Annotated in this window: 48 protein-coding genes, 1 tRNA gene and 2 pseudogenes (1 of these 51 running past the window's edge); 30 read left to right on the forward strand and 21 right to left on the reverse strand. The window is 70.2% G+C overall.

The window, feature by feature from the left end; translation table 11 throughout:
• Positions 1-191: ATP-binding cassette domain-containing protein (locus ACFWUY_RS13790; RefSeq protein WP_384106878.1), on the reverse strand; the 191-nt coding region annotated here is incomplete at its 3' end.
• A 62-nt stretch (positions 192-253) separates the two neighbouring features.
• Positions 254-925 (reverse strand): DUF4097 family beta strand repeat-containing protein, encoded by a 672-nt coding sequence (locus ACFWUY_RS13795; protein ID WP_384106880.1) that lies wholly within the window; start codon positions 923-925, stop codon positions 254-256.
• A 229-nt stretch (positions 926-1154) separates the two neighbouring features.
• Between ACFWUY_RS13795 and ACFWUY_RS13800 the strand changes: the two genes are divergently transcribed.
• Positions 1155-1682 carry a DUF6584 family protein gene (locus ACFWUY_RS13800; protein WP_384106882.1) on the forward strand — a complete coding sequence of 176 codons (528 nt, stop codon included), beginning with the start codon at positions 1155-1157 and terminating at the stop codon, positions 1680-1682.
• Between the two features lie 92 nt (positions 1683-1774).
• Here the strand turns inward: ACFWUY_RS13800 and ACFWUY_RS13805 are convergent, their stop codons facing one another.
• The 4 genes from ACFWUY_RS13805 to ACFWUY_RS13820 form a co-directional block, all read right to left on the reverse strand.
• Entirely contained in the window at positions 1775-3268 is a 1494-nt protein-coding gene (locus ACFWUY_RS13805) for an NlpC/P60 family protein (RefSeq protein WP_384106884.1), read from the reverse strand.
• A gap of 74 nt (positions 3269-3342) precedes the next feature.
• Positions 3343-3651 (reverse strand): hypothetical protein, encoded by a 309-nt coding sequence (locus ACFWUY_RS13810; RefSeq protein ID WP_384106886.1) that lies wholly within the window; start codon positions 3649-3651, stop codon positions 3343-3345.
• Between the two features lie 25 nt (positions 3652-3676).
• Complete coding sequence (locus ACFWUY_RS13815; protein ID WP_384106888.1) at positions 3677-4399, reverse strand: TetR/AcrR family transcriptional regulator; 723 nt, start codon at positions 4397-4399, stop codon at positions 3677-3679.
• Positions 4400-4472: 73 nt separating this feature from the next.
• Complete coding sequence (locus ACFWUY_RS13820) at positions 4473-5408, reverse strand: diiron oxygenase (RefSeq protein ID WP_384106892.1); 936 nt, start codon at positions 5406-5408, stop codon at positions 4473-4475.
• Between the two features lie 249 nt (positions 5409-5657).
• On the opposite strand from ACFWUY_RS13820, the gene ACFWUY_RS13825 reads away from it, so the two are divergent.
• Complete coding sequence (locus tag ACFWUY_RS13825) at positions 5658-6767, forward strand: ferritin-like domain-containing protein (RefSeq protein WP_384106896.1); 1110 nt, start codon at positions 5658-5660, stop codon at positions 6765-6767.
• A gap of 113 nt (positions 6768-6880) precedes the next feature.
• Here ACFWUY_RS13825 and ACFWUY_RS13830 read toward each other — a convergent pair whose 3' ends face one another.
• The 4 genes from ACFWUY_RS13830 to ACFWUY_RS13845 all read right to left on the reverse strand — a co-directional run bounded on the left by ACFWUY_RS13830 (position 6881) and on the right by ACFWUY_RS13845 (position 13132).
• Entirely contained in the window at positions 6881-8359 is a 1479-nt protein-coding gene (locus ACFWUY_RS13830) for a penicillin-binding transpeptidase domain-containing protein (RefSeq protein ID WP_384106901.1), read from the reverse strand.
• Between the two features lie 61 nt (positions 8360-8420).
• Entirely contained in the window at positions 8421-9800 is a 1380-nt protein-coding gene (locus ACFWUY_RS13835; protein ID WP_384106905.1) for an FtsW/RodA/SpoVE family cell cycle protein, read from the reverse strand.
• A gap of 328 nt (positions 9801-10128) precedes the next feature.
• On the reverse strand, positions 10129-12267 hold the full coding sequence (locus tag ACFWUY_RS13840; protein ID WP_384106909.1) for a PBS lyase: 2139 nt from the start codon (positions 12265-12267) through the stop codon (positions 10129-10131).
• Positions 12268-12616: 349 nt separating this feature from the next.
• Positions 12617-13132: a hypothetical protein gene (locus tag ACFWUY_RS13845; protein WP_384106912.1), complete on the reverse strand. Its 516-nt coding sequence runs from the start codon at positions 13130-13132 to the stop codon at positions 12617-12619.
• 206 nt (positions 13133-13338) lie between these two features.
• On the opposite strand from ACFWUY_RS13845, the gene ACFWUY_RS13850 reads away from it, so the two are divergent.
• The 3 genes from ACFWUY_RS13850 to ACFWUY_RS13860 all read left to right on the forward strand — a co-directional run bounded on the left by ACFWUY_RS13850 (position 13339) and on the right by ACFWUY_RS13860 (position 16024).
• Positions 13339-13542: a hypothetical protein gene (locus ACFWUY_RS13850; RefSeq protein ID WP_384106916.1), complete on the forward strand. Its 204-nt coding sequence runs from the start codon at positions 13339-13341 to the stop codon at positions 13540-13542.
• Between the two features lie 356 nt (positions 13543-13898).
• Positions 13899-15440 (forward strand): M4 family metallopeptidase, encoded by a 1542-nt coding sequence (locus ACFWUY_RS13855; protein WP_384107125.1) that lies wholly within the window; start codon positions 13899-13901, stop codon positions 15438-15440.
• Positions 15441-15601: 161 nt separating this feature from the next.
• Positions 15602-16024: a hypothetical protein gene (locus ACFWUY_RS13860; protein ID WP_384106919.1), complete on the forward strand. Its 423-nt coding sequence runs from the start codon at positions 15602-15604 to the stop codon at positions 16022-16024.
• Between the two features lie 73 nt (positions 16025-16097).
• On the opposite strand, the gene ACFWUY_RS13865 is transcribed toward ACFWUY_RS13860, so the two are convergent.
• From ACFWUY_RS13865 to ACFWUY_RS13905, 9 genes are all read right to left on the reverse strand, one after another.
• Positions 16098-16868 (reverse strand): hypothetical protein, encoded by a 771-nt coding sequence (locus ACFWUY_RS13865; protein ID WP_384106923.1) that lies wholly within the window; start codon positions 16866-16868, stop codon positions 16098-16100.
• Complete coding sequence (locus ACFWUY_RS13870) at positions 16865-17410, reverse strand: RNA polymerase sigma factor (RefSeq protein WP_384106924.1); 546 nt, start codon at positions 17408-17410, stop codon at positions 16865-16867. The genes ACFWUY_RS13865 and ACFWUY_RS13870 overlap by 4 nt, the downstream gene beginning before the upstream one ends.
• A 42-nt stretch (positions 17411-17452) precedes the next feature.
• Positions 17453-17923, reverse strand: a complete 471-nt coding sequence (locus ACFWUY_RS13875) for a hypothetical protein (RefSeq protein ID WP_384106926.1) — start codon at positions 17921-17923, stop codon at positions 17453-17455.
• A 234-nt stretch (positions 17924-18157) separates the two neighbouring features.
• On the reverse strand, positions 18158-18634 hold the full coding sequence (locus tag ACFWUY_RS13880) for a hypothetical protein (RefSeq protein ID WP_384106928.1): 477 nt from the start codon (positions 18632-18634) through the stop codon (positions 18158-18160).
• Positions 18635-18702: 68 nt separating this feature from the next.
• Complete coding sequence (locus ACFWUY_RS13885; protein WP_384106929.1) at positions 18703-18834, reverse strand: hypothetical protein; 132 nt, start codon at positions 18832-18834, stop codon at positions 18703-18705.
• 78 nt (positions 18835-18912) lie between these two features.
• Entirely contained in the window at positions 18913-19365 is a 453-nt protein-coding gene (locus tag ACFWUY_RS13890) for a hypothetical protein (protein WP_384106931.1), read from the reverse strand.
• 554 nt (positions 19366-19919) lie between these two features.
• Positions 19920-20516: a signal peptidase I gene (gene lepB, locus ACFWUY_RS13895; RefSeq protein ID WP_384106933.1), complete on the reverse strand. Its 597-nt coding sequence runs from the start codon at positions 20514-20516 to the stop codon at positions 19920-19922.
• A 66-nt stretch (positions 20517-20582) separates the two neighbouring features.
• Complete coding sequence (locus ACFWUY_RS13900) at positions 20583-21089, reverse strand: hypothetical protein (protein WP_384106935.1); 507 nt, start codon at positions 21087-21089, stop codon at positions 20583-20585.
• A gap of 91 nt (positions 21090-21180) precedes the next feature.
• On the reverse strand, positions 21181-29742 hold the full coding sequence (locus ACFWUY_RS13905) for a DNRLRE domain-containing protein (RefSeq protein WP_384106937.1): 8562 nt from the start codon (positions 29740-29742) through the stop codon (positions 21181-21183).
• A gap of 438 nt (positions 29743-30180) precedes the next feature.
• Here ACFWUY_RS13905 and ACFWUY_RS13910 point away from each other — a divergent pair, with 438 nt between their 5' ends.
• Both ACFWUY_RS13910 and ACFWUY_RS13915 read left to right on the forward strand, forming a co-directional pair.
• Entirely contained in the window at positions 30181-30657 is a 477-nt protein-coding gene (locus ACFWUY_RS13910; RefSeq protein ID WP_384106939.1) for an MmpS family transport accessory protein, read from the forward strand.
• 244 nt (positions 30658-30901) lie between these two features.
• Positions 30902-32392 (forward strand): N-acetylmuramoyl-L-alanine amidase, encoded by a 1491-nt coding sequence (locus ACFWUY_RS13915; protein WP_384106943.1) that lies wholly within the window; start codon positions 30902-30904, stop codon positions 32390-32392.
• 129 nt (positions 32393-32521) lie between these two features.
• Here the strand turns inward: ACFWUY_RS13915 and ACFWUY_RS13920 are convergent, their stop codons facing one another.
• Entirely contained in the window at positions 32522-33193 is a 672-nt protein-coding gene (locus ACFWUY_RS13920; RefSeq protein ID WP_384106947.1) for a hypothetical protein, read from the reverse strand.
• A gap of 232 nt (positions 33194-33425) precedes the next feature.
• Between ACFWUY_RS13920 and ACFWUY_RS13925 the strand changes: the two are divergent.
• From ACFWUY_RS13925 to ACFWUY_RS13935, 3 genes and pseudogenes are all read left to right on the forward strand, one after another.
• Positions 33426-34312: pseudogene (locus tag ACFWUY_RS13925) on the forward strand (SWIM zinc finger domain-containing protein); the annotation flags it as partial.
• 593 nt (positions 34313-34905) lie between these two features.
• Positions 34906-35397 carry a hypothetical protein gene (locus tag ACFWUY_RS13930; RefSeq protein WP_384106949.1) on the forward strand — a complete coding sequence of 164 codons (492 nt, stop codon included), beginning with the start codon at positions 34906-34908 and terminating at the stop codon, positions 35395-35397.
• Between the two features lie 311 nt (positions 35398-35708).
• Positions 35709-36878: pseudogene (locus ACFWUY_RS13935) on the forward strand (tyrosine-type recombinase/integrase); the annotation flags it as partial.
• Positions 36879-37092: 214 nt separating this feature from the next.
• On the opposite strand, the gene ACFWUY_RS13940 reads toward ACFWUY_RS13935, so the two are convergent.
• Positions 37093-37164: transfer RNA gene (locus ACFWUY_RS13940), tRNA-Arg, on the reverse strand.
• Positions 37165-37322: 158 nt separating this feature from the next.
• On the opposite strand from ACFWUY_RS13940, the gene ACFWUY_RS13945 reads away from it, so the two are divergent.
• The 20 genes from ACFWUY_RS13945 to ACFWUY_RS14040 form a co-directional block, all read left to right on the forward strand.
• Complete coding sequence (locus ACFWUY_RS13945) at positions 37323-37850, forward strand: response regulator (protein WP_384106952.1); 528 nt, start codon at positions 37323-37325, stop codon at positions 37848-37850.
• Positions 37851-38069: 219 nt separating this feature from the next.
• Complete coding sequence (nrtL, locus tag ACFWUY_RS13950; protein ID WP_384106956.1) at positions 38070-39038, forward strand: ArgS-related anticodon-binding protein NrtL; 969 nt, start codon at positions 38070-38072, stop codon at positions 39036-39038.
• A gap of 18 nt (positions 39039-39056) precedes the next feature.
• On the forward strand, positions 39057-40448 hold the full coding sequence (lysA, locus tag ACFWUY_RS13955; protein ID WP_384106958.1) for a diaminopimelate decarboxylase: 1392 nt from the start codon (positions 39057-39059) through the stop codon (positions 40446-40448).
• Positions 40449-40601: 153 nt separating this feature from the next.
• The gene (locus tag ACFWUY_RS13960) at positions 40602-41900 is read left to right on the forward strand and encodes a homoserine dehydrogenase (RefSeq protein ID WP_384107127.1); all 1299 of its coding nucleotides are present in this window, start codon (positions 40602-40604) and stop codon (positions 41898-41900) included.
• A 6-nt stretch (positions 41901-41906) separates the two neighbouring features.
• Positions 41907-42977, forward strand: coding sequence for a threonine synthase (thrC, locus tag ACFWUY_RS13965; protein WP_384106960.1), 1071 nt, complete (start codon positions 41907-41909; stop codon positions 42975-42977).
• A 295-nt stretch (positions 42978-43272) separates the two neighbouring features.
• Positions 43273-44190, forward strand: coding sequence for a homoserine kinase (thrB, locus tag ACFWUY_RS13970; RefSeq protein WP_015036193.1), 918 nt, complete (start codon positions 43273-43275; stop codon positions 44188-44190).
• Between the two features lie 413 nt (positions 44191-44603).
• On the forward strand, positions 44604-46673 hold the full coding sequence (gene rho, locus ACFWUY_RS13975; protein WP_384106962.1) for a transcription termination factor Rho: 2070 nt from the start codon (positions 44604-44606) through the stop codon (positions 46671-46673).
• Between the two features lie 204 nt (positions 46674-46877).
• Positions 46878-47990 carry an LCP family protein gene (locus tag ACFWUY_RS13980; RefSeq protein ID WP_384106964.1) on the forward strand — a complete coding sequence of 371 codons (1113 nt, stop codon included), beginning with the start codon at positions 46878-46880 and terminating at the stop codon, positions 47988-47990.
• Positions 47991-48153: 163 nt separating this feature from the next.
• Positions 48154-48375: a 50S ribosomal protein L31 gene (rpmE, locus tag ACFWUY_RS13985; RefSeq protein ID WP_030210647.1), complete on the forward strand. Its 222-nt coding sequence runs from the start codon at positions 48154-48156 to the stop codon at positions 48373-48375.
• Positions 48376-48473: 98 nt separating this feature from the next.
• Positions 48474-49550, forward strand: coding sequence for a peptide chain release factor 1 (gene prfA, locus ACFWUY_RS13990; protein WP_384106966.1), 1077 nt, complete (start codon positions 48474-48476; stop codon positions 49548-49550).
• A gap of 53 nt (positions 49551-49603) precedes the next feature.
• Positions 49604-50485 (forward strand): peptide chain release factor N(5)-glutamine methyltransferase, encoded by an 882-nt coding sequence (prmC, locus tag ACFWUY_RS13995; protein ID WP_384106968.1) that lies wholly within the window; start codon positions 49604-49606, stop codon positions 50483-50485.
• Between the two features lie 40 nt (positions 50486-50525).
• A complete protein-coding gene (locus ACFWUY_RS14000) occupies positions 50526-51173 on the forward strand; it encodes an L-threonylcarbamoyladenylate synthase (RefSeq protein WP_158990490.1) in 648 nt (215 codons plus the stop codon).
• Positions 51170-51817, forward strand: a complete 648-nt coding sequence (locus ACFWUY_RS14005) for a protein-tyrosine-phosphatase (protein WP_384106971.1) — start codon at positions 51170-51172, stop codon at positions 51815-51817. Before ACFWUY_RS14000 ends, ACFWUY_RS14005 begins: the two co-directional genes overlap by 4 nt.
• Positions 51818-51926: 109 nt before the next feature.
• Positions 51927-53174, forward strand: coding sequence for a serine hydroxymethyltransferase (glyA, locus tag ACFWUY_RS14010; RefSeq protein WP_384106973.1), 1248 nt, complete (start codon positions 51927-51929; stop codon positions 53172-53174).
• A gap of 129 nt (positions 53175-53303) precedes the next feature.
• Entirely contained in the window at positions 53304-54617 is a 1314-nt protein-coding gene (locus tag ACFWUY_RS14015; RefSeq protein ID WP_384106975.1) for an MraY family glycosyltransferase, read from the forward strand.
• 262 nt (positions 54618-54879) lie between these two features.
• Positions 54880-55293 carry a hypothetical protein gene (locus ACFWUY_RS14020; protein WP_384106977.1) on the forward strand — a complete coding sequence of 138 codons (414 nt, stop codon included), beginning with the start codon at positions 54880-54882 and terminating at the stop codon, positions 55291-55293.
• A 225-nt stretch (positions 55294-55518) separates the two neighbouring features.
• Positions 55519-56328: a F0F1 ATP synthase subunit A gene (gene atpB, locus ACFWUY_RS14025; RefSeq protein WP_384106979.1), complete on the forward strand. Its 810-nt coding sequence runs from the start codon at positions 55519-55521 to the stop codon at positions 56326-56328.
• 94 nt (positions 56329-56422) lie between these two features.
• The gene (gene atpE / locus ACFWUY_RS14030; protein WP_055599282.1) at positions 56423-56689 is read left to right on the forward strand and encodes an ATP synthase F0 subunit C; all 267 of its coding nucleotides are present in this window, start codon (positions 56423-56425) and stop codon (positions 56687-56689) included.
• Between the two features lie 41 nt (positions 56690-56730).
• Entirely contained in the window at positions 56731-57276 is a 546-nt protein-coding gene (locus tag ACFWUY_RS14035; protein ID WP_328488864.1) for a F0F1 ATP synthase subunit B, read from the forward strand.
• On the forward strand, positions 57273-57671 hold the start of the coding sequence (locus tag ACFWUY_RS14040) for a F0F1 ATP synthase subunit delta (protein ID WP_384106982.1). It continues 417 nt past the right edge of the window; the window shows 399 of its 816 coding nt (coding positions 1-399); its start codon is at positions 57273-57275; its stop codon lies beyond the right edge, outside the window. The genes ACFWUY_RS14035 and ACFWUY_RS14040 overlap by 4 nt, the downstream gene beginning before the upstream one ends.

Genomic DNA, 57671 nt, shown 5'->3' on the forward strand with positions numbered 1-57671 from the left:
ATGTGGGCCTGGCCGGCGTCGGGGGTGATGAGGGTGGAGAGGATCTTGACGGCGGTGGTCTTGCCGGCGCCGTTCGGACCGAGCAGGGCGAAGACGGTTCCTTCGGGGACGGTCAGGTCGAGGCCGTCGAGGACGGTCTTGTCGCCGTAGGACTTGCGCAGCCCGTGTGCCGCGATGGCCGGGTCGGACATGGGTGGGTGCTCCTTGGCTTGCGGGTCGGATGCCGTGCGGGTGGGGCGCCGTGCGGTGCGGGTCAGAGGCTGCGGGCGGTGATGTCGCCGTAGGCGGTGGTGGCGTGGATGTCGAGCGGAGCGGCGGCGCCCTCCGTGTTCCGGAGGGAGTTGTGCACCCGGCCGTAGGAGGTGCCGGCGTCCAGGGAGGCGGAGACCCCGCGGGCGGCGCCGACCTGGATCCCGCCCGCCTCGGTGCGCAGGGTGACCGTGCCGCGTACCGCCTCGGTGATGGTGAGGTCGCCCTTGAGGGTGCTGATCCGCGCGGGGCCGCCCAGCCGGCCGACGGTGATGTCTCCGGCGGCGAGGGCGAGATGGGCGCTGTCGGTCTCGTCGAGCTTGACGGTGCCCTGCGCGCTCTCGAAGGTGACGTCGCCGAGGCGCCCGACGCCCCGGAGTTCGGCGCTGGCCGTCTTCGCCTCGACGCGGGAGCCGGCGGGCAGCTGGACGGTGATCTCGACGGACCCGGAGTTGCCGAGGATCCGGTTCTTCGCCTCCGCCGCCGCGATCCGCAGGACACCGTCGGCGTACTCGACCGTGACCCGCTCGGCCGCCTTCACGTCGCGGCTCTTCGAGGCGTCCGCGGGGAGGACCTCGACGGTGGTGTCGGTGCGGTCGGCGGCGATGAACCGGATGTGTCCGGCGGGGACGTCGAGGACGGCGGCGATCGGGGCGGTGGTGTCGAACTTCTGCATGGCCTTTTCCTTCGGCTCGCTGTTTCTGATGAATGAAACGCTACGTTGCGTTCATAAACTCAGCAACAGGCTTGTTGCGTAGGAATGCCATAAATGCAGGTCAGGGCAAGGATTTCGTTGCAACGCCCCTGAGGGGTAATGCAACGTCAGGTGTGCGGACGTTGCAATGAAATGAGAGTGAACGCTATGCCTCGCGAAGTGACCGCCTCCGGCGCCCGATGATGTGGGCATGCCCTTGTCGAACACCCTGGCCCGCGTGGACGCGGACCTGGCCGCCGGTCGTGTGCCGATGGCGCGTCAGCGCCTGCGCGACCTCGTCTCGTCCTTCCCGCACGACCTCACCCTCCGCCGCCGCCTGGCCGGGGTGTACCGGCTCTACGGCGACGCCGCGGAGGCGGGACGCTGGATGTACCTCGAAGAGGACCGGAGCGCCGACGAGACCGCCGCCTTCGAGGAGCGGTACGGGTCTCCCGGGCGGCGGATGAAGGCCCTCGCCTGGCGCGGCCCCGAGGCGCTGGCCGGCACCGCCTTCGCGGAGGGGCGGCTCGTGGCGGTGAGGACGGCCTGTGCCGAGGAACTCGGGCACCCGGTCGACTGGGACGACCCCGCCACCTACGAGGACGACCCGGACGAGGAGCACGAGGCGCCCTCCGAACCGTGGACGGTCGGCGGTGTGCTGCTGGGCGCCGGCTGCCTGGTCGGGGTCGTCGCCTTCCTGACGGTCTGGGTGATCGGCGTCATCGCCCTCTTCGACTGAGCCCCGCCGAGTTCCGTCGGACTCCGCCGAGTTCCGCCTCCGCCGAGTTCCGCTGGGCTCCGCTGAACCCCGCCGGCTCCGCTCCGCCGGGTTCAGCCGCGGTCGTACCCCGTGTCCTCGCCGTCCCGGGCCCCCGCGGGAAGCTCCGGCGGGGTGTACGAGGCCAGGACCTCCCCGTCCGGGTCGGGGCGTACGGCCCCGAGCAGCGGGTTCGCCGCGATCGGGGAGACCTTCACCTTCCCGCCCGGACGCGGTGCCTGCACCACCAGACCCCCGCCGAGGTAGACCGCCACGTGCGTGGCGCCGGGGAAGTAGACCACCAGGTCCCCGGGGCGCAGCTCCGAAAGCGGCACCCGGGGCAGCGTCGCCCACTGCTCCTGGCTGGTACGCGGAACCTTCCGGCCCGCCGCCGCCCACGCCTGCTGGGTGAGCCCCGAGCAGTCGTACGTCTCCGGGCCCTCCGCACCCCACTCGTACGGCTTGCCGATCTGGCCCACCGCGAACCGCAGTGCTTCCGCGCCCGCCCGGGTCGGGGTGCGGCGGCCGTCCAGGACGCCGGAGTCGAGCAGTTCGCGCTGCGCGCCCGCCGTCTGGACGCGCTCCAGTTCGGTCAGCCGGGCCAGCTGCCCGGGCGAGAGCGTGGCGAGCAGCTTCTCGACCTCCGCGAGCCGGGCCCGCACCTCGTCGCGCCGGGTGCGCTGCGCGGCGGCGAGGGTCTGCTGCCGGTCGAGTGCCTTGCGGGAGGCGCTCGCCAGCGCGTCCGCCTGCCGTTCGGCTTTCTCGAGCCGCGGGACGGCCGTGGCGCGGTCGCGTGCGGCCCGGGCCATCAGCTGCCCCTGGTCCATGGCCGAACGGGAGTCCGGGGCGAAGAGCAGCCGCAGGTAGGAGGAGAGCTCGGACCGGCCCCGGTACTGGTCGCGGGCGATCCGCCCGGCCGCGGCGCGACCCTGTGCCAGGGCGGTCCGGGCGGCGGTGAGCCGGGCGGTGACCTTCTTGGTGTCGGCGGTCTGGAGCTTGAGTGCCTCCTCGGCCGCGTTGTACCGCTCGGTGGCCTCCTCGGCCTGCTGGTAGAGCGTGCGCAACCGGGTGAGCAGGGCGGTGACGGAGTCGCCGCCCGGGGGAGGGAGGGCGGCGCCGTCGTCGAGGGGGTCGGGGGCCACGGCCGCCGGGGACGCTCCGGGGTCACGGGCGGCCTCGGGGGCTCCGGGGACGACGGGGTCCTCGGCGTCGCCTGCCGGGCCACCGGGGTCGGTGGGGTCCGCCGCGCCGGCCGGGGCCTCGGGATCGGCCGGGTCCGCCGGGCCGGTCACGGCACTCGGGCCTGCCGGCTCGCCCGGGCCCGCCGGCCTGCTCGGGTTCTCCGGCTCGGGCGGGTCCTCCCGCGTGGCCGCCGTGGAACCCCCCGCCTCCGGGTCGACGGGTTCCACCGGCTCCGCCGCCGGGTCGGCCCAGGCGATCGGGGCCTCCACGGCGGGGTCGGCCGGCGGGTCGGGCGCGGTGGCACCCGCCGGGACCGCCACCCCGGTGAACGCCGTCGCCGCGGCCAGCGCCCCCGTGCAGACCGTGCGGAGCAGCCTTCGTGACACGTCACCACCTCCACGGGGATGATGGCGTGTCACTTCATCTGATTACCGCACGAATCGGGGCGCGTCCGGCGGCCTCACCCGTTCGGCTCAGCGTCCTTCGCGGGCGGGGCCGCACCGCCGCCCGGCTTCGACCACGGCCACTTCAGCTCCCGCCGCTCGCGGCCCCCGGGCACGTACTGGTAGACCCAGCCGCGCTGGAGCCCGAGCCGCTTCGTGTGGCCCGCGGGCTCGCGCCGGTACGCGTACACGGTCGGCGGACGTCCGTCGTGGGCCGGGACCGGGACCTCGTACCACTTCGGCGGGTGGCCGGTCGGGCCGAGCAGGATCGGCAGGACCCGGCCGTCGAGGGGACCGTCACGGAAGGGGGTGTTCTCGCTTCTCACCCCTCCAGTCTCCCCCGCCGCCGGCTCACAGCAGGTGGGCCGCCTCACCCACCACCGGGATCACCCGCCGGGCCAGCCGCGCCACCGGCCCCTCGGGCGTCTCCTGGGCGAGGAGACGCCCGACGACCCGTGCCGTCTCCTCGTCGCTCGCCGCGGTCGCCGCGAGCAGGGCGACGAGATGGTCGACGAGCCAGTCCCGCAGCTCCCGGGCCGGAGGCCGCTTGTCCTCGTCGAGCCAGATCAGCGAGGCGGCCTCCACGGCGGCGATCCACGTCCTCACCAGCATGCCGAGCCGGGGCCCCGGGTGCTCCACCCCCAGGTGGACGAGGATCTGCTCGGCGGCGGCCCGCCGCACCTCGTCGACGATCGCGGTGGTCCGGGAGGTCTCGGCGACGCTGCCGCCCCGCAGCAGGGCGCTGAACCCGGCGTCGTGCCCGTCGACGAAGGCCAGATAGCGGTCGAGCACCCGGCCGAGCCGCTCCGTGGGCGGCCCGTCCGGCGGTTCGGCGAAGCACCGGTTCAGGGCGTCGGCGGAGGAGCGCAGGGCCGCCTCGTACAGCTGCTGCTTGCCGCCGGGGAAGTAGCGGTAGACGAGGGGCCGCGAGACGCCGGCCGCCTCGGCGACGTCGTCGAGCGAGACGTCCTCGGGCGGCCGGTGGGCGAAGAGCTCCTGGGTCGCGTCGAGCAGCTGCCCGCGCCGCTCCTCGACACTGAGCCTGCGGTACGCGGGAGTGGCGGCACTCGTCATGCTCCGCAGCGTAGCCGCGCGCCACCCGGGCCAGGCGGCGGGAGCCCCGGACGGAGCGCCCGAGCCGCGCACCTCAGGCGAGCAGCCCCGAGGACTTCCAGAGCCGGCGTCCCGGCCCGCGCAGTACGCCGATGTCGTCGAGGAAGTCCGTGAGCCGCAGGGCGCCGGACCGCATGACCTCACGCCGGTGTCCGCTCGCCCTCACCTGGGCGACGGCCTCGCGCCGGTCCAGGCCCACGGCCTCGTACACCCGGGGGTTGACGAAGCAGGTGGAGAAGACCCGGGCCGCCTCGCCACAGCTGAGCCGGGTGAACTCCTGCTCCCAGCGCGGGGCGGTCACCATCTGGCGCCGCAGCTCCTCGCGGGCGTACCGCACATGGCGGGCCTCCTCGACCACATGGATGCGGGTCACTCCGCGGACGAGGGTCTGCACCCGCTCGTCCGGGAACGTCAGCCGCTGCATCCAGTCGAGGATCTCCTCGCCGAGCAGGGTGGAGGCGAAGGAGCCCGGGGTGGTGGAGACGGTCTTCAGGATCCGGGCGAGGTTGTGGTAGATCCTCGGCACCGGGTACGCGGGGGTGCCGCCCTGCCGGATCAACCGGGCGAACATCATCGAGTGCCGGCACTCGTCCGCGATCTCCGTGAGCGCGTACCGTACGTGATGGCTGGTCAGCGACTTGTCGTAGATGTGCCGGACGAGCAGCTGCATCAGGATGATCTCGAACCAGATGCCGAGGGAGGCGAGCGAGGCCGCCTCGTGCCGGGAGAGGTCGATCCGCTGCTCCTCGGACATCCGGCGCCACAGCGGGGTGTCGTAGAGGGAGACCAGCTCGGGCGGCCAGAACCACTTGCCGTCCTCGAACGGCGCGTCCCAGTCGAGCTCGGCGTCCGGGTCGTAGGAGTGCCTGCGGGAGGACTCCAGGAGGCGCTCGGCGACCTGCTCTCGGTCGCGCAACGGCCCCAGGGCGTCCCGGAGGAGGCTGAAGTCGGGCTCGGTGAAGGGGGGCATGGTGGAGACACCTCGCTGCGCTCGCCGTCGCGTTACCGGTGGTCACTCCGTATGAGACTGCCCGTCAGCAACAACGTCAATCCCTTTGGGTGCGACTTGTTGACGATCCGTCTACCACCGTGTGAGCCTGACCGAAGGCCTCTCGCAGGACCGCACGACCGCACGACCGGACTTGCACCACCGGACCACCGCACTCGCACCACCGCAACGCACCCCGGGAACGGCCCGATCCCCCCGAAGGAGGCGTCAGTGTCGACGCGCGACCTCTACACCACGGCCCCCGCCACCCCCACCTGGCAGGTCCCGGCCACCGGCGCCGCCCGGTTCTCCTGGGAGTACGAGGACGGCCGCGAGCGCCTCCTCGCCCTCTACCAGAAGGGCAAGGACAAGCAGTGGGACGGCGCCACCAGGATCGACTGGGGCCTGGAGGTCGACCCGTACGACCCGCTCGGCACCCCCGACGAGGTCCTCACCCTCCACGGCACCCGCCACTGGGCGAAGATGACCGAGAAGGACAAGGGCGACCTGCGCCGGCACTACGCCTCCTGGCAGTTCAGCCAGTTCCTCCACGGCGAGCAGGGCGCCATGATCTGCGCCGCCCGGATCGTCGAGTCCGTCCCCGACCTGGACGCCAAGTTCTACTCGGCGACCCAGACCATGGACGAGGCCCGGCACGCCGAGATCTACGGCCGCTTCCTCCACGACAAGATCGGCATGCTCTACCCGATCAACGACAACCTCAGGGGCCTCCTCGACGACACCCTGCGGGACTCCCGCTGGGACATGCCCTACCTCGGCATGCAGGTCCTCATCGAAGGGCTCGCCCTCGCCGCCTTCGGCATGATCCGCGACACCACCGACAAGCCGCTGCCCAAGCAGATCCTCGCGTACGTGATGCAGGACGAGGCGCGGCACGTGGCCTTCGGCCGGATGGCCCTGCGCGACTACTACCGGCAGCTGACGGACGCCGAACTCCGGGAGCGCGAGGAGTTCGTCATCGAGGGCTGCCACCTCATGCGGGACCGGCTGCGCGGCGTCGAGGTCCTGGAGAACTTCGGCATCCCGAGGAAGGAGGCGGAGGAGCTCAGCGAGCAGAGCGAGTTCCTGCACCTCTTCCGGAAACTCCTCTTCAGCCGGATCGTGCCCTGTGTCAAGGACATCGGACTCTGGGGCGAACGCCTCCAGAAGGCCTATCTCGACATGGGCGTCTTCGACCTCGGCGACTCCAACCTCGACCTGCTGATGACCCAGGACGAGGAGATCGCGGAGGCGTTGGACCGCGAGCGGTTCGCGGCGGAGGAGCGGGAGCGGATCGCGGAGGTGGCCGAGGCCGTCGCGGAGGGGGAAGCGGCGTCGTGACCGGAGATTGGATCCAGGAGACTGGATCCAATCTCCGATATCCCTGATCCGAATATTGGATCCAATATTCGGATCAGGGATATCGGATCGGGATATTGGATCCAAGATCCAGGCTACGGATTCCGCCTCTCCGCCTCCAACCGGAGCGCCTCCTCCATCACCGCCCGGGCGATCGGCGCCGCGCTGCCGCCCCCGCTGATGTCCGTACGGGCCGCCTCCGCGTCCTCGACGACCACCGCCACGGCGACGGCCGGCTGGGCCGCGTCCCGGGCCTGTGCCCAGGCGATGAACCAGGCGTACGGGGTCCCCGTGTTGCCGAAGCCGTGCTGGGCGGTGCCCGTCTTGCCGCCGACCTTGGCCCCGGGGATCGCCGCGTTCGCCCCCGTACCCTCCTCGACCGCCTTCACCATCAGCCGCTGGAGCTGCATCGCCGTCGAGGGGTTCATCGCCTGCCGGTAGCCGCGGCGGCCGGTGCGGTCGACCGTCGTGCCGCCCGAGGTCGTCGTGCGGTCGACGACGTACGGGTGGGCGATCTCCCCGTTGTTGGCGACCGCCGCCGCCACCATGGCCATCTGGAGCGGGGTCGCCGTCGTGTCGAACTGCCCGATCGACGAGAGCGCCAGCTGGTCCGGGCTCATCTCCCGGTCGAAATTGGACTTCGCCACCCAGGACGGCACCCGGAGCCCCGTGTCGTTGAAGCCGAACCGCTCCACCGCCTCGACCATCCCGGTCAGGCCGACCTCCACCCCGAGCCCGGCCATCACGGTGTTGCAGGACCACTGGATCGCGTACGCCAGGGACGCGTCCGCGCACCCCCGCGCCTCGTTCGGCAGCACTTGCCGGGTGCCGGGCAGGACGAAGGGGTCCGGGGTGTCCGTCGGCGCGTCCACGTCCCGTACGACACCGGCGTCGAGGGCCGCCGCGGCCGTCACGATCTTGAACGTGGAGCCCGGCGGGTACGTCTGCCGCAGCGCCCGGTTCAGCATGGGCTGGTTCGGCGAGGTGTTCAGCCGCTTCCAGGCGTCCTTGACGCCCCGGCCCGTACCGGAGAGGACGCCCGGGTCGTACGAGGGCGAGCTGACGAGCGCCAGGACGCGACCGCTGGACGGTTCGACCGCCACGACCGCGCCGCGCTTCCCGCCGAGACCCCGGTAGGCGGCCTCCTGCATCGAGGAGCGGATCGTCGTCACGACGTCACCGCCGGGCTGCCGGCCGCGCGTGAGGTCGTTCCAGAGCGGCAGCGGCGCCAGCATCGGTTCGGTGCCGCCGAGGACCGCGTCCTCGGCGTGCTCGACGAGGGTGGTGCCGTACGTCTGCGAGGAGTACCCGGTCAGCGGGGCGTACAAGGGCCCTTGACGGTAGGTCCGTTCCCAGCGCAGCTGCTGTCCGCTGTCCCGGGAGCCGGTCACCGGCTTGCCGTCGACGACGATCTCGCCGCGGGGCTGCGCGTACCGGTCGATCGCGATCCGCCGGTTGGCCGGGTTGTCGTCGAGCGATTCGGCCTCGAAGATCATCACGCGGGCGGAGTTGACGAGGAGCGCGGCGAGAAGCACGAGACAGAGCGCGGCGGCCCGCCGGGCGTACCGGATCACGAGGCGCCTCCCGTCCGGCACGACCGACTCGCACGGCGCTGTCCCACCCCGCCCGACCGGCTCACGCGGCGCCCTCCTTCACCGGGGCGAGCGTCCCGGTGTCGGCGGAGTCCGGCTGCGGGGCGCGCGCCGAGTCGCTCACGCGGATGAGCAGCGCCACGATCATCCAGTTGGTGACCACCGACGAACCTCCCTGGGCGAGGAACGGCATGGCCATGCCGGTCAGCGGGATGAGTCCCATCACCCCGCCCGCGATCACGAAGACCTGGAGCGCCACGATCGACGCGAGCCCGATGGCGAGGAGCCGCCCGAAGGGGTCGCGCAGCGACAGGCCGGCGCGGTATCCACGGGCGACGAGCAGCGCGTACAGGAGGAAGAGCGCGGTCAGGCCGACGAGCCCCAGCTCCTCGCCCGCCGTGGCCAGGATGAAGTCGGACTTGGTGGCGAAGCCGATGAGAACGGAATGTCCGAGCCCGAGCCCGCTGCCGAGCATGCCCCCTGCGGCGAACGAGAACAGCGACTGGGCGAGCTGCCCCGGCCCCTCGCCCGCGCGGATCGAGGCGAAGGGATCGAGCCAGTCCTGCACCCTGCTGTGCACGTGCGGTTCGAGGGAGCCGACCAGGAAGGCGCCGGCGGAGGCGAGCACGAGACCGACGGCGATCCAGCCGATCCGGCCGGTCGCCACGTACAGCATGATCACGAAGAGCCCGAAGAAGAGCAGCGACGTACCCAGGTCCCGTTCCAGGACGAGCACGCCGACGCTCAGCAGCCAGATCGCCACGATGGGCCCGAGGACCCGCCCGGCCGGGAACTGGAACTTCCAGATCCGGCGGCCGGTGTACGCGAGCGCGTTGCGGTTGGCGGCGAGGTACGCGGCGAAGAAGACCGCGAGCAGGATCTTGGCGAACTCGCCCGGCTGGAAGGAGAGACCGCCGAGCCGGATCCAGATCTTGGCGCCGTTCACGGCGGGGAAGAAGATCGGCAGGATCATCAGGGCGAGCGCGGCGGCCACCGACACGTACGCGTACCCCTGGAGCACCCGATGGTCGCGGAGCAGCAGGACGACCACGATGAAGAGCGCGACCCCGAGCGTCGACCAGACCAGCTGCGTCGCGGCCGCCTGTTCGCGCGGCGTCTCCAGGTCGAGCCGGTAGATCAGGACGAGCCCGAGCCCGTTGAGCAGCACGGCGATCGGCAGCAGCAGCGGATCGGCGTACGGGGCGCGGAACCGGACCGCGAGGTGGGCGACGAGCGCGAGCAGGCCGAGCCCGGCCCCGTAGCGGGCGGCGTCCGGCGGCACGGCGCCGCTGCGGGCGAGGCCGACCTCGGCGTAGCCGTAGACGGAGATGAGGACGGCGCAGACGAGGAGGGAGAGTTCCACGCCGCGGCGCTTCGGGACGCGTACCCCGGGCGGGGGTGCGTCCGTTCGCGGTGCGGTCATGGCCGCAACGTAGCAAGCGGTATGCCCTATGTCCCTTTTGTGTGACGGTGTGCCGTGCGGTCAGTCCTCCGGCGTGCCGTCCGGAGGGTCCACAGGGCGAGGTCGACCGACGGGCAGGAGCGGGGGACGTGGAGGGGGTCGTCTTCGGGACGTAAAGCGTGATGTGTGGCGCATCAGAGCCCCGCACCTCACAAGGACCGCAGGCGCCGTAAATCATGCAGTCCCGAATGCGACCCCCGGAACGGCCCCCACGCGGACCCACCGGGCAGAGGCTGACCCACCGGCAGGCACCCGCCAAGGGCACACCCGCACCACCCCGCCGCGCCCCCTAGAACGCCCCCTGCTCCATCCGGGCCAACGCGGCCTGGCACAGGATCAGCAGCTTCTCGTCGAGATGGACGTCATGGCTGCCCGAGGCGCCCTCGCGGGCGTTGTGCCGCCGCCGCCGGGTCAGCTCCGTGAGGATCGCCGGCTGTGCCTGCGACGCCGCCGGACCCATCTCCGCCAGGCACTCGGCGACGTCCACGCGCGCGTGCCGGTTCTCCTCCCAGGCCGCGAGCAGTACGGGCAGGGCCGTCGCCGCGTCCCCGGACACCCGCCACAGGGCCGCGGCGCTGCGGACCCGTACCCACAGGTCCCGGGAGGTCAGACCGGGCAGGAGGGCGGGGGCCGCCGAGACCGCGGCCGGGCCGATCTCGCCGAGGGCCTGTGCGGCGGAACACCGGTCGGCGCCCGAGGCGCCCGGCCGCAGCCACCGCTCCAGGGCCGCCAGGGCCTCCTCCGGATCGCCCTCGGCCGCCCACAGGGCACGTGCCGCGGTCGTGGCGACCGCGGCGGACTCGGCGTGCAGGAGCTCCTGGATGTCCGGTACGGCCTCCCGGGCGGCGGGGCCGAAGGCCGCCAGGGTCCGCAGGGCGGCCTCCCGGACCCAGTCGCGCCGGTTCGGCGGCGCCCCGCGCAGGACCCGCAGGACTTCCGGTACGGCCTGGCCGCCGCGTACGGCCGCGAGGGCGTACAGCAGGGGCGTGGCCCGGTCGTAGAGCCGCTCGTCGAGCTCGACCGCGGCGAGCCGGCGCCGCAGCGGCGGCGCGAGCATCGCAGCCGAGGGCCCGAGCCCGTCCATGGCGTACAGCAGGTCCCGCCGCACCTCGCCCTCCTCGAGGGCTCGGGCGAGCAGCGGGACGGCCCGGATGTCCCCGGCGCGGGCCAGCGCGAGGAGCGCGCCGTCCCGCCAGGACCGTCCGACGAAGCCGCTCGGACAGCCACCGCCACCGCCGCCACCGTTGCCGTCACGGCCGTGCCCGGGTCCGTACGGGTCGTCGGTGAGGCGGGCGACGAGCGCGTCGGCGGCGGGCGCGCCCAGTTCGAAGAGCCGCTCGAGGAACGAGGTGGCGGCCTCCCGGAGCCGTGGCTCGGGGTCCTGGAGCTGCGCGCCGACGAGCCGGACGACCTCCTCGTACCGCCCGCGCCAGACGCGTATCAACCCGCCGCACAGCCAGATCGCGTCCGAACGCTGCCCCCAGTCGGGGCTGCGCAACTGCGCGAGGATCAGCGCGACGCGGTCGTCGACCCGGTCGTCGAGCGCCGCGTGCAGGGTCCGGAGCAGTTCCTCCGTCCAGGGGGCGGGGCGTCCGGCGGCGTGTTCCTCCAGGAGCTCGCGGACCTGCCCGATGAGGGTCGGCGGGGCGTGGCGGGGACCGTCGGCACCGGGGGCGGCCGATCTGTGGGCGGTCACCCTGATCTCCTCCAGGAGCCCCGTCACCCACGGCACGATGTCGTCCGGGATGTCGCCGGGGGCGCAGCGCGCCCGCTGGGCGAGCGCCGCGAGACGGAGCCCGGGGTCGTGGGCGGCGCGGGCGAGCCAGCCGAGCCAGTCGACGGTCTCGGCGCGCAGCGAGGCGTGCCGCAGGGCGATCCGGCCGACGGCGGCGACGAGGGCGAGCCGCACCTCGGTGTCCCGTTCGACGGTGAGCCGCTCGCGCAGCAGGGTGAGCACGAGGGCGGGCTCGGGGTGGAGCGAGGCGAGCGCGCAGGGCGCGGCGAGGCGGACCTCGGGGTCCGGGTCGGAGACGAGCCCGAGGAAGACGTCGGAGCCGGCGGCGATGGCGGCCGCGGCCATCGCGTAGTTGGCGGCGGGGATGAACTCCTCGTCGTCCTGGTCGAGTTCGTCGAGCTCGTCGTCGTCGTCGAGCTCGATCCCGCCGATGCTGGTGAGCAGCTCGACGAGGGAGCCCCGGTCCTGGACGCCGGGGTCGGCGACGAGTTCGAGGAGGAAGGGGATGCAGGCGAGCGTGGAGTCGTAGACGTCGCCCTGGTGGTGCACGGCGCCGTACATGGCGTCGAGGGCGGTCTCGCGCTCCGCGGGATCGGCGGAGGCGAGTCCGCGGAGGAGCTCCGGCACGTCGTCCGCGGGGCCGTACGCGTGCCCCAGTGAGGCCCAGTCGACCTCCTCGATCCCCGTCAGCATGTGCCAGGCCGCCTTCCCCGTGAGCGCTGTACCAGGCAGCAAGTGTGCACCACGGGAAGGAAAGCAAGGCCTTGCAGGCGCCAGCAGGCCTACAGGTAGGGCAACTTGCGACTTCTTTGCGCCATGTACGGTAAGGAGCAGGTCAGTTGCGCTACGTGTCCGACCCGGGTCCCACGCCCATGCGAGGACTCGGTCGGCGCGCCGGGGCCGCTCGGCCCTCCGGCCGGACCGGACGAAGGCCGCGTTCTCCTGTCGCTGCCGTCCCGCGAGCTGTCGCGGGTCGACGCGGTGGACGGGGCGACCCACCGCACCGTCCCGTGTCCGGCGTCCCGACCTCGGGGGGAGACGGTCACGGTACGCCCGTCGTGGAGGCGTACGACCAGGGCGCGGGGCCGCTCGGCCGGGCCGGGGGCGTCGAGCAGCGGGCCGTCGCCCGTCTCGGCGGGCCGGACCTTCCGTCAGGCCCGGCCGGACGGACCCGCCCGGCAGGTCGGGGCCGGCCTCCGGGTGGCGAGGACGCGCCGGATCGGCGGCCCGGCCTCCCGCAGGGCCGTGCGGAGGGGCCCTCGTCGGTCGGGGAGCGGCAGACCTCGTACGTGTCCCGACCGGGGGCGGCGAGGAGGCCGGAGGCGATGTACGGGACGGGCGCCCCGGCGTGTGCCCGGTCCGCGGGGGAACGCGGCGGGCCGGTGAAGCCCGGGCGCCTCTCCCGGTACGCGCACGGCCCGCCGTCGAGGGCGAAGACGAGCGCGCGGAACTGGTCCAGCCGGGGCGAGTACGGGAGCTGCCGGGGCGGCTCCGGGTGTACGGGGGCCTCGTCGGCGGCCTGTGGCCGCATGACGCCGACGGCCGGGCCGAGCACCACGACCCTGACGGGGCTTCCAGGTTCCGGGCCCCGGATCCTGGTTCTCCCGGCCCGGGGTCCTACGGCCCCGGTCCCCACCGGGCCGTGCCCCCGCCGGAACCGGAACGCACGGCCCCCGCTCCCCGTCACCTCTGTACGGCCGCCGGACACCCCCACCCCTGCCCCCGTTCGCGGCACTTCCCCCGCCCGCTCGGGCGTGAAAAGGGGTGCCAGGAAGCCCCGTACCGCTCCAGACGTGGCGTGATGTCGTCCATGAGAAGGACGAGGGCTTCCAGGCGCGCGCGGCGGGCCCGGCGAAGAAGACCGCGACGAAGAAGGCGACTCCGCGCAAGCACACGGCCTGCCGCGCCAGGGCCGGACGACTGCCGCACCGCACCGCACCGACGCAACCGCCGGACGCCGGACGGTGACGCGGGCGCCCACAGGGCGGCGGTCGTACTGGCGCCCTGAGTGCCATGGCGACGACAACCACCAAGGTCGTCCCACCCTGCCCGATCACGGGCAGTGCATCCCCCTTTTCACCCTCAACGCCCCGCATAGCGAACACGATTCACTGTCCTTCGGACAACACATGGTCAAATTCTTGTTGCAGACCTGTCAAAGAGGCTTCTTCGCTGGCACGCTTCCAGCCGCACCACCCCCCACACCCCCCACGATCCCCACGCTTTTCAGCGAAGGAGCCCGCGTGACCCGCCAGCAGTCCTCGCACCGTCGCCCCACCCGCACCACCGCCACCCGCGCCGCCGCCCTGATCGCATCGGCCGCCATGGTCGTCGTCGGAGTCCAGACCGGATCCGCCAGCGCCGATGTCCAGCGCGAGGCCGGCGCCACCGCGCTCGTCCTCACCGGCCCCCAGCGCGCCGCCGCCGTGCAGGAGGCGCAGGCCGGAGCCGCCGCCACCGCCAGGGCCATCGGCCTCTCCGGCCAGGAGAAGCTCGTCGTCCGGGACGTCGTCAAGGACGCCGACGGCACCGTCCACACGCGTTACGAGCGCACCTACGAGGGCCTCCCCGTCCTCGGTGGCGACCTCGTCGTCCACCAGAGGAAGAACGGTTCGCGCGCCACCACCAAGGCGACCGACGCCCGGATATCCGTGGCGAGCACGACGGCCAAGGTCACGGCCGCGACCGCGGGGAAGTCGGCCGCGGCGTCCTCCGAGGCGCGGTCCGCCGCCCCCTCCTCGTCCCGCAAGGTGATCTGGGCGGCCACCGGCAAGCCGACCCTCGCCTGGGAGACGACCGTCACGGGCGTCCAGGCCGACGGCACCCCGAGCGAGCGTCACGTCGTCACCGACGCCACCACCGGCAAGGAGCTGTACTCCTACGAGGCGATCGAGACGGGCACCGGCCACACCCAGTACAGCGGCACGGTCACCCTCGGCACCGCGCCCTCGTACACCCTCACGGACGCCGCCCGCGGCGGCCACAAGACGTACGACCTGAAGGGCGCCACCAGCGGCACCGGTTCGCTCTTCACCAACAGCACCGACACCTGGGGCAACGGCCTCGCCACCAACCGGGAGACCGCCGCGGCCGACGCCCACTACGGCGCCGCCGTCACCTGGGACTTCTACAAGAACGAGCTCGGCCGCAACGGCATCCGCGGCGACGGCGTCGCCGCCTACTCCCGCGTCCACTACGGCAACGCGTACGTCAACGCCTTCTGGTCCGACTCCTGCTTCTGCATGACGTACGGCGACGGCGCGGGCAACGCCAAGCCGCTCACCTCCATCGACGTGGCCGGCCACGAGATGACCCACGGCCTCACCGCCTCGACCGCGAACCTGCGCTACAGCAAGGAGTCGGGCGGCCTCAACGAGGCCACCTCCGACATCCTCGGCACCTCGGTCGAGTTCTACGCGGCCAACGCCTCGGACATCGGCGACTACCTCATCGGCGAGAAGATCGACATCCGCGGCAACGGCACCCCGCTCCGCTACATGGACAAGCCGAGCCGCGACGGCAGCTCGGCCGACTACTGGTCCAGCAGCCTCGGCCGCCTCGACGTCCACCACTCCTCGGGCCCGGCGAACCACTTCTTCTACCTGCTCTCCGAGGGCAGCGGCGCCAAGACGCTCAACGGCGTCTCGTACGACTCCCCGACCTACGACGGCTCCACCCTCACGGGCATCGGCCGCGACAAGGCCTACAAGATCTGGTTCAAGGCCCTCTCGACCTACATGACCTCCTCCACCACCTACGCCGGCGCCCGCACGGCCACCCTCTCCGCGACCACCGACCTCTACGGCGCGGGCAGCCCCGAGTACACGGCGGTCGCCAAGGCCTGGACGGCGATCAACGTCAAGTAACCACATCCACCACCCAGGGGCCGCCCGGCCAGCGTCGTCGGCCGGGCGGCCCCTGCCCGTGTCGACGGCCGGGTGGTCGCGGGTGATCGAGCGAGGTGCGCTGTCGGTGCCGTCCCCTACGCTGCGTTTTCGTCAGGACAGCTCAAAGGGAGGGGACGAGGGTGGGCGGTGACGCGTGGACCCAGACGGGCCCGTATCAGCGCGATCCGGCAGCCGCGTTCCGGCAGGCCAGGGTGGAGACGCTCGCGCGGGACGACCACGGATCCGGAGGGCGATCCATCGAGGAGTTGTGGCAGGACCCGGCATGGCACGAGTACGTCTTCACCGGCGGCACAGCCACCGTGCTGGACTTCCCTCGCATGATCGACGCCACGGACACGGACGACGGTCCGTTCATGCGCCCGCTGACCGACGACGAGGTGCGCGCCTGGTCACCGGACGGCCGACCCACCTACGAGGAATGGGACGAGGCGCTCGATTCGGGCCGGTTGGACTATCCCGATCGCACCCAGGGCAACTGCACCGTGCTCTATCGCGACGGCGAGCCCGCTCAGATCGGTTACTGGGGGGTGACCGCCGACTAGGGCGTGTCCGGCCGGTCAAGCTCTTGCCCGTGCCGGAGGCCCCATGACTCGGTCTCCGAGGCACTTCCCGTGGTCAGCGACCGTGCCCGGTGGTCGGCGCGTTCCCGGCAGGCCTATGGGGGCGACGGGTCGAACTGCCCGCTTCGGGTTCCGCGGGGGTGTCGAAGGGGCTCTTGGACAGGGGATCGGAGTGCCGGTTCCCGGATGCCGGAGGCGGCGGCGTGGCCTCGGAGGTCGGGAGAGAGGCGCAGTACGACGGGACGTCCTTGCCGCCGGCCGCGGCGACCAGACGCTTCCAGGCCGTGGCTTCCATGGCCCTGCCCTTGCCCACGACCTTCTCGTACGCGCGACAGAGGGACTCGACCGTCGACGCCGACCGGGTGGCGGCGGTGGCGGTGACGGTGGCGTGGGGAACGGGATGGGTGGCGGGGGCCCGGAGCGAAGACGGCGAACCCGGGAGCGGGGGCTCGGGCCGCGGGCCCGCGGGTTCCTCCGACGGCAGAGGAGCGGAGGCGCTGCGGTGGGGTTCGGATTCGCGGGCCTCGGTCTCGTCGAAGAGGTCGAGCGGAACGGTCGCGGCGATCGCCACGCCGCCCAGGGTCAGACTCGCGGCCAGGGCCGCGAGCGCGGTCTTCAGCGAACGTCCCGGGCGGCGTTCCGGTGCGGGACGCCAGTCCTCGCGGCGTCCGGTGCGCCCAGACGCGTGCAGACCCGTGTCGCGGGCCGTACGGAACGCGGCGACGGCAGCTCGGGCCGAGGCGTCGTCCACGCCCGTGGGGCGCAGGGCAGCGGCCAGTGCCGCCTCGACGTCGTCGTGTTCCCGCATACCGTCTTCACCACTCATCCCAGCATTTCCTTCGCGAGCCGCTTCAGTCCGCGGTGCGCGGCGGAGCGTACCGCTCCTACCCGCTTGCCCAGCACCCGGGCCGCCACGGGTCCGTCCAGCCCGACGACCACCCGCAGCAGCACCGCCTCGGCCTGGTCCCGGGGGAGCCCGGCGACCAGGGCCAGGGCCTCGGCGGTGGATATCGCCTCCAGGGCCTCGACCGCCGTCTCCCGCGGCGAGGGCAGGTCGAGCATCTCCTGCTCGAACGGGGCCGTACGCGGTCGGGAGCGCAGGCGCCGCAGGTGGTCCAGCGCGCGGTGGCGGGCGATGGTCGCGGTCCAGCCGCGAAACCCCGCACCGTCCCCGCGGAACCGCGCCAGGTCGCGGGCTATCTCGAGCCACGCGTCGGAGGCCACGTCCTCGGCGGACTCGCCGACAAGCCCTCTCAGATATCCCAGGAGCCCGGGCTGCACGATCCGGTACGCGTCGGCGAACGCCTCGTCGTCACCGTTCTGCGCACGCTCCACCGCATGCTGCAGAGTGGCGTCGTCCGCCCTCAAATGATCTTCCCTCGGTCTTCCCGCGTCACGCCGTCCAGCGCATCACCCTACGCGGCTGCCGGCCGCCGGCTGTCGGCCGACCCCCGTGACAGCGGCAGGACGCTTCGGACGACGCGGAACCAACAGGAAGAGCTCGTAAGCGGATTCGTCCGGGCCCAGCTCGAAGCGGTTGACCACCTTGCCGAGCGGGTTCCACCCCCGCCCGTCGGGCGTCCGGACGCCGACCGGCTGCCGGAACAGCTCGGACGTCATGTCGTCGAAGTCGACCCAGCGGGCTCGCGCCTGCCGGACGAGCACCTCACCGACGTACGCACCGAGTTCCTGGAGGACCGGTGCGACGTCGACCGGGTCGTCGGCCCTCTGCCGCACACCGTCCACCACGCGGTCGACGATGCGCAGGCTGGCCGCGGAGAAGTCGAGGGGGAGCCGTGCCTTCACGGACGTGCGGGACGCGAACGTGGAGGCGTACCGGCTCATGTCGGCGGCCCGCAGCGTGCGGCTGACTCGGTCCATCGGTCCCACCCCTCGTGTACGAACCGGTGCGGTCCCCCGGTCCCTCCGGCCCCCTGGGAGGCCGCGGGTTCTCCACGTCCTCCCAAGAACCCAGCGGAACCGGGCGCCGGATCATCACGGGTTCGCGCTGTGGTCACCGCCACATCCCAATGGGTGAGCCGGCAGGCGGTGTTGGGGACCTCGATCCGTTCGCCCCGGTCGGCGTACGCGGTGAAGGAGGCCGAACCCGGACCTTCATGGGGCCTCGTGTGGTCGGCGTGCGATGCCCAGGGCATCCAGGAACTCCTGGAACAGGTCCTCGACGAACGGGTCGGACCGCTTCGACAGGACCTCGGCGAGCACGTCCGGCAAGGCGGTCAGGGTCCGCAGCCGCGGAAGCCCGACGAGCGGTTCGAGGCTGAGCGGCTCGTCCTCCCACACGCCGATGCTCAGCGCCTCGAGACCGGGGTGGGCGGCGGCGGCCACGCCGGGGATGCTGCTCCTGTTCACCCATGCCACGGCCGGGGGCTGCTTCTCGCGACCGGCACCGCGGTTCTCGTCGGCCCTGCCCGCGCTCGTGCCGTGGGGTGCGTAGCAGTGGGCGGCCGACGGGTAGAAGCTGCCGGACAGTTGGGGCATGCCGATGGCGCCCGGATCCCCCTCGGCCTCGCGCAGGGCTACTTCGAAGGTCGCCGGCTCCCAGACGAACGCGGTCGCGGGGCTGAACGTCACTCACCCCCCGCACCCTCATGACCACCGCTGACACGCCAGGTTGTTCCCGGCCACCGGCAGCCGGCTCGTCAGCGCGCGCCGGTCTCCGGTTCGGGCCGGGGCAGCTCGTCCAGGTCGAGGGTGAAGGTGCGCCCGTCGAGCTCGTCGCCGGCTCGGGCTCGCTCGACAGCACGCCCCAGCGCAACATCGCGAGCCTTCATCGGTGCCAGTCGATCTTCCTGCGTGATGTCGTCTGGGAACGCGGCAACTGATGGCGCCGTCGGCCCCTTCCCGGCCCGCTACCTTACGCGTCCGCCAGCACAGGCCGTGAGCGGGGAGGTCCGGACTCGCCCCGGGAAGAGGAAGGAGAGTTCGTGCACGGACTCCGCGGCGCCCAGCTCGAAGCGGTTCACCACCTTGCCCAACGGGTTCCACGCCCGCCCGTCCGTGCTCCGCACGCCGACCGGCTGCTGGAAGAGCCCGTAGGTCTCCTCGTCGAAGTCGACCCAACGCGCGCCGAATCCGCGAACGAACACCTCACCGGCGTACGCGCCGAGCCCCTGGAGGGCTTGCCTGACGGCAGAAGGGTCATCGGTCGTCCGTCGCAGCCCGTCCACCACCCGATCCACGATGCGCAGGCTGGCCACCGAGTAGTCCAGCGGCAAGAGCGCCCTCGCCGTCGCGCGGGAGACGAACTCGGCGGCATACCCGCTCATCTCGGAGGCTCGCAGCGCCCGACCGTCGTGGTCCATCGTTTCCCACCCTTCGTACGCGAACCGGTCGGTGCCCGGTCCTTCGTGGTCCTCGCGGAATCCAGCGGAACGAGCGCAGGGATCATCACGGCTTCACGCTGTGATCACCGCCACATCCCCATGGATCAGGCCCGCCGTGCAGCACCGGGACGCAGGCCCACCGGCGGTACCGAGCGCGGCCGGCGGTCGACAGCGGAACGCGCGTCGACGGCTGAGGATCGGGGTCCCCCGGTAATCGGAGGCCGGCGCCGGGGGACCCCTCTTTGCTGGAGCGGCCCGCAAGCGACACCGCCGGGCACGTCCCCGCAACGTGAGGGTCTCCACGCGCGCTCGCCCCAGACCGACACCGAGGGCCGGCCCACCCGCCGCTTGACCCGGTCGGTGACCTCCATGGCGAGACCGCCGAGGCTGCCGGGAAGACCGGACAACGCCGTCGCAGGGTCCTCGCGCCCGACCCATCACCTGCCCCGAAAGCCGAAAAGGCCCGCCGACTCCGTCGGCGGACCCTCCCGCAAGATCCAGAGCAAGCCACGGACCATGTCGTTACCACCACGTCAGGGGCGCTGCCTGGTCATATACCCCCAGACTCCCGATCCGATCCCGACCAGTGCGAGCAGGGCTCCGAAGGCCACCAGTGCCCACAGCGCCAGCGGCACGGCCCCTTCAGCTCGGACACGGCCGCGCACGTCGGAGGCCGCGACGCTGCCCGACTGCTCGTCGAGGAAGTAGCGCGAGTCGTTCGCGACGGGCCGGTTGTCGCCCAGCAGGAACAAGCGCTCCTCCGGCACGGTCACCTCGTACGGTGAGCCTGCCGAACCGAGCGGGTCACGCATCACGTACGGTTCGTCGATCCGCTTGCCGTTCACCGCGACCCGCACACCGTCACGGGACTCCACGTGGTCCCCGCCCAGGCCGATCACCCGCTGCAGGACCGGCGCGTTCCCGTACCGACCGGGCACACTGACGAGGACGACGTCGCCCCGGCGTATCTCCCCTTCACCGACCCGCATGACGGTCAGCCGCTCGCCAGGACTGTACGTGGGTCGCATCGCGTCGCCCCTGACAGTGATCCGCTCGCCTTCCAGGCCACCGCCGCGCACGATCCCTCCCACGGCGCCCAGCGCCAGGACCAGCCCTAGAGGAACCAGCACCCATGCGGCGATTCTCAGTCCGCGGCCCGCGCTCTGCTGCTGCGTCGACACCCTCCTTGCCTCCCGTCAGCCGCCGTGAGCCCCGGGGCCCGGCTGGAACGTCGGGTCGAGGCCGTACCGGGCGATGCCGAACGGTTGGAAATCCTTGTCCGCCAGGACTCTGTAGAGAAATTCCGACGTCGACATGTCGTATTCGCACCACTCGCCGGCTTCGCCCCGCGCGAGGACAGGATACGTACCGGGCTGCTGCGCGTCGACGAGCCAGCAGTATTCAGAGCCCCATTCTGTCGAGGCCCATTTGATGTACCCCTTTCCGCCCGGCGTGTACTCCTGGTACTGACCGCTTTCCGCGGGAAGGGGAAGGGGTGCTTGCCACGGCAGGAGGAAATTGAAATGAGACCCCTCCGTCCTGCCGTAAAAAGCGACGGAGTCACAGAAGGTTCCTCCGCCGAAACCCTCACACAGTTGCTTGAAGTCCGCCGGCAGAGGAATGCGAAGCTCCTCCTCTACCGCTGCCCAGTCGACGGAGTGCGCCGACGGCTCCCAGCCCGTGAATTCGAGTATACGTTGCACCCACATGTAAAGACCTTTCACAGAAGGGCGGGGTGCAGGCGGACATCAGGATCGATGTCCGCCTGCACCTCCGGTGATCCAGCTTACCGACCTACGGCTTGAGCCCCGTCGGTGTGTTCCAGATCGTGATGGGATCGCGTGGCATTTCCCCCGTGTCCAGGTTCAACCACTTGATGGTCAGGCTGTCGGGAACGGCGTTCTTCCCCGTGTAGTTGGCGGTCACCTCGTAGTAGACCGTCTGCCCCTTGGCCACCATGTCGGCAACCTGGTTCTCGTACGCCGCCATCACCCTCTGATTGGGCCTGGCGTACAAGCTGACGAGATTCCGCATCTCGGTACCGCTACCACCCAGCTGGTTTCCCAACAGGTGACCGCGGTTCATGTCCTGACCGGGCTTGAAACCAGGGGTCACGGTCTCGGGGAAGTTCCGCATGGGCCGCGGGACCTGAGTTCCCTTGATCATGGAGTCGGGATTTCCCTTGACGTCCTTGTTGTCTCCGCTCTCCCAGCTGAAGTCGCCGGAGTTGAGGCAGGCCCGCGCTCCCTGTGCCCGGTCGTACTTGTCAAGAGCCTGATAGAAGACGACGCTTTCGTCGTCGTCGCAGTAGTCCTGCCCGAACGGGAAAAGCGTGTCTCCCCCGACCCAGTCCCACTGCCCGTCGGGCTCGACGAGCCGTCCCTTGCTGCGGTTGCCCGTGTACTCGGACTCGTACCCGTTGGGGGCCGTCTCGTTGTACCAGCCGATTCCCGTGAGGAAGGTGTCGGCGACGGTCTTCCAGCCGCCCCCCGCCTTCTTCACCGTGCCGGTGGCGACGTCCCCGATCGTGTCGAGGACGTCGCCGCACCAGTCACAGCCGAATATGTGGCCGTCCAGCTCGACGAAACTCGTGGGGTTTCCGCCGGTGAAGGCGTAACGGTTTCCGGTGTACGGATCGGAACCGAGCCCCATGTCCGCGAGGGCACCGTTGTACATGTCCCGGCTGGTGAACCGGTTGAGACCGGGGTTGTAGTCCCGGAAGCCCATGTCGTAGGTGCCGGCGTGGGAGTCCCACCGCTTCGAGTTGTAGCGGTAGGGGTTGTAGGTCTCCTTGGTCGGGTCGCCGGCGTCGGGCTTGTCGATACCGGTGAACTCGGATTCGTCGTCCGACCCGTAGGCGGTGTAGCCGTAGGTGGCCTTGGAGTTGCCGTCCTTGTCGGTCAGCGTCTCGACGTCGGTGTGCGAGTTGTAGCCGTAGTAGCCGTCTTCGCTGGTGCCGTCGGTGTTGTGCTTGACCTGGGAAAGACGCTCGCCCCACGGGCTGTACTGGTACGACTTCGTCAGCTCGCCGACGACTTCTTCACTGAGCACCTCGGACGACAGACCGAGGTAGGTGAAGTCGGTGGTCTTGCCGTCGGCCGTCTTGGACGCCGTGCGGTCGAGCGGGTCGAAGGTGTACGTGGTGGACTTCAGCGAGCCCGCGTCGTCCCTCTTCTGGGACTCGACGACATGGTCGAAGCCGTCGTACACCGAGCGTTCGATGACCTGGCCACCGCCGGTGACGGACTCCTGACGGCCGAACGGGTCGTAGTTGTACGTGGCCGCCGAACCGCCGGCGGTCGCGGAGACCAGCCGGTTGCGGTCGTAGGTGTACGTCGTGGACGTGCCCTTGACCGTCTGGCTGACGACGTTGGCGTTGTCGTCATGGACGTACGTCTCGGTGCCCGCACCGGTACCGGTCTTGACCGACTTGGCGAGCCGGTTCGCGGGGTCGTAGGTGTAGGCGGTGGTCGACTCGAGATAGGCCGAGGTGCTGTCGGCGTTCATCTTCTTCGCGACGTCCTGCGCCTTGTTCCCATTGGGGTCGTAGGCGTAGGTGTGCGAGGAGACGAGGGTGCCGTTCGGCTTCTTCTCGACGCTCGTCTTGACGGCGCCGTTGAGGTAGTAGGTGTAGTCGACCGTGTTCTTGTTGTTCTTGGTCTCCTGGAGCTTCAGACCACGGTCGGTGTACGTGTACGAGGTCACCTTCGGCGAGGCGTCCGTGGACGACTTGCCGACCGAGACGGTCTTGATCAGATCCCGAAGGTCGTAGGTGTACTTGGAGAACTGGTCGGGGTGGGTGATGGTCTCCGGCTTGCCGTTGGCGTCGTACGTGTACGACGTGGACTTCTTCTCCGTCCCGGCGAGCGCTTCGGTGACCTTGGCGACCTGGTTCAGGCCGCTGTAGACCATGGTGTAGGCGTCGACCTTGGCGCCCGACGAGGTGTCGTCGATCGAGGTCAGGTTGCCGTTCACGTCGTAGGCGTAGGCGAAGGACTTCTTTTCGGAGTCCGTCTCGCCGGACGTGTCACGCACCAGCTTCACACCGTCGGCGACCACGACGCCGCCGCTGTTCTGCTCGAGCTTCAGCTTGGCGTCGTTGCCCTGCTTGAGGGTGTACGAGCCGAGCTGGACCCAGGTGCCGGTCGCGGCGTTCTGGTCCTTGGTCACCGCGGGATGCGTGGTGGCACCCTGCGACAGCGTGTACCTCGCCGTGGTCGCGGCACCCGTCACCTTCGGGTACTTCACGTACGCGGTGTACGTGCCGTCCTTGGGAACGTTGAGCGTCCACGTGAAGGCGTCCGTGCCCGTGCCGGCCGCGTGCGTGCGGTGGTCGTAGCCCTGCTGCCCGGTGACGTCGCCCTTGGCCCACGTACCGGTGGCCGAGGTGTGCTGGCTGTCGGAGTTGTCCACCAGGACCACCGACTTGCCCACCGGCACGCCGTCGTCCGCCTTGGACTTGAGCTTGCCGTCGGGGTAGTACGACCAGGTCATGGTGCGGTCGGAGGAGCCGCCCGCCGACGTCAGCGTGCGGGCCTTCTGCTGCCCGAGCTCGGTGTAGTCGTACGTGGTCGTGATGTCCCACGGATCGGTGGACTTCCGCGTCCAGCCGTTGTCGAAGTATTCGATGACCGTGTCGTTGCGGACCGTCTGGCCCTCCGACGGGGGCAGCGACCTCTTCGTCACGCGGCCCACGGCGTCGTACACGGTCTGCGTGTAGACGTTGGGGTCGTTGTAGCGGGAGTCCGCCGGGTCGTACGGCTGGTACTGCTTGACCGGACGGTTCAGCGCGTCGTACTCGGTGCGCGAGGTGAAGTCGTCGGCGGTGGCCGTGGCCGCACCACGGGGGGAGACGACCTTGGTGGTGTTTCCGACCTGGTCGTACTCGTACTGGGTCTTGCGGAACGTGGTCCCCTCGTAGGGGGTCCGGACCTCCTTCTGCTTCCCTCGCTCGTCGTAGTCGACGTAGGTGATGTTGCCCTCGGCGTCCTTGGTCTGGACGACCAGGGAGTCCTTGTCGTAGGTCGTCGTGACGGACTTGCCGACGGGGTCCGTGACCGTGGTGACCCGGTGGTTCAGGTCGTAGGCGGTCTGGGACAGGTAGTCGGTCGTGTCCGCGGTGGCGTTCCTCTTCGGATCGACGATCCGGACGACGTTGCCGACGTTGTCGTACTCGTACGAGATCTTCTGCTGCGCGGAGTTCACCACGGAGGCCAGCTGGTAGATCTCGTCGAACGTGTTGGTGATGACGTGATCGGTGGCGTCGCCCGTGGTGAGTACGCCCTTGGGCTCGGTCTTCGTCCGGAGATTGCCGACCCGGTCGTAGGTGTAGACCGTCTTCCGCTCGGCGGAGGTGGCCGTGTCCTTCGGCACGATGTCCGAGGTGATCTGGTCGGCCGCGTCGAAGACCGCGGTCGAGACGGCGCCGTTGGGCGCGGTCGCCTTGGTGACGTTGTCGTTGGCGTCGTACTCCGGCGCCGACAACGTGATCAGGTCTCCGGCCGCCTGGTCCTTCGGCACGACCTTGGTCAGCGGACGTCCGAAGGTGTCGTACGTCTGCGTGGTCTTCTTGCCCAGCGCGTCGGTGGTCTCGCGGACTTGACCGCGCTCGTCGTAGACGAACGACGCAGCCTTGCCCAAGGCGTCGGTGATCTTGGCCGGGTAGCCCGTCGGACCGAACTCGCTGTTGGTCGTCGGGTTGCCGTTGGCGTCGATCGCCTTGGTCAGCTGACCGTACGCGTCGTATTCGTACGTGGTGGTGTAGTCGCCCGCCGTCGCGGTCGCGACGCCCTTGGGGTCGGTGACCGTCTTCAGGTTGCCGAACGAGTCATAGCCGAACTGCCACTTACGGCCCTCGGGTGAGGTCTTGGTGAACAGGTCGGCGGAGAAGCCGTCCAGGCGGGTCTGGTAGCTGTACTGCTGTGAGTTCGCCGGGTAGGTGCCCGGGGCGCAGTCCGAGGACGGCGGGACACCGCCCTTGTTGTTCTCCGCGTCGCGCGACCAGAGGGGGTAGCCCGTCTTCTGGTCGTAGCAGTACGCGGCCTTGGCCCCGTTGGCCTCCTCCACGTATGTGACGTTGTTGTCGGCGTCCCACGCCATCTTGGCGACCTGGGACTTGGCGTTGGTCGTCTGGACCGGGCGGCCGAAGTCGTCCGTCACGTAGTCCGTGGCGTGTGCCTCGGCGTCGGTGACCTTGGTGTCGGTGAACTTGGGATTCGCCGTGTTCGCCTTGTACGCGAAGCCGGTGAGGAAACCGAGACGGTCGGTGATCGTCTTGGTCCACCAGTGGTACTTCGGGTCGTCACCGGCCTGCGGCGCGTAGTACGCGAACTGCGTGTTGCTCCCGCGGGGGTCGGTGGCCTTGACGAGCTTGACGTTCTTGTTGCCCTGCGTGGCGTCGTAGGTGAACTTGAACACCTTCGGCTGCGTCGAGCCCACACCGTCGGTGAACTGCCCGAGCAGGCCCTTGGCGGTGTAGTGGAACTCGATCTTCCGGCCGGAGACGTCGGTCACCGAGCGGATGTGGTCGTAAATCTTCGAGTTGTTCAGCGCACCGGCGTCGGTGGTGAGTACGCCGGAGTCATTGACGTACTGGTAGCCGGACTGGCCCTTGGTCCAGTAGTCGACGGTGAGGGTCTGTCGGCCGGCCGGGTCGGTGATGTACTTGAGGAACTTGGTCGGCTTGTTGTTGGACTTGCGCTCCTCGTAGGTGAACGTCTGCGTGTTGCCGTTCTTGTCGACGGAGGACGTCAGGTAGCCGTCGCAGCCGAAGAGGAAACGCGTGCCGTCCGGGCGGGTGAGCGTCCAGGCGTCGGGGACCGGGTCCTTGGTGGGCTTGCAGTCCAGGCCGGCCTTCATGGTGACCTTGTAGTGGACGCCCGCGGGGGCCTTCCAGGTGCCGTCGGCCTGCTTGCGGAAGACGTGCGTGGTGCCGTCGCCGTCCGGGAGGCGGATCTCGGTCGGGTCGGGGTTGGGGTGGAAGTCCAGCGGTGCGCCGAGCCGGACGGGGCCCGAGAGCTGGAACGACCAGCCGTGACCGGCGACCGTGTCCGAGGTGTCCTGGCTGTTGTAGGCGAAGCGGGCGAAGGTGCTCAGCCCGCGGCCGGGGTTGGTGATCGCGTTGTACTGCCACACGCCGTTGCCGGACGCCAGGTTGTTCATGAAGTTCGAACCGGCGCCGGTGTTCTTGCCGGTGTAGGAGTAGAACTTCTCCATGCCCAGCGTGTTGGAGGTGGGGTCCTCCACCGCGACGTTCTGCTTCAGCGACGGGATGCCGCCGGTGCCGGCGGAGAGCCAGGTGCCGTCGGCGATCTTGCGGACGTCCCAGCCGAGCACGTACTCGTTGCGCTTGTTGCCGTTGTCGGAGTTGATCGGCGTCTTGACCTGTGCCTGGATCGTCGCCGACTTGCCCGGCAGGAGGGCCGGGATCGCGGTGGACAGCTGGTTGCCGCCGGTCGTGACGTCCGTGCCGTCGGGCAGCTTCCAGGTGTAGGACAGCTGCCGCTCACCGGCCGCCCACGCCGCGGACGTGGTGTTGGTGACCGTGAACTCCACCGTGTACGTGGTGTTCGGGGTCATCCGGGCCGGGGTGGTCGGCGCGTAGTACGTGTCCTCGGTGGTCGAGTCGACGTAGATGACCTGCATGTACGGCCGCAGCTGCGGGTCCGAGGCCTCGGACGACAGGAACAGCGTGCGCTCCTGCGGGCCGGTGGTGGTCTCGTCCTTCAGCTTGACCAGGACGCCCTTGTTGTTGGTGGGGGTCTTGACCCAGGACTGCATGAGTCCGGTGGCGTCCCACCAGTGGCGGCCGACCTCGTCGGTGATCTGCGGGACGGTGTCGGAGACGGTGGCGGAGAAGTCACCGCCCGCGGTGGTCCACGGCGTGGTCGAGTTGGCGTTGTTCCACGTGGCCTGGGTCTCGGTGAAGTCCCGGGTCAGGGAGTGCAGTTCGTAGATCGCGCCGTTGGTGGTGCTGGTGGTCTCGGCGCCCCACATGTACATCTTGTTCTCCAGCACCGTGGCGGTGGTGGGGATGGATGTGGTGGGGAACTTCAGGGCGGCGCGTGTCTTGCCGTACGTGCCGGAGTTGTTGCCGACGCTCAGCCAGGCCTGCGCCTTGCCGGAGACCAGGCCGTCGTGGTTGACGGTCGGCTGCTGCGAGGAGAGCGTGGTGTCGACCTGGCCCGCCTGGATGATCCTCATCGTCCGGCCGGCCTTGGGGATGCCCACGATCCGGGTCGGCGACCCGAGGAGCTGTCCGCTCTTGGTCTTGACCGCGAGCTGGTAGTAGTACGACTTGCCGATCTCGCTGGAGGAGGAGTCCGGGGTCGGCACCGCCGTGGTGTCCGTGTAGGCGGTGGCCGTGGACGCGATCGGGGCGATCAGCGTCGCGGCGGACGGCGTGAAGACCTGCTGCGTGGAGCGGTGCAGCTGGTACTCCACGATGTCCAGACCGGTGTCACCGCTGCCGTTGGCGTACGCCGGCCAGGAGAGCTCAGGACCGGTGGAGTGGACCACGGTCGGCGAGTTCAGTGACGTGCCGACGGCCCCGTAGGTCACCGTCAGGCGCGGATACGTGGACGTCTCGCCGCCGTAGACGTTGCCGTCGGCGGCCTCGTAGCGCGGGCCGCCCTGCGGAGCGGTGGCCGTCTCGTCCTTGGCCTTGAGCACGAAGCCGTGGTTGGCCGCCGTGCCCGAGACCCACTTCTGGACGGTGTCGGCGACGGGGAAGTCGTGCCACTTGTTGTAGTCCCAGGCGGCCTTGGTGATCTCGGCGGGGTTCACGAGCCGCACCGAGTCGGCCAGCGTGCGGGTCGTGGCCGAGCCGGTGTCACCCAGGACGATCTTGCCGGCGTTGCCCTTGGCGAAGCTCAGCTCCGTCGCGTCGAGGGTCTTCCAGACGCCACCGGTGCCGGTCTGGTTGACCGTGTAGCTCTTGGTGCCACCGTTGTGGGTGACCGTGTACGGGGCGGCCGTGGCCGCGTCCGCCGCCGCCGGGTAGTGCGCGTCCACCCGGTAGGTGTCGGTCTCCGGGACCCTCGGCTGCCAGGTGTACGACTCGCCCGTGAGCGCGTTCTTGTTGGAGGCGTAGTCGTCGTTGGTCGCCGCGCCACCGGTGGTGGTGCCCCGCGGCCATTCGCCGACCGCCGCCGTACCGGCGTCACCGTCGTCCAGGGACACCGTGGTGCCGGACAGCTCACCCACCAGGGCGCTGGTGTTGGACCAGGTCGCGGGCGTCGCCCCCGCCTCGCTCCACGCCCCGGTGGCCCGGTGCGCCTCGAGGGCGACGGCATTGGCGTTGGTGGTGTGCGCCTGGTCGTAGTACAGACTCAGCCGGGCCGCGTCGACCTTCACCCCCGCCGGGATCTCGCTCAACGGGAACTTGATCAGCGAGCGGGCGATGCCGGTGTCCGTCTTGCCGACCGACAGCTTCCAGGTGTTGTTGAAGTTCGCCGCCGGCTGGTCCGACAGCACCATCGTGTCCTCGGAGACCGAGGCGATCGGCGTGATCGTGATCGTCGGGTCGATGACGACCGGGTACTGCCGCTCCTTCGCCGCGAGCCACTTCGCGTCCGGCGTGACGGTCAGCTTCCAGCCCTTGCCGTCCGTGTCACGGCTCAGCTTCTGGGCGACCGCGGTGCTGTACGTGCCGCCGGTGACCGACTGCGGATCCTTCCTGGCGTCCGTCATGTACGGAGCCGGGATCACCATCACCGGAGTGCCCGGGGCCTCGCCGAAGAAGGCGATCGAGCCGTCCCTGCGGGTCTTCGGCGTCAGACCGCCCTCGGTGTCCAGGGTGAAGGTGAACGACACCGGTCCTGCCGGGCGTTCGGTGAGGACGATGTCCTCCTTCACCTGGCCGTTGCCGACCCGGTACGACAGGTCCGCGCCGGGGACGGCGTCCTTGTAGAGGACCCGGTCACCGTTCGCCTCCGGCTTGAGCGCGCCGGCACCTGCCAGGCCGAACGTGACCGCCCCGCCGTTCTCCGCCTCGAAGCGCATGAACCGGCCGGCGTCGGAGCCGAACCAGCTCTTGCCGGTGTTCGCGGTGTTGGCGAAGCCGAAGCCCTTGTCCCGGGTGGCGCGCACGGTGGTCTCGACCGGCTTCCAGGAATTCCCGGACCTGTACGAGGTCGGCACCGCCGTCAGTTCGGCCTCGATCCGGCCGTCCGAGAGCTGCCAGAAACGCGCCTGCGAGGTGCGCTCGGCCGTCAGCTCCTTGACCCGCTTCGCCTTCGGGAGCTTCTCGCCCTTGGGCAGCTTCTCCCGGCTGGGTATCTCCAGCGCCCCGCCGACCGGGGGCTTCTTCGCCTCCTCGCCGTCGTCCGAGAACCAGCCCGCGACCGTGTCGAACACACCGGTGTCGTCACCCGCGGGTGACGAAGGAGGAGCCGCATGGGCGACCTGAGGCAGTAGCGTGCCCGCCACCGCCGACACGACCAGACAGGAGATGAATCTCCTGCGTGGAAATTTCACCACGATACCTTTCGGTATCGGCGTACCCGCTTCGCTGTACGCGAAATGGGCACGCCGAACGAGCCGGAGCGAATGTTTCCGCCCGGCTTGAAGCAATGCGAACTGACCGCGAGAAGCGGAAAAACGCGAACTCGCGGATTCGCAGGGGGATTTCTAACCAGCCTTGCGAAGGCAAGTCAACCCTGGCGACATTAGGGACAATCGGACGCTCCGAAGAGGTGTCGTTCGCCCGATTCCTCCGCCTGCTCGCGCCTGAGCGGTGGGATGGTGTATAACCGCCCGGTTCATCTGTCGGTTCATCGAAAGCCGGGCCTTTTAATGTCATCCAGTGAAATCGCGGGAAACGCCGCACAACAGGAGAGCGAACCCGAGAACGGCGAGGGCTCGCCGGACCGGCGGGGGTTGCTGGTCGCCGGAACCGTCCTGCTCGCCTGTCTCGGGCTCGTCGGCTACGGCGTGCTCGACACCGACGAGCAGCCGAAGCCGCAGGCCGCACCGACGGCCGAGGTGACGTACGAGGTCACGGGGACGGGGACCGTCGAGATCTCCTACCTCGCCCGCAGCGAGGACGGCACGGCCACGGTCGAGAAGGGCGTCACGCTGCCCTGGAAGAAGTCGGTCCGGGCGCCCCTCGGCAAGGCCCCGACCGTCGCCGTCGTCCTCGACGGAAAGGGCGGGCAGGCTGCCTGCACACTGGCGGTCCGCGGCAAGCACGTCCAGCGCGCCACCGCCATGGGCGAGTTCGGGCGTGCCACGTGTTCCGGCGAGCTGCTTTCCGGTGACGGAAAGGGGTGACACGTCACCTTTCGGAACATCCCGCTGTCCGGTTTGCGTGTCCGGGTGTGTCGGAGGGGGCGCGTCGTGTATAACCGCTGCGCTGTGGGAAGGGAATACGGGGCCCGAACTCCCAGAATGCGAAGAGCGGTTGGAACTGAAGAATTTCCGAAACCGCACTGCCCCCTCGTTTCCCGTCCCACGAGATGAACAGCCGTCGGCGACCGGCCGCGGATACTGATCAGCTGCGCACAAGGGATGGGACATGAGTCCGAGAGGAGCCCGCGCCAGGCGGGCGAACGGCAAGAAGCGCGTGACGTGGCTCGCGGCAGGGGTCGTCGTCCTGGGAGGCACGGGTGTGACCGCCGTCGCCGCCTCGGCGGGCGGCGAGGAGGCCGGGCCCGGTGACGGGACACGGCCGGCGAGGGCACATGTGCTGGCCCTGGACGGCAAGGACCCGAAGAGGCGCGCGCTCCCACGCACCGGGACACGGACGTTCTCGCTCATCGGCGTCTCGTGGGAGGACAGCGGCGACACCTTCGAGGGCACCGCTCAGATCCGTACCCGCGAGGCGGCCATCGGCGAGTGGAGCGCATGGCGCGACCTCGACTTCGACGTACGGGCACCCGAGTCCACCGAGGGCAAAGAGCCGGACGTGCGGGGCGCCTCGGAGCCACTGTGGGTCGGCCCGTCGGACGGGGTCGAGGCAAGGGTCGTCGCGGACGGTGGGGAGACCGCGGTGCCCGACGCGCTCCGTCTCGACATGATCGACCCCGGCGAGACCGTCAAGGCCAAGGGCAGCGGCAAGGGGAGCGGAAAGGGCGGTGGCAAGCCCACCGCCTCCCCCGACGCCACGCAGACCACCCCCGCCGAACCCGCGCCGACCGGCACACCGACGACGGCCGCGCCCAGCGCCGACCCGGGTGACACGACAGGGGAGCCAGGCAGCGGCGAGACATCGCAGCCCCCGACCGGTGCGCCTGAGGACCCGGCCCCGTCCACCACCCCGACCGAGTCCGCCCCGGGCACGGACCCGTCGGAAGTCCCGTCGGAAGTCCCGACGGAAGGCCCGACGGACGAACCCACCGGGCCTCCGACCGACGGCCCCACCACGGAGCCGAGCACCACCGCTCCGACCGCTCCCACCGCCCCGGCCATCGTCAGCCGTGCCGACTGGGGTGCGGACGAGTCCCTCGTCCAGGACCCGCCCTCGTACCTGAACAAGGTCGACGCCGTCTTCGTCCACCACACCGCCGGGACGAACGACTACACCTGCGCCGACTCTCCGGCCATCATCCGCGCGATCCTCACGTACCACGTACGGACGAACGGCTGGAACGACATCGGCTACAACTTCTTCGTCGACAAGTGCGGCACGGTCTTCGAGGGCCGCGCGGGCGGCGTCGACCGGCCCGTCCTCGGCGCGCACACCTACGGCTTCAACAGCTACTCCTCCGGCATCTCCCTGCTCGGCAACTACGAGACCGGCGGCACCCCGACGGCCGCGGCCAAGCAGGCCATCGCCGACCTCGCCGCCTGGAAGCTCGGCCTGCACGGCGTCGACCCGGAGGCGAAGGTGACGCTCACCGCCGCCGCCGACACCGGCGTGTGGACGAAGGGCCAGGCCGCCACGCTGAACACCGTCTCCGGGCACCGCGACGGCTATGCCACGCTCTGTCCCGGCGCGCGCCTGTACTCCGAGCTCCCGGGAATCCGTACGGCCGCGGGCGGTTCCCCGTACGCCACCGGAAACTGACGAGCACGAGCACCACGAACAACAGCGGCCGGGACCTTCACAGGGTCCCGGCCGCCCGGCGTCGCACCGCACCGTCGCCGTTGACGATGACGTTGACGTGCAGGAAGGCGTGGTGCACGTGCTCTGCGGTTACTTCCGGCCGGGAGTCCATTTCATGCCGAGCCGGTACGCGCGGGAGATCACGTCATGGACGACGGAGCCGTCCTGTGGGGTGAACCAGCGCACCTCGCGTCCGATGACGAGTTCGCCCTTCTGCCGCTTGATGAGGGCGATGGCGCAGGCGTGTGCCTGTGGCGGGCAGTCGTCCAGGGCCACCCGGAAGCGGTTGCCGCGGTCGGAGATCAGGGTCACTACCGCGTCGAGGCCGCGGAAGTCGCCGGACCCGTCGTAGATGTAGACGAAGAGCAGGAGCTTCTGGAACTCGTCCTGGTGGTCCAGGTTGATGACGAGGTTCTCTCCCGTCTCCCGGGCCCCGGTCCGGTCGTCCGTGTCGAGGGCGACGTAGGGGAAGTGGTCCACCGCACCGAAGGCGTTGCCCAGGGCTTGGACCACGGTCTTGGAGCCGTCGGTGCAGCGGATCATGCAGCCGAGGTCGAGATCCACCTTCCTGGCCGCGGCCGATCGCAGCGATGCCCGGATCCGGCCGAACAGACCGCGGGCCTCGCCGGCCGCCCGCTGAGCGGCGGCCTGCGGCGAGGTCCAGTTGAGGTTGACCTTGATCAGTCCCGATGTCACGCCGTGTTTGTCCAAGGAGACCGTGGGGGCGGCCTTCGTCAGGTTCACGGTGGCGGGCTTGGTCATGCGGCACCTTTCCGAGGAAGGGAGGAGCGGGCGACGACACTACGGGCGAGTGCGAGGTGCCGCGGAGGGGCGGCCGGACGGCTGGGTCGGCATGGCGAGGAGGGTGCTCGAACTGCTGGAGGCATCGCCTCGTGAGGATGGCACTGTTCTGATCGCTGGAGTCGTTCGACCTGACGGTCGTTAGAGTGAGGGCCGTTGAGCGGATCCCGAGCCGGATCGGAGCGCGAGGCGCGTGGGCGGCCTTACGGAAGCGAAGCTGAGGGCGCTGGCCGGGGCGCGGTCGTTCGAGCGTGGGCTCGCTTACGTCGACGCGGTGTCCGGGGTCGAGTTCGGTGACGGCTGGATCAGGGCGTCGGTACGCGGCACGGAGCGGTACGAGGTGGAGCTGCTCCTGGGCGGGCGCAGGAAGCCGACGGGCACGTGCGACTGCCCGTACGGTCAGGAAGGCAACTTCTGCAAGCACCTGGTCGCGCTCGGCCTGATCGTGATCGGTCAGAAGGCAGACCTCTCCCGGCGGCGTCAGTCGGCCCGGACAGGGCGCGGGGCCTCGACGCCTGGCCGACGGGCCTCTCGCGGGAGGAGCTGCGCGCCCTCGTGCGGGAGGAAATGGCCGGGGACCGGCAGCTGCGGCGCCGCCTGGAACTGAGGGCGGCGAGCGCTCGCGGAGACCTGGCCGAGGTCCGCTCCCGCATCCGTGAGCTGCTGGACATCGGGCCGTTCGCCCAGTACGGCTACGTCGAGTACGCCGACGCCCGCGCCTACGCCGACCAGGCCGGGCAGGCGATCAACGCGATCCGCTCACTGACGACCTCCGGCCGGCCGGCCGACGCGATGGCTCTGGCCCGGGAGGCGATCGGCATGCTGGCCGGCGTGGTCGAGAACGTCGACGATTCCGACGGCCGGCTCGGACGGATCGGCACCGACCTCGCCGACGCTCACCACGAAGCCTGCCGCGCGGCCAGCCCCGACCCGGACAAACTCGCGCACTGGCTGGTGACGCACGCGCTCGACGACGCGGCCGACCTGACGGGCATCGACCCGCTCGACTACGAGGACCCGCTCGGCGAGCGGGGGATGGCCGCCCTGCGCCGGTACGCGGTCGACGCGAGGCAGGCCAACCTGCTGCCCGAACCGCCCGCGGCTCACCCACTGCAGCACGTCGCGCCACCGCTCCCGCCCAGACACCCGCCCCACCTCGTGAGCCTGGCCGGCTAACTGCTGTGCTGCCTTCTGGTCATTGGTCATGGCCCCATCGTTCCCCCTTCGGGGCTGGCGCGAGCGCTCCCACTGCCGGGGGCTCAGGAGCCGAAGAAATGGTGGGGCGGGTCTCTCACATGCGGACACGTAATCGGTCAACGCTACGACCTGCGACCTAGCTGTCGGTGGTGGTCAGCGTTGGTCGTCTCTGGTTGCCCTTGGACGGCCCAGCGGCGGCCCGACGAAGGGTCGTGACTGGCGCGGCGTTACCATCTCGAGCATCGTGATCATGTGTGAGTATCGTGGAGATCTTGGGGTGGGTAATGCGTAGGGGCTTGGTTTTGCTGGGGATCGTTATTGCGCTGTCGGCGTCGGCTTGTGGTTCCTCGGATCAAGGATCCGGCAACGAGAGTGTTGCGGGAACTCGATCAGCAGTGACCAGTAAGGCGGTGGGCTCGCCTTCGGCGACAAGTGAGGCAACAGCTACACCATCTGCGTCTGAGGATCAGGGGAGCATGGGATCTGTGAGGCTGGCTGATCAACTCAAGTTCGGTCAACCGTACGACTTCAGGCGGGACTCTGAAATCGATCGGACCGTATCTGAGCAGCGTGGCAACGTCACTGTGCTTGAGTACCGGTCGAACGTTGTTCCCGCTGCGGAACGACCGCAGGAACTGCATGACTACCTGGACGGTAGTTACTTCTGGTCCTCGCTCAAAGTTCGCATCTGCCACGACGGGGGTGAGGCTGATGCCGGCGCCGACGACTCCATGAGTATTTCGGCCTGGCCGTGGGCCCTTGAGCTGTCGGATGGCTCATTGGTAAGCCCGTTCGATGAAGATCTGAGCGGGTTCCCTAAGCCCTTGTATCCCATGGATGACGAAGAACTCGCTGCGGGAGCTTGCCGAACAGGGCACATCGTATTCGCGGTGCCAGATGGGCAAGGAGTGAAGCGAGTGCTGTACATCAGGCAAAGTTCGCTTCCTGTTGCCTGGATGAATCAGTGAGTCTTTAGGTAGGCCGACATTTGAGGGTGGGGCAGTGGGAGCCCCGAACCTGGCTCGGCTGTATCGATGAGGTTGGTGGAGCGGCTTTGGGGCGAGTGATCATGGCCCCGTAAGCTTTCGGCGCGTCGGGCATTCTGTGGACCTGCCCGGTAAATCACGACGTTGGGGCCATGATCTTAGAGGCTCGCCCCAAAGTGGCTGCCTAAAGCCGTGGAGCCGACCGGCCCCAGCCACAGGGGGGTTCGCCACCCATCAACCCGAGCTGTTAGGCGTGCGGCCGGCGGCCGGGCTGGAGCGGGGCGGGTGCCTTGATGACGGAGAAAAAAGCCACTCTGAGCTGGTACGAATTCGCGTTGAGGTATCTGGCCATGAAGTGGCCGCATGCAGCTCCGAACACACGCGACGGCATCAACGAGTCGCTCACGTCCGTGACGGTCGCGCTCCTGGAGGATCGGCCTGGTCGGCCCGCCGATGACGTGCTTCGCAAGACGCTGCGAACCTGGGCCTTCGTCCTTCCCGGTCCTGCTGACAGGGAGCTCCCTGTCGACGTGGGCGACACGCTCCACTGGGTCTCGAAGGCGTCGCGTCCCTTGGCCGTCCTTACCGACCCCGTGGTCGGCCGGGCCACTCTCGACTCGCTCAAGCTGAAGCTGGACGGGACGGCTGCAGCGGCCGAGACCGTGCAGCGGAAGCGCCGCACCCTCATCAACGCGCTGAATTACGCTGTGGATCTTGGCGAGTTCTCTGAGAATCCGCTGACCTCCGTTCGCTGGCAGAAACCGAAGGTCTCCAATGAGGTAGATCCACGAGTCGTCGCGAACCCTGAGCAGGTTCGGTCCCTGCTTCATGCCGTCTCCTACGTGGGTGGCTACCGCCGCGCCCGCGGCCGGCGTTTGGTCGGGCTCTTCGCTGGGATGTACTTCGGGGGCTTCCGGCCCGCCGAGGTCGTCGGCCTGGCCGAGCCGGACCTCTCGCTTCCCGCTTCCGGCTGGGGGATTGCTCTCCTCCACCGGACGCGCCCCAGTGTCGGCAAGCAGTGGACCGACTCCGGCGAGAGCCACGACGACCGAGGCCTGAAGAACCGCCCCACCGAGGACGTCCGCCGGGTGCCGATCCCGCCCCAGCTCGTGAGCATCTTCCGCGAGCACATCGACACCTTCGGTACGGCCGACGACGGACGCCTGTTCTTCAGCGAGAGCGGGGGAGTGGTGTCCTCCTCGACCTACTACCGGGCCTGGAAGGAGGCCCGGTAGCTCGCGTTCCCGCCGGCCGTCGTCACCTCGCCGCTCGCCCGGCGCCCGTACGACCTTCGGCACTCCGCGCTCTCCACGTGGCTCAACGCAGGTGTCGACGCCACCGAGGTCGCCGAGCGCGCCGGCAACAGCGTGGAGGTTCTGCTGAGTCGGTACGCGAAGTGCCTGGACGGGCGGCAGGAAGTAGCGAATCGGAGGATCGAGGACCTGCTCCGCGAGTACGAGTGAGAGACGAGTGAACACCCTGCGAGGCCCTGGGACCTGTCCCGGGGCCTTCCGCGTTTCCGCCCCTCACCTGCGGCTTCGCCCCGCGGCCCAGGCCGCGAATAGGCCGCGACCCCTGTCATACGGCCACTCACCCCGGCACACGCCTGCACATACAACAAGACCCCGCGCTCAGCGTTTCCGCTGATCACGGGGTCTTTTGGCACTTCCTGCGAAGTGCCCCCGGCAGGATTCGAACCTGCGCACACGGCTCCGGAGGCCGTTGCTCTATCCCCTGAGCTACGGGGGCGCTGCCGCGTTCGGCGGCGACGGGTAGAACCCTACCAGCTCTCCGGGAGTGGCTGTGAACAGGTATTTCCGGGGTGTCACCGGGGGGTCCGTCCCCCGCACGGGTCAGAAGTGGGTAAAACCCGGACGCAGCCGTTCGGGGCGGCCTACTCTCGTCGTGTGTCAGGCGCGTCCGGCCGGGTGCTCGTTGTCGACGACAACAAGGTGATCCGGCAGTTGATCAGGGTCAATCTCGAACTCGAGGGGTTCGAGGTCGTGACCGCGGCCGATGGTGCCGAGTGTCTGGATGTCGTGCATCGGGTTCGTCCTGATGTCGTCACCCTGGACGTCGTCATGCCCCGACTCGACGGGGTCAGGACGGCCGAGCGGCTACGGGCCGATCCGCGGACCAGTCATCTGCCGGTCGCGATCATCAGCGCCTGCGGTGAGCACGAGGTCGCCGACGGGGTCGGCTCCGGGATCGACGCCTTCCTCGCCAAGCCCTTCGAGCCCACCGAGCTCGTCCGCGTGGTCCGCCAGCTCATGCACCGCGAGCGGCGTGAGCGGCCGGAGGCGGCCGGGTCCGACGGCGGAGAGGAGCCTGCCGCGGGCGAGGGGCGGCAGGATCAGGAGACCCGACGCGCCGGGGGTACGCCCGGGGTGGTCCGAGCACGGCTTTTGAGTACGGACTCTGAGCACCGACTCTGAGTATGGAGTCTGAGCACGGACTCTGGGCGTGGCTCCGGACCGAGGCCCGACGGTTCGAACCGCAGCCCGGAACGTAGCCCGGACCGCGCCCGGGACGCAGCCCGGACCGCGCCCGGACCGCGTCCCAAGCCCGGCCTCGTGGTCCTCGTCGTCGGCCCGGGTGCCCGCATGGCGAAACCGGTTCGCGTTCCGACCCCCCTCCTCCCCTAGGCTTGCCCCGTGACCCCCGCGGACCTCTCCCTCACCGTGCTGCACGCCGTGCGCCGCGCGGTCGACGACGGTGCGCTGCGGGTCGACGTACCCCCGCGGGTGAAGGTCGAGCGGGCCCGTCCCGGTGGCACGGGGGAGTACGCCAGCAGCATCGCCCTGACCCTCGCCCGGTCCGCCGGGCGCAGCGCCCTCGATGTCGCGGGGATCCTGGAGGAGCGGCTCCGGGACGCTCCCGGGCTCCGGGGCGTCGAGATCACCGGGCCCGGGTTCCTGAACTTCAGCCTCCGGCGCGACGCCGGCGGCGAGCTCGTCCGGGCGGTCCGGGAAGCCGGATCCGCGTACGGGAGCGGCACCGCGCTCGCCGGGACCACCGTCCGCTTCGCCGATCCCACCGAGGCCCGGGCCGCCCTCGTCACCGGGACCGTCGTCCGGCTCCTCCGGCTGCACGGGGCCGACGCCGGGTTCGGCGGCACCGAGCGGATCCACGTGCACCCCGGGGAGTACCGGGAAGGGGCCCTCGGCCCCGACGCCGCCCGCTGGGCGCTGCTCCGGCCCGCGCCCCGGGACCGGCCCCTCGACGGGCCGCCGCTCCTCGCGCAGCACGAGCGCAACCCCCTGTTCCGCGTCCGGTACGCGTACTCGCGGGCGCGAAGGCTGCTCGTCAACGGCGCGCAGCTCCGGATCACACCCGTGTACGAGGACGAGGCGCCCGTCGACGCACCCGAACTCCTCGGCGCCCTCGGCGACCACCCCGTCGTCCTTCTCGCCGCCGCCCGCCACCGCGCCCCCGACCGGGTCGCCCGGCACCTGGAAGCCACCGCCGACGCGCTGCTCGCGTTCCAGCACACCGTTCTGCCGCTCGGCGACGAGAAACCCTCGGCCGCCCACCGTTCCCGGCTCGCGCTCGCCGAAGCCGCCGGGACGGTGCTCGCCGGTGGCCTCGCCGTGCTCGGCATCAGCGCACCCGATCGGATCTGAGAGAGCAGAAGAACAGACATGAGCCGTTCCGCCCACCCCGCAGGGCCCCGCCACGCCGACGTCCTTCCCGAGGGCCACTACTCCGCGCCGCCGACCGACCTCAACGTCCTCGACCCGAAGGTGTGGTCCCGGACCGTCACGAGGGACGAGCAGGGCGTCCTCACCGTCGGAGGCCTGAGCGCGACCGACCTCGCCGAGGAGTTCGGCACGCCCGCCTACTTCCTCGACGAGACCGACTTCCGCGCCCGCTGCCGCGCCTGGGCCGAGGCCTTCGGCACGGACGCCGACGTCTTCTACGCGGGCAAGGCGTTCCTCTCGCGGGCCGTCGTGCGGTGGCTCGAGGAGGAGGGGCTGAACCTCGACGTGTGCTCCGGCGGCGAGCTCACCACCGCGCTCTCCGCCGGCATGCCCGCCGAGCGCATCGCCTTCCACGGCAACAACAAGAGCGAGGACGAGATCCGTACGGCCGTCGAGGCCGGGGTCGGGCGGATCGTCCTCGACTCCTTCCAGGAGATCGCGCGCGTCGCCCACATCGCGCAGTCCCTCGGCAAGCGGCAGCGCGTGCAGATCCGGGTGACGGTCGGCGTCGAGGCCCACACGCACGAGTTCATCGCCACCGCGCACGAGGACCAGAAGTTCGGCATCGCGCTCGCCGGGGGACAGGCGGCCGAGGCCGTGCGCCGCGCGCTGAAGCTCGACGGGCTCGAGCTCATCGGCATCCACTCGCACATCGGGTCGCAGATCTTCGACATGGCCGGCTTCGAGGTGTCCGCCCGCCGTGTGGTCCAGCTGCTCGCCGAGGTGCGTGACGAGCACGGCGTCGAACTCCCCGAGATCGACCTCGGCGGCGGCCTCGGCATCGCGTACACCTCCGAGGACGACCCGCGCGAGCCGCACGAGATCGCGAAGGCGCTCGGCGAGATCGTGACGCGGGAGTGCGAGGCCGCGGGGCTCGCCACTCCGCGCATCTCCGTCGAGCCCGGCCGGGCGATCGTCGGGCCGACCGCCTTCACGCTCTACCGGGTCGGTACCGTCAAGCCGCTCGAAGGGCTGCGGACGTACGTGAGCGTCGACGGCGGCATGTCGGACAACATCCGCACCGCGCTCTACGACGCCGAGTACAGCGTGAGCCTCGTCTCGCGGGCCAGCGACGCCGAGCCGATGCTCTCCAGGGTCGTCGGCAAGCACTGCGAGAGCGGTGACATCGTCGTACGGGACGCCTTCCTGCCCTCGGACCTGGCGCCCGGCGACCTCATCGCCGTGCCCGCCACCGGCGCGTACTGCCGCTCCATGGCCAGCAACTACAACCACGCGCTCCGGCCGCCCGTCGTCGCCGTCCGTGACGGCGAGGCACGGGTGATCGTCCGCCGCGAGACGGAGGAAGATCTCCTGCGTCTCGACGTCGGATGATGAAATAGTCGAGTGGTGAAATCAATGTCTCAGGATCCGGACGAGGGGCGGAAACCCCCGTCCGGTGAGTGAGACTGGTTCCACCGCAGAGAACCGTAGAACCGTAGAGATACGAACGTAGAGATACGAAGCAGGACGGAAAGAGGTCGGATGATGCGTACGCGTCCGCTGAAGGTGGCGCTGCTGGGCTGTGGAGTGGTCGGCTCAGAGGTGGCGCGCATCATGACGACGCACGCCGACGACCTCGCCGCGCGCATCGGCGCCCCGGTCGAGCTCGCCGGCGTGGCGGTCCGCCGCCCGGACAAGGTCCGCGAGGGCATCCCCGCGGAGCTGATCACCACCGACGCCACCGCCCTGGTCGAACGGGACGACATCGACGTCGTCGTCGAGGTCATCGGCGGGGTCGAGCCGGCCCGCACCCTCATCACCACCGCCTTCGAGCACGGCGCCTCCGTCGTCTCGGCGAACAAGGCCCTGCTCGCCCAGGACGGCGCGAGCCTCTACGCCGCCGCCGAGAAGCACGGCCAGGACCTCTACTACGAGGCCGCCGTCGCCGGCGCCATCCCGCTGATCCGGCCGCTGCGCGAGTCCCTCGCCGGCGACAAGATCAACCGCGTCATGGGCATCGTCAACGGCACGACGAACTTCATCCTGGACAAGATGGACACGTCCGGCGCCGGTTACTCCGAGGCGCTCGACGAGGCCACCGCCCTCGGATACGCCGAGGCCGACCCGACCGCCGACGTCGAGGGCTTCGACGCCGCCGCCAAGGCCGCCATCCTCGCCGGGATCGCCTTCCACACGCGCGTGCGCCTCGACGACGTGTACCGCGAGGGCATGACCGAGGTCACCGCCGCCGACTTCGCCTCCGCCCGGCAGATGGGCTGCACCATCAAGCTGCTCGCCATCTGCGAGCGGGCCGCCGACGGCGGGTCCGTCACCGCGCGCGTGCACCCCGCGATGATTCCGCTCAGCCACCCGCTCGCCTCCGTGCGCGAGGCGTACAACGCGGTCTTCGTCGAGGCGGACGCGGCCGGGCAGCTCATGTTCTACGGCCCCGGCGCCGGCGGCTCTCCGACCGCCTCGGCCGTCCTCGGCGACCTCGTCGCCGTGTGCCGCAACAAGCTCAACGAGGCCAACGGCCCCGGCGAGTCCGCGTACACCCAGCTGCCCGTGAGCTCCATGGGCGAGGTCGTGACGCGGTACCACATCAGCCTCGACGTGGCCGACAAGCCGGGCGTTCTCGCCCAGGTCGCGACGGTCTTCGCCGAGCACGGCGTCTCCATCGACACCGTGCGCCAGCACGGTCGACAGGACGGAGACGGCGAGGCCTCCCTCGTCGTCGTCACCCACCGCGCGCCCGACGCCGCCCTCTCGGGGACCGTCGAGGCGCTGCGCAAGCTCGACACCGTACGCGGTGTCGCCAGCATCATGCGTGTTGAAGGGGAGTAAGGACCCATGACCACCAAGGGCACCCACCAGTGGCGCGGCATCATCGAGGAGTACCGGGACCGCCTTCCGGTCACGGACATGACGCCGGTCGTCACACTCCGTGAGGGCGGTACGCCGCTCGTTCCCGCTCAGGTTCTCTCCGAGCGCACGGGCTGCGAGGTGCACCTCAAGGTCGAGGGCGCCAACCCCACCGGCTCCTTCAAGGACCGGGGCATGACCATGGCCATCACCCGGGCCAAGGAGGAGGGGGCGCAGGCCGTCATCTGCGCCTCCACCGGCAACACCTCCGCCTCCGCCGCGGCCTACGCGGTACGTGCCGGGATGGTCTGCGCCGTCCTCGTGCCGCAGGGCAAGATCGCGCTCGGCAAGATGGGCCAGGCCCTCGTGCACGGCGCGAAGATCCTCCAGGTCGACGGCAACTTCGACGACTGTCTGACGCTGGCCCGCGGCCTCTCCGAGAACTACCCGGTGGCGCTGGTCAATTCGGTCAACCCGGTCCGCATCGAGGGCCAGAAGACCGCCGCGTTCGAGATCGTGGACATGCTCGGCGACGCGCCCGACATCCACGTCCTGCCCGTCGGCAACGCCGGCAACATCACGGCGTACTGGAAGGGGTACACCGAGTACGCCGCCGACGCCGTCTCCACGCACCGGCCGCGCATGTGGGGCTTCCAGGCCTCCGGTTCCGCGCCGCTGGTGCGCGGCGAGGTCGTCAAGGACCCGTCGACGATCGCCACCGCGATCCGGATCGGCAACCCGGCCTCGTGGGACTACGCGATCGCCGCGCGCGACGAGTCGGGCGGCTTCATCGACGAGGTGACGGATCGTGAGATCCTGCGCGCCTACCGCCTGTTGGCCGCGCAGGAGGGCGTCTTCGTGGAGCCCGCTTCGGCCGCTTCGGTCGCCGGTCTGCTGAAGGCCGCCGAGCAGGGCAAGGTCGACCCGGGCCAGAGGATCGTCTGCACGGTCACCGGCAACGGGCTCAAGGACCCCGACTGGGCCGTCGCCGGCGCACCGCAGCCGGTCACCGTCCCGGTCGACGCCGCGGCCGCGGCCGAGCGCCTCGGTCTGGCCTGATCCCACCCCCTTGCCCAGGGAAAGGCACTGATCGAAACCCGATCAGGAACCTACATAGGCGCACAGGTTGGCTCGCGACACGCATCGTGCGCCTCCTGTGCGCCCTATGTCGCGGCAGAACCTTCCTTCGATAGGCTGTACCGAACCCGTCCCGCCGCATATGCGCGGTGTCGTCGCCGTTGTCGCCGCCAAGGCCGAAACGGTCCCCCGGGTTCCCGTGCGCTTCTTTGAGGCGCACGCCTGAAACACCCCGCCTGACATACCCGTTGTCGCAATCAAGGAGAGTCATCGAGCGATGGCCGGTCCAGCGTTCCGCGCCGCCGCCGTACGGGTGCGCGTCCCCGCCACCAGCGCCAATCTCGGTCCGGGCTTCGACGCCTTCGGCCTGTCGCTGGGCCTCTACGACGACGTCGTCGTCCGTGTCGCCGACTCCGGGCTGCACGTCGACATCGCCGGCGAGGGTGCCGAGACGCTCCCGCGCGACGAGAGCCACCTGCTCGTACGCTCCCTGCGCACGGCCTTCGACCTGCTCGGCGGACAGCCGCGCGGCCTCGAGGTCGTCTGCGCCAACCGCATCCCGCACGGCCGCGGCCTCGGCTCCTCCTCGGCCGCCATCTGCGCCGGCATCGTCGCCGCCCGCGCCGTGACCATAGGCGGGGACGCCCGGCTCGACGAGGCCGCCCTTCTCGAGCTGGCCACCGAGATCGAGGGTCACCCCGACAACGTCGCCGCCTGTCTGCTCGGCGGATTCACGCTCGCCTGGACCGAGTCCGGTGCCGCGCGGGCGATCAGGATGGATCCCTCGGATTCCATCGTTCCGGTGGTTTTCGTCCCCGGAAAGCCGGTACTCACCGAGACCGCCCGCGGCCTTCTTCCGCGCACCGTCCCGCACGTGGACGCCGCGGCCAACGCCGGGCGCGCCGCCCTCCTCGTCGAGGCCCTGACCCGCCGCCCCGAGCTGCTGCTCGCGGCCACCGAGGACCGGCTGCACCAGGAGTACCGGGCTCCCGCGATGCCGGAGAGCATCGCCCTGGTGAACCGGCTGCGGGCGGACGGCGTCCCCGCGGTCATCTCCGGCGCCGGCCCCACGGTGCTCGCGCTGGCCGAACACGGAACGGCCGACAAGGTCGCCCGACTGGCGGGTGAGGGCTGGGCCGCGAACCGGCTCGACCTCGACGCGTCCGGAGCGAGCGTCCTGCCGCTGGCGCCCTAGGCGCGGCGGGCCGGACGCCGGGCAGCGTCCGGTACAGGAGATTGCCGGTGAGAGAGAGGGGGAATGTTTGTTGGAGCCGGTAGTGTTAACCTCAAGTCAGCACCCGGCGCCTTTGTGGCGCGGTGCTGAGTGTCCCCATCAGGGACCACCGATTCTTCCGGGAGCCTCCCCAACTGCCTGAGCAGCCTGCCTGTGCAGTTTCGAGCACGCTCCGGAACCGGCACGACACCCCTCGCTCTTCCGCAGTGAGGGCCGAGCAGGGGGCGCTCGGGCCGGACCCACAGCACGTTCTCTCCGCCGTACCCGGCGGGACCACCGCCCCGGACACGGTCCACCCACACGGGACCGCTGCCGGACAGCACAACCGGTCGCCGAGCCAGATGGCCGACGTCCGCTCCAGGGAAGGACCCTTCGTGAGCGACACCACCGATCTGATGGGCGTGACTGCCGACAGCAGTGTCGACGCCGCCGCGCCCGCCGCAGGTGCTGCCACCGGCGGCACCGTACGGCGCCGCCGCTCCGGCACCGGCCTCGACGGCATGGTCCTGGCCGAGCTGCAGCAGGTCGCGTCCGGCCTCGGCATCAGGGGCACCGCGCGGATGCGCAAGAGCCAGCTGATCGAGGTCATCAAGGAGGCGCAGGCCGGTGGAGGCTCCGCCGCCCCCGCCAAGACCGCCGACGCCGCCGAGACCAAGCCGAAGCGCCGCACCACCGCCAAGACCCGTACCGGCGAGACCGCCGCCGAGGCCGTCGAGCCCAAGGCGGAGAAGGCCGAGAAGGCCGTCGCCCAGCAGCAGATCGACATCCCGGGCCAGCCGGCGTCGGACGACCAGCCGGCCGGTGAGCGCCGTCGTCGTCGGGCCACCGCCCCCGCCGGTTCGCCGGAGGGCGAGGCCAAGGCCGAGGCCCCGCAGGTCGTCAAGACCGAGGCCCGCGCCGAGACCCGTACCGAGGTCAAGGCCGACACGCAGACCGACGCCAAGGCCGAGGCCGCCGTCGACGGCGCCGAAGGCCGTGGCCGCCGTGACCGCGGTGAGCGGGGCGACCGCGGTGAGCGCGGCGAGCGCCGTGAGCGCCGTGACCGTCAGCGCGACCGCGGCAAGGGCGACGAGCAGCAGGGCGGTGGCCAGGGCGGCCAGCGTCAGCGCCAGGGCGGCCAGGGTCAGGGCCAGCAGGTCCAGGGCCAGGGCCAGAGCCAGCAGGGCGGCCCGCAGGCCGGCCCGCAGGACGACTACGACGACGAGGCGGGCGGCCGTCGCGGGCGTCGCGGCCGTTACCGCGACCGCCGTGGCCGTCGTGGCCGTGACGACTTCCAGGCCGGCGAGCCGCAGGTCGCGGACGACGACGTCCTGATCCCCGTCGCGGGCATCCTGGACATCCTCGACAACTACGCGTTCATCCGGACCTCCGGCTACCTGCCCGGCCCGAACGACGTGTACGTCTCCCTCGCCCAGGTCCGCAAGAACGGCCTGCGCAAGGGTGACCACGTCACCGGCGCCGTGCGGCAGCCGAAGGAGGGCGAGCGCCGCGAGAAGTTCAACGCGCTGGTCCGCCTGGACTCGGCGAACGGCATGGCCGCCGACTCCGGCCGCGGCCGCCCCGAGTTCAACAAGCTGACCCCGCTGTACCCGCAGGACCGGCTCCGTCTGGAGACCGACCCGGGCGTGCTGACCACGCGGATCATCGACCTCGTGTCGCCGATCGGCAAGGGCCAGCGCGGTCTGATCGTGGCCCCGCCGAAGACCGGCAAGACCATGATCATGCAGGCGATCGCCAACGCGATCACGCACAACAACCCCGAGTGCCACCTGATGGTCGTCCTGGTCGACGAGCGTCCGGAAGAGGTCACCGACATGCAGCGGTCGGTCAAGGGCGAGGTCATCTCCTCGACCTTCGACCGTCCGGCCGAGGACCACACCACCGTCGCCGAGCTGGCCATCGAGCGCGCCAAGCGCCTCGTGGAGCTGGGTCACGACGTGGTCGTCCTGCTCGACTCGATCACCCGCCTGGGCCGCGCGTACAACCTCGCGGCGCCGGCCTCCGGCCGCATCCTGTCCGGTGGTGTCGACTCGACCGCGCTCTACCCGCCGAAGCGCTTCTTCGGTGCCGCGCGCAACATCGAGGACGGCGGCTCGCTGACCATCCTCGCGACCGCGCTGGTCGACACCGGTTCGCGCATGGACGAGGTGATCTTCGAGGAGTTCAAGGGCACCGGCAACATGGAGCTCAAGCTCGACCGGAAGCTCGCCGACAAGCGCATCTTCCCGGCGGTGGACGTCGACGCGTCCGGTACCCGTAAGGAAGAGATCCTGCTCGGCGCGGACGAGCTCGCCGTCACCTGGAAGCTGCGTCGCGTGCTGCACGCGCTCGACCAGCAGCAGGCGATCGAGCTGCTGCTCGACAAGATGAAGCAGACGAAGTCGAACGGCGAGTTCCTGCTGCAGATCCAGAAGACCACGCCGGGTGGCTCCAACAACGACTGACGTGAGAGCCGCGTCACACGTCGGAAGCCGGGCCCCGAGTCCGTAACCCTGTCGTGACCTGCGTGAACCACCGCGCCCATCGTGCCCCGCACGGTGGGCGCGGTGCTGTTTCCGTCACCGGCCCCCGAAACCTCACAGGTCCGCATGCAACCCTTTCGGGCGCTTCGCCGTCACACATGGTGAACCCAGGGCCGAGGGAAGACGATGACCGAGCAGAGCAAGAGGGGCCGGACAGCCGGCGCGGGAAGCGGTCGCCGCCGCAAGCCGCCCGCCGGGCGGAGGCGGGGACTGGCGATCCTCGGCTCGGGAGTCGCCGCGGTCCTCGTGCTCGGCGGCGCCGGACTCGGATACGTGTACGTCAAGCTCGACGGCAACATCGAGGCCGTCGACATCAACGCCCAGCTGGGCGCCGACCGCCCCGACGACGTCGACGACGGCTCCCTGGACATCCTCGTCCTCGGCTCCGACTCGCGCGCCGGCGACAACGACGGCTACGGCGAGGACGAGGGCGGCGCCCGCTCCGACACCGCGATGGTCGTCCACGTCCACGAGGGCCACAAGAGGGCGAGCGTCGTCTCCATACCCCGCGACACCCTCGTCGCCCGGCCCTCCTGCGCCGACGGCCGGGGCGCCGCCGTCGCCGGTGAGCAGCGGGCCATGTTCAACACCGCGTACGAGGCCGGCGGCCCCGCCTGCGCCGTCAAGACGGTCGAGGCGATGTCCGGCATCCGCATGGACCACTACATCGAGGTCGACTTCACCGGCTTCAAGAAGCTCATCGACGAACTCGGCGGCGTGGAGATCACCACCACCGCGGCCATCAAGGACGACAAGAGCCACCTCGACCTCGCACCGGGCACCCACACCCTCGACGGCGAGCGGTCCCTCGGCCTCGTCCGCACCCGCAAGAGCGTCGGCGACGGCAGCGACCTCGGTCGCATCCAGCTCCAGCAGGCCTTCATGAAGGCCTTCGTCGAGCAGGTCAAGGACGTCGGCGTCCTCACGAACCCGAAGAAGCTCCTCGACCTCGCCGACGCCGCCACCAAGGCGATCACCCCCGACTCCGAACTCGACTCGGTCCAGGAGCTGATGGGCTTCGCGAAGGGCCTCTCCGGCATCGGCGCCCGGGACGTCCACATGGTCACCCTGCCCGTCGAGTACGACCCCCGTGACCCCAACCGCGTCGTCCCCCTGGAAGCCCGGGCGCGGGAGGTCTGGACGGCCCTGAAGAACGACCGGCCGATCCCCGCGTCCGCGACGAAGGGCGCCGCCACCGGCAAGGCCGACGGTGTCGTGAAACAGCCCGCGGCCCCGTGAGGAGCACCTCGGAGCTCCTCACGGGGCACTTCCGGAATACTTCCGGCCCGACCCCGGTTTTGGGAGATACGGCCGGTCCTGGCAGACTGGTACGTCGGTCCCGGTTCACGCTCGCCGCAACCCGCGGAAGCGACCCGGAGCCCTCCCGAAACTAGGAGACACCTTGAAGCGCGAGATTCACCCCGAGTACGTCGAGACCCAGGTCAGCTGCACCTGTGGCGCGTCGTTCACCACCCGGAGCACCCTGACCGAGGGCACCATCCGTGCCGAGGTCTGCTCCGAGTGCCACCCGTTCTACACGGGCAAGCAGAAGATCCTCGACACCGGCGGCCGCGTGGCCCGCTTCGAGGCCCGCTTCGGCAAGGCCGGCTCCGCCGCGAAGTAGCGAGCCCCTGCGCCGGTCCACGGTCGCCCCGCGCGGGTGGCCGGGACCGGCGCTTTGCCGTCCCCGTAGCAACTGACGAAAAGACCAGGAGCCCCCCGATGTTCGAGGCGGTCGAGGAACTGGTCGGCGAGCACGCCGGCCTGGAGACGAAGCTCGCGGACCCCTCGGTCCACGCCGACCAGGCGAACGCGCGCAAGCTCAACAAGCGCTATGCCGAGCTGACCCCGATCGTCGCCACCTACCGGGCCTGGAAGCGGACCGGTGACGACATCGAGACCGCCCGCGAGTTCGCGCACGACGACCCCGACTTCGCCGCCGAGGTCAAGCAGCTGGAGAAGGACCGGGAGGAGCTCACCGAAAAGCTCCGCCTGCTCCTCGTCCCGCGCGACCCGAGCGACGACAAGGACGTCATCCTGGAGATCAAGGCGGGCGCCGGCGGCGACGAGTCCGCCCTCTTCGCCGGCGACCTGCTCCGCATGTACCTCCGGTACGCCGAGCGCGTCGGCTGGAAGACCGAGATCATCGACGCCACCGAGTCCGAGCTCGGCGGCTACAAGGACGTCCAGGTCGCCGTGAAGACCAAGGGCGGCAACGGCGCCACCGAGCCCGGCCAGGGCGTCTGGGCCCGCCTCAAGTACGAGGGCGGGGTGCACCGCGTCCAGCGCGTCCCCGCGACCGAGTCCGCCGGCCGCATCCACACCTCCGCCGCCGGCGTGCTCGTCACGCCCGAGGCCGAGGAGGTCGAGGTCGAGGTCCACGCCAACGACCTGCGCATCGACGTCTACCGCTCGTCAGGACCCGGCGGCCAGTCGGTCAACACCACCGACTCCGCGGTCCGCATCACCCACCTGCCGACCGGCATCGTCGCCTCCTGCCAGAACGAGAAGAGCCAGCTCCAGAACAAGGAGCAGGCCATGCGCATCCTGCGGTCCCGGCTGCTCGCCGCCGCGCAGGAGGAGGCCGAGTCCAAGGCCGCCGACGCCCGCCGCAGCCAGGTCCGCACCGTCGACCGGTCCGAGAAGATCCGCACGTACAACTTCCCGGAGAACCGGATCTCCGACCACCGCGTCGGCTTCAAGGCGTACAACCTCGACCAGGTGCTCGACGGCGACCTGGACGCCATGATCCAGGCGTGCGTCGACGCCGACTCGGCCGCCAAGCTCGCAGCGGCGTAAGCAGCAGCGGCGCAAGTCCCGTAAGCCCCACCCCCGCACCACGGAGGACCAGCGTGCAGTCACTTTCTGGGGGGCGACCCCCAGGCCCCCGAAGTCTGCTGCTTGCCGAGGTGGCCCAGGCCACCCAGCGGCTGGCCGACGCCGGCGTCCCCTCACCGCGTTTCGACGCCGAGGAGCTCGCCGCGTTCGTGCACGGCGTGAAGCGGGGGGAGCTGCACAACGTCAAGGACGCGGACTTCGACGCCCGCTACTGGGAGACGGTCGCCCGCCGCGAGGCCCGTGAACCGCTCCAGCACATCACCGGACGGGCGTTCTTCCGCTACCTGGAGCTCCAGGTCGGACCCGGGGTCTTCGTGCCCCGCCCGGAGACCGAGTCGGTCGTCGGCTGGGCCATAGACGCCGTCCGCGCCATGGACGTCGTCGAACCCCTCATCGTCGACCTCTGCACCGGCTCCGGGGCCATCGCCCTCGCCATGGCCCAGGAGGTGCCGCGCTCGCGCGTGCACGCCGTCGAACTCTCCGACGACGCCCTCGTCTGGACCCGCAAGAACGCCGAGGGCTCCCGCGTCAGCGTCCACCAGGGCAACGCGCTGTCCGCCCTCCCCGAGCTCGACGGCCAGGTCGACCTGGTCATCTCCAACCCGCCGTACATCCCGCTCACCGAGTGGGAGTACGTGGCGCCCGAGGCCCGCGACCACGACCCGGAGATGGCCCTCTTCTCCGGCGAGGACGGCCTCGACACCATCCGCGGCATCGAGCGCACCGCCCACCGCCTGTTGCGCCCCGGCGGCCTCGTCGTCATCGAGCACGCGGACACCCAGGGCGGGCAGGTGCCCTGGATCTTCAACGAAGAGGCCGGCTGGGCCGACGCCGCCGACCACCCGGACCTGAACAACCGGCCGCGCTTCGCGACCGCCCGCAAGGCAATGCCGTGACCGGCATGACGAACCACGTGTACAAGGAGGCCGGGAACTGATGGCACGGCGATACGACTGCAACGAGGCGACCGACCGAGTGACCGGTCTGCGCGAAGCCGCGTCCGCCGTCCGCCGGGGCGAGCTGGTCGTGCTGCCCACCGACACCGTGTACGGGATCGGGGCGGACGCCTTCAGCAGCGAGGCCGTCGCGGACCTGCTCGCCGCCAAGGGCCGGGGCCGCAACATGCCCACGCCCGTGCTCATCGGCTCCCCGAACACCCTCCACGGCCTCGTCACGGACTTCTCCGAGCAGGCCTGGGAGCTCGTCGACGCGTTCTGGCCCGGCGCCCTCACCCTCGTCGCCCGGCACCAGCCGTCCCTCCAGTGGGACCTGGGCGACACCCGGGGCACCGTCGCCATCCGCATGCCGCTGCACCCGGTCGCGATCGAGCTGCTCACCGAGGTCGGCCCGATGGCCGTCTCCTCGGCCAACCTCACCGGCCACCCGTCGCCCGAGGACTGCGACGCGGCCCAGCAGATGCTCGGCGACTCCGTCTCCGTCTACCTCGACGGCGGCCCGACCCCCGGCATCGTCCCCTCCTCCATCGTCGACGTCACGGGCAAGGTCCCGGTGCTGCTGCGCGAGGGCGCGCTGTCCCCGGAGGAGCTCCGCAAGGTCGTACCCGACCTCGAGGTGGCCAGTTGACCGCCCTTGAGGGGCGTGGCATAGCGGGGTTCGACGACAGCAACACCTTCCGCATCCTCCACGTCAGCACCGGCAACGTCTGCCGCTCGCCGATCACCGAGCGGCTGACCCGCCATGCCCTGTGCGACCGCCTCGGCGACCCTCTCGGCGGCGGCCTGATCGTGGAGAGCGCGGGCACCTGGGGCCACGAGGGCGCCCCGATGGAGGCCAACGCGGAACTGGTCCTCGCCGACTTCGGCGCGGACTACAGCGGCTTCGTGGGGCGCGAGCTCCTCGACGAGCACGTCATCCGCGCGGATCTGGTCCTGACGGCGACCCGCGACCACCGGGCCCAGGTCATCTCCATGGGCCACTCGGCGGGCCTGCGCACCTTCACCCTGAAGGAGTTCACCCGCCTGGTCCGCGCGATCGACCCGGCCACGCTGCCCGACGCCCACGACGAGGGCATGGTGGAACGCGCCCGCGCCCTGGTCCGCGCGGCAGCGGCTCTACGCGGGTGGCTCCTGGCCCCCTCGGTGGACGCGGACGAGGTCAACGACCCGTACGGCGCCCCGATCACCTTCTTCCGCTCGATCGGCGAAGAGATCAACGCGGCTCTCGACCCGGTGGTCACGGCGCTGACGGGGGTTTCGGCGCGGGACTGACGGTCCTTGAGGGCGTGCGGGGCGGGGAACTGAGGGTCCTTGAGGGCGTGCGGGGCGCGCGACCGGCGTTCGGCGGGCGGGGTGGTGGGGGTGTGTCTACATTGGTGACATGTCGGTCACCGCACCCCCCGCCGAGGAGCTCGACGTCCTGCGTCGGCAGGACCCGGAGATCGCCGACGTGCTGCTCGGCGAGGTGCGTCGGCAGGCCGACAGCCTGCAGCTGATCGCCGCCGAGAACTTCACCTCGCGCGCCGTCCTCGCCGCCCTCGGCTCCCCGCTCGCCAACAAGTACGCCGAGGGATACCCCGGCGCCCGTCACCACGGCGGCTGCGAGTACGCCGACGCCGTCGAGCGGATCGCCGTGGAACGGGCCACCGCGCTCTTCGGGGCCGACCACGCGAACGTCCAGGCCCACTCGGGCTCCTCGGCCGTCCTGGCGGCGTACGCGGCCCTCCTGAGGCCCGGTGACACCGTCCTCGCCATGGGCCTGAACCACGGCGGGCACCTCACCCACGGTTCGCCCGCGAACTTCTCCGGGCGCTGGTTCGACTTCGTCCCGTACGGCGTGGACGCCGAGACCGGGCTCGTCGACCACGAACAGGTCGCCGCGCTCGCCCGCCACCACCGCCCCAAGGCGATCGTGTGCGGCTCGATCTCCTACCCCCGCCACCTCGACTACGCGGTGTTCCGCGAGATCGCCGACGAGGTCGGCGCCTATCTCATCGCCGACGCGGCCCATCCGATCGGCCTGGTCGCCGGGGGAGCGGCCCCGAACCCCGTCCCGTACGCGGACGTGGTCTGCGCGACCACCCACAAGGTGCTGCGGGGTCCGCGCGGCGGAATGATCCTCTGCGGCGACGAGCTCGCGGGCCGGATCGACCGCGCGGTGTTCCCGTTCACCCAGGGCGGCGCCCAGATGCACACGATCGCGGCGAAGGCGGTGGCCTTCGGCGAGGCGTCCACCCCGGCGTTCACCGCGTACGCCCATCAGGTGGTCGAGAACGCCCGGGTCCTCGCCGAGGCCCTCGCCGCCGAGGGCTTCGCGCCCATCACCGGCGGCACCGACACCCACCTCATCACCGCCGACCCGTCCTCCCTCGGCATCGACGGCCGCACCGCCCGCGCCCGGCTCGCCGCCGCCGGCATCGTGCTCGACACCTGCGCCCTGCCGCACGGGGAGGCGCGCGGCATCCGGCTCGGCACCGCCGCCGTCACCACGCAGGGGATGGGCGCCCCGGAGATGGCCAGGATCGCCGCGCTGTTCACCGCCGCGCTGCGGGACGACGCCGGGGAGACGGCCGGGGTACGCGCGGAGGTACGGGTACTGACCGGCAGATTTCCCCCGTACGGACGGTGAGGAAAGGCCCGGGAAAAGCCGGGGAGAGGCCGAACGCAACCGTTCGGGGGGCCCGCGTGTCTCCAAGCACATGGACGGCACGGCTAGGGTGTGGGGCTGAGATGGCCAGCGATTCCTGTGGGGCAGCCCGTGCGTGATTACCTGCTGACGCTCTGTGTCACGGCCGCGGTGACCTATCTGCTCACCGGTCCGGTGCGGAAGTTCGCCATCGCGACCGGGGCGATGCCGGAGATCCGCGCCCGCGACGTACACCGAGAACCGACTCCGCGGCTCGGTGGCATCGCCATGTTCTTCGGGCTGTGCGCGGGACTCCTCGTCGCCGACCACCTGCAGAACCTGAACAGCGTCTTCGAGCTCTCCAACGAGCCGCGCGCGCTGCTCTCCGGCGCTGCCCTGATCTGGCTGATCGGCGTCCTCGACGACAAGTTCGAGCTGGACGCGCTGATCAAGCTGGGCGCGCAGATGATCTCGGCGGGCGTGATGGTCGTCCAGGGTCTGACGATCCTGTGGCTGCCGATCCCGGGCGTCGGCGTGGTCCTCCTGACCCCGGCGCAGGGCACGCTCCTGACCGTCGCCCTGGTGGTCCTCACCATCAACGCGGTCAACTTCGTCGACGGTCTCGACGGCCTCGCCGCCGGCATGGTCTGCATCGCCGCCGCCGCCTTCTTCCTGTACGCGTACCGCCTCTGGTACGGCTACACGATCGAGGCCGCCGCCCCCGCGACGCTCTTCACGGTCGTCCTCATGGGCATGTGCCTGGGCTTCCTGCCGCACAACATGCACCCGGCGCGGATCTTCATGGGCGACTCCGGCTCGATGCTGATCGGTCTGATCCTGGCGGCCTCCGCCATCTCGATCACCGGCCAGGTCGACCCGGACGCGCTGAAGATCTTCGAAGGCTCGACCCGGGAGGCCACCCACGCCGCCCTGCCGGTCTTCATCCCGCTGCTGCTGCCGCTGACGATCATCGCGATCCCGATGGCGGACCTCATCCTGGCGATCGTGCGCCGCACGTGGAACGGCCAGTCGCCGTTCGCGGCTGACCGCGGGCACCTTCACCACCGGCTCCTGGAGATCGGGCACTCGCACAGCCGCGCGGTGCTGATCATGTACTTCTGGTCGGCGCTGATCGCCTTCGGGACGCTGGCGTACTCGGTCCACTCGGCCTCGATGTGGATCGTCCTCTGCGTCGTCGGACTGAGCGCGATCGGTCTGGTGCTGCTCCTGCTGCCGCGCTTCAGGCCGCGCGCCCCGCGCTGGGCGCAGTCCGTGGTGCCTCCGCGTTACCGCCGCCGCAAGCGGGTTCCCGTCACGGAGGCCGCTCCGGAGGGGGTCGCGGTCGAGGAGGAGCGGGTTCCGGTACCGGCCGGCCTCCACGGCTCCACGGCCATCGGCAACCGCTCGCGCTTCACCGACCGGCGGAAGGCCGGAACGCCAAGTTGACGAGGGCCGCGTCCGCGGCTCCTAGCAGACGAGGCGCACTCCTGTCGCGCACACACGCGCGGGGTAACTCTCATGTGTGACAGTTGGCACACCTTCTGGGTAAAGACCTATTCAAATAGTTTGTGATACGGTTCACGAGACCCGGCGACAGAGCCGAAAGACCGTAGTGCGACGGTCCGTTGGCCCCGAGACCCACCTCGGACCGGGCTTACGCTCGTCCATGACGACACCATCGCCCCCTTCAGCAAGCGGAGACACCGCCATGCCGTCCAACGACGCACGCATCCTTCTGCACACCGTTGTACCCACCGCAGCCGTCGGCGTCGTCGCCACGGTCGTCAGCGGGGTGGTCGCCGGTGGCAAGGGTGCGATCGGCGCGGTCGTCGGCACCCTGGTGGTGATCCTCTTCATGGGGATCGGGCAGCTGGTTCTCCAGCGGACGGCGAAGTCGTTCCCGCACCTCTTCCAGGCCATGGGGCTGATGCTCTACACGGCCCAGCTGCTGGTGCTCTTCATCTTCCTGGCCTTGCTCAAGAACACCACGCTGTTCGACTTCAAGGCCTTCGCCTTCACATTGCTCGCGACGACCGTGGTGTGGGTCGCCGCACAGGCTCGGGCGTACATGAAGGCCAAGATCACGTACATCGACCCCGGGAACACGGGGCCGAAGTCGTGAAGGGTAGGGCCGGGATAAAGCCGCGTTCGGCTTCCTGCTATCGTCCGGTGCCAACTGCGGCACTGCGGGCGCGGGCATCCGAAGAGGCGCCTGTCCCAGCGCGAGGCTCGATGCCGAACCGCCGCCCCCCTATCCGTATGACCAGTCCAGTGCCGACCCGCGGCTGCGTGCCGCGCCGACACAACGAGGTTGCCGTACCTATGCGCCACGCTGAAGGAGCCCGCGGTGAGTGCTGACCAGACGCTTGCCTTCGACCCGGATTGCCACATCTTCAGTGGATGTGGCTTCCCGGCGCCGGGCCTGCACACGTTCATGTACGAGCCCATCGCGACGGTGGCCGGCATCGAGCTGACCAAGCCGATGCTGCTCGCCATCCTCGGCTCCATCGTGATCGTCGGGTTCTTCTGGGCCGCCTTCAACAAGCCCAAGCTGATCCCCGGCAAGCTGCAGATGGTCGGCGAGGCCGGTTACGACTTCGTGCGCCGCGGCATCGTCTACGAGATCATCGGCAAGAAGGACGGCGAGAAGTACGTCCCCTTCATGGTGTCGCTGTTCTTCTTCGTCTGGATCATGAACCTCTGGTCGATCATTCCGCTCGCCCAGTTCCCGGTCACGTCGCTGATCGCCTTCCCGGCCGGTCTCGCGCTGATCGTGTACGTGATGTGGATCTCGCTCACCTTCAAGAAGCACGGCTTCGTGGGTGGCTGGAAGAACATCGTCGGCTACGACAAGTCCCTCGGCGCGATCCTCCCGATGGTCGTCGTACTCGAGTTCTTCTCGAACCTCATCATCCGGCCCTTCACGCACGCGGTGCGACTGTTCGCGAACATGTTCGCCGGTCACCTGCTCATCGTGATGTTCACGCTGGCCACCTGGTACCTCATGAACGGCCTCGGCTTCGTCTACGCCGGCGCCTCGTTCGTGATGGTCCTCGTGATGACCGCCTTCGAGCTCTTCATCCAGGCCGTCCAGGCGTACGTCTTCGTCCTCCTGGCCTGCAGCTACATCCAGGGCGCGCTCTCCGAGCACCACTGAGCCGATCCGTCCCGGATCGTAGCTTCACCCCCAATCCAACAGTCGTCCGGTGGCCAACCCCCACCGGGTCATTGAAAGAGAAGGAAGTAACGGCATGTCCGCTGCTCTCGAACTGGTCAACCTCGCCGCCCCCGGTGACTCCGCCAAGACCACCCTCGTCGGCAACGTCGCGTCCATCGGTTACGGTCTCGCGGCCATCGGCCCGGGCGTCGGCGTCGGCATCATCTTCGGTAACGGTACGCAGGCGCTCGCCCGCCAGCCCGAGGCCGCCGGTCTGATCCGCACCAACCAGATCATGGGCTTCGCCTTCTGTGAGGCGCTCGCCCTCATCGGCATCGTCATGGGCTTCGTCTACCAGTAAGCCGGACCGACTGCCCGATTCTTTTTACGGAAGGCACTGATGTGAACGCTCTGCTTCTTGCGGCGGCGGAGGAGCCCCAGCCTCCTCTGATTCCGCATCTCGACGAGCTCGTCATCGGCCTGATCGCCTTCGTCATCGTCTTCGGCTTCCTCGCCAAGAAGCTCCTCCCGAACATCAACAAGGTTCTGGAGCAGCGTCGCGAGGCCATCGAGGGTGGCATCGAGAAGGCCGAGTCGGCCCAGATCGAGGCTCAGAGTGTGCTGGAGCAGTACAAGGCCCAGCTCGCCGAGGCCCGCCACGAGGCCGCGCGTCTTCGCCAGGAGGCGACGGAGCAGGGCACCGCGATCATCCAGGAGATGAAGGCGGAAGGCCAGCGCCAGCGCGAGGAGATCATCGCGGCCGGCCACACGCAGATCGCGGCCGACCGCAAGGCCGCCTCCGCGTCGCTGCGTCAGGACGTGGGCAAGCTCGCCACCGACCTGGCAGGCAAGCTGGTCGGCGAGTCCCTCGAGGACACCGCCCGCCAGAGCCGCACGATCGACCGCTTCCTCGACGAGCTCGAGGAGAAGGCCGAGGCTGTCCGATGAACGGAGCGAGCCGTGAGGCACTGGCCGCCGCCCGTGAGTCCCTCGACGCGCTGACCGACAACACCTCGGTCGACGCGACGAAGCTCGCGGACGAGCTGGCCGCCGTCACCGCGCTGCTCGACCGCGAGGTGTCGCTGCGCCGGGTCCTGACCGACCCCGCACAGTCGGGTGAGGCCAAGGCCGAGCTCGCGCAGCGACTCCTGAGCGGTCAGGTGGGCGGCACGACCGTCGACCTCGTGTCCGGCATGGTGCGTTCCCGCTGGTCGCGTTCGCGTGACCTGGTCGACGCGGCCGAGGAACTGGCGAACACCGCCGACCTCACCGCGGCGCAGAAGGCGGGCGCGCTCGACGGCGTCGAGGACGAGCTGTTCCGGTTCGGCCGGATCGTGTCCTCC

Origin of the sequence: Streptomyces sp. NPDC058664, from assembly GCF_042716635.1 — a bacterium.
Classification (GTDB): Bacteria; Actinomycetota; Actinomycetes; order Streptomycetales; family Streptomycetaceae; genus Streptomyces.

Bases quoted from the DNA above. Each gene is read 5' to 3' on its own strand.
- ACFWUY_RS13885 (WP_384106929.1), bottom strand. From the start codon at position 18,834: ATGAAGGCTCGCGATGTTGCGCTGGGGCGTGCTGTCGAGCGAGCCCGA.
- ACFWUY_RS13960 (WP_384107127.1), top strand. From the start codon at position 40,602: ATGCGTACGCGTCCGCTGAAGGTGGCGCTGCTGGGCTGTGGAGTGGTC.
- ACFWUY_RS13800 (WP_384106882.1), top strand. From the start codon at position 1,155: ATGCCCTTGTCGAACACCCTGGCCCGCGTGGACGCGGACCTGGCCGCC.
- thrB (WP_015036193.1), top strand. From the start codon at position 43,273: ATGGCCGGTCCAGCGTTCCGCGCCGCCGCCGTACGGGTGCGCGTCCCC.
- ACFWUY_RS14000 (WP_158990490.1), top strand. From the start codon at position 50,526: ATGGCACGGCGATACGACTGCAACGAGGCGACCGACCGAGTGACCGGT.
- ACFWUY_RS13865 (WP_384106923.1), bottom strand. From the start codon at position 16,868: ATGAGTGGTGAAGACGGTATGCGGGAACACGACGACGTCGAGGCGGCA.
- ACFWUY_RS13875 (WP_384106926.1), bottom strand. From the start codon at position 17,923: ATGGACCGAGTCAGCCGCACGCTGCGGGCCGCCGACATGAGCCGGTAC.
- ACFWUY_RS13840 (WP_384106909.1), bottom strand. From the start codon at position 12,267: ATGCTGACGGGGATCGAGGAGGTCGACTGGGCCTCACTGGGGCACGCG.
- ACFWUY_RS14020 (WP_384106977.1), top strand. From the start codon at position 54,880: ATGCCGTCCAACGACGCACGCATCCTTCTGCACACCGTTGTACCCACC.
- thrC (WP_384106960.1), top strand. From the start codon at position 41,907: ATGACCACCAAGGGCACCCACCAGTGGCGCGGCATCATCGAGGAGTAC.
- ACFWUY_RS13910 (WP_384106939.1), top strand. From the start codon at position 30,181: ATGTCATCCAGTGAAATCGCGGGAAACGCCGCACAACAGGAGAGCGAA.
- ACFWUY_RS13835 (WP_384106905.1), bottom strand. From the start codon at position 9,800: ATGACCGCACCGCGAACGGACGCACCCCCGCCCGGGGTACGCGTCCCG.
- glyA (WP_384106973.1), top strand. From the start codon at position 51,927: ATGTCGGTCACCGCACCCCCCGCCGAGGAGCTCGACGTCCTGCGTCGG.
- ACFWUY_RS13820 (WP_384106892.1), bottom strand. From the start codon at position 5,408: ATGCCCCCCTTCACCGAGCCCGACTTCAGCCTCCTCCGGGACGCCCTG.
- ACFWUY_RS13855 (WP_384107125.1), top strand. From the start codon at position 13,899: ATGGTCGTCGTCGGAGTCCAGACCGGATCCGCCAGCGCCGATGTCCAG.
- lysA (WP_384106958.1), top strand. From the start codon at position 39,057: ATGAGCCGTTCCGCCCACCCCGCAGGGCCCCGCCACGCCGACGTCCTT.
- ACFWUY_RS13920 (WP_384106947.1), bottom strand. From the start codon at position 33,193: ATGACCAAGCCCGCCACCGTGAACCTGACGAAGGCCGCCCCCACGGTC.
- ACFWUY_RS13890 (WP_384106931.1), bottom strand. From the start codon at position 19,365: ATGGACCACGACGGTCGGGCGCTGCGAGCCTCCGAGATGAGCGGGTAT.
- atpE (WP_055599282.1), top strand. From the start codon at position 56,423: ATGTCCGCTGCTCTCGAACTGGTCAACCTCGCCGCCCCCGGTGACTCC.
- ACFWUY_RS13980 (WP_384106964.1), top strand. From the start codon at position 46,878: ATGACCGAGCAGAGCAAGAGGGGCCGGACAGCCGGCGCGGGAAGCGGT.
- ACFWUY_RS13795 (WP_384106880.1), bottom strand. From the start codon at position 925: ATGCAGAAGTTCGACACCACCGCCCCGATCGCCGCCGTCCTCGACGTC.
- ACFWUY_RS13930 (WP_384106949.1), top strand. From the start codon at position 34,906: ATGGGATCTGTGAGGCTGGCTGATCAACTCAAGTTCGGTCAACCGTAC.
- ACFWUY_RS13815 (WP_384106888.1), bottom strand. From the start codon at position 4,399: ATGACGAGTGCCGCCACTCCCGCGTACCGCAGGCTCAGTGTCGAGGAG.
- prfA (WP_384106966.1), top strand. From the start codon at position 48,474: ATGTTCGAGGCGGTCGAGGAACTGGTCGGCGAGCACGCCGGCCTGGAG.
- ACFWUY_RS13915 (WP_384106943.1), top strand. From the start codon at position 30,902: ATGAGTCCGAGAGGAGCCCGCGCCAGGCGGGCGAACGGCAAGAAGCGC.